Source organism: Rhodococcus ruitaii (genome assembly GCF_055230935.1).
The window spans coordinates 1-56,648 of the sequence record NZ_JBUYWC010000012.1 but is presented as its reverse complement, the minus strand read 5'-3'; the positions used below and the strand labels follow the sequence as shown (position 1 = coordinate 56,648).

The 56,648-nt window shown below is 65.7% G+C and carries 56 protein-coding genes and 2 pseudogenes (1 of these 58 running past the window's edge); 36 read left to right on the top strand and 22 right to left on the bottom strand.

Annotated features, from left to right (window positions below; genetic code table 11):
* From ACZI8W_RS16770 to ACZI8W_RS16720, 11 genes are all read right to left on the bottom strand, one after another.
* Positions 1 to 848 carry the 5' portion of a cytochrome P450 gene (locus ACZI8W_RS16770; protein WP_463369633.1) on the bottom strand. Its footprint begins 409 nt before the window's first position, so only the first 848 of its 1,257 coding nucleotides appear in the window; it begins with the start codon at positions 846 to 848; its stop codon lies off the left edge, out of view.
* Complete coding sequence (locus tag ACZI8W_RS16765; protein WP_463369632.1) at positions 845 to 1,630, bottom strand: SDR family NAD(P)-dependent oxidoreductase; 786 nt, start codon at positions 1,628 to 1,630, stop codon at positions 845 to 847. Before ACZI8W_RS16765 ends, ACZI8W_RS16770 begins: the two co-directional genes overlap by 4 nt.
* Before the next feature lie 28 nt (positions 1,631 to 1,658).
* Positions 1,659 to 2,882, bottom strand: a complete 1,224-nt coding sequence (locus tag ACZI8W_RS16760; RefSeq protein WP_463369631.1) for an amidohydrolase family protein — start codon at positions 2,880 to 2,882, stop codon at positions 1,659 to 1,661.
* Positions 2,879 to 4,348 carry an aldehyde dehydrogenase family protein gene (locus ACZI8W_RS16755; RefSeq protein WP_463369630.1) on the bottom strand — a complete coding sequence of 490 codons (1,470 nt, stop codon included), beginning with the start codon at positions 4,346 to 4,348 and terminating at the stop codon, positions 2,879 to 2,881. Before ACZI8W_RS16755 ends, ACZI8W_RS16760 begins: the two co-directional genes overlap by 4 nt.
* Positions 4,349 to 4,430: 82 nt before the next feature.
* Positions 4,431 to 5,681 (bottom strand): thiolase family protein, encoded by a 1,251-nt coding sequence (locus ACZI8W_RS16750; protein ID WP_463369629.1) that lies wholly within the window; start codon positions 5,679 to 5,681, stop codon positions 4,431 to 4,433.
* Positions 5,678 to 6,073 carry a Zn-ribbon domain-containing OB-fold protein gene (locus ACZI8W_RS16745; RefSeq protein WP_463369771.1) on the bottom strand — a complete coding sequence of 132 codons (396 nt, stop codon included), beginning with the start codon at positions 6,071 to 6,073 and terminating at the stop codon, positions 5,678 to 5,680. Before ACZI8W_RS16745 ends, ACZI8W_RS16750 begins: the two co-directional genes overlap by 4 nt.
* A 35-nt stretch (positions 6,074 to 6,108) precedes the next feature.
* Positions 6,109 to 7,341, bottom strand: a complete 1,233-nt coding sequence (locus tag ACZI8W_RS16740; protein ID WP_463369628.1) for a CaiB/BaiF CoA transferase family protein — start codon at positions 7,339 to 7,341, stop codon at positions 6,109 to 6,111.
* A complete protein-coding gene (locus ACZI8W_RS16735) occupies positions 7,338 to 7,559 on the bottom strand; it encodes a ferredoxin (RefSeq protein WP_463369627.1) in 222 nt (73 codons plus the stop codon). The genes ACZI8W_RS16740 and ACZI8W_RS16735 overlap by 4 nt, the downstream gene beginning before the upstream one ends.
* On the bottom strand, positions 7,552 to 9,144 hold the full coding sequence (locus ACZI8W_RS16730; protein ID WP_463369626.1) for an AMP-binding protein: 1,593 nt from the start codon (positions 9,142 to 9,144) through the stop codon (positions 7,552 to 7,554). The genes ACZI8W_RS16735 and ACZI8W_RS16730 overlap by 8 nt, the downstream gene beginning before the upstream one ends.
* A gap of 161 nt (positions 9,145 to 9,305) precedes the next feature.
* Positions 9,306 to 10,385: a phosphotransferase family protein gene (locus tag ACZI8W_RS16725; RefSeq protein ID WP_463369625.1), complete on the bottom strand. Its 1,080-nt coding sequence runs from the start codon at positions 10,383 to 10,385 to the stop codon at positions 9,306 to 9,308.
* 117 nt (positions 10,386 to 10,502) lie between these two features.
* Complete coding sequence (locus tag ACZI8W_RS16720; RefSeq protein WP_463369624.1) at positions 10,503 to 11,252, bottom strand: LmeA family phospholipid-binding protein; 750 nt, start codon at positions 11,250 to 11,252, stop codon at positions 10,503 to 10,505.
* A 103-nt stretch (positions 11,253 to 11,355) separates the two neighbouring features.
* Here ACZI8W_RS16720 and ACZI8W_RS16715 point away from each other — a divergent pair, with 103 nt between their 5' ends.
* Entirely contained in the window at positions 11,356 to 11,973 is a 618-nt protein-coding gene (locus ACZI8W_RS16715; protein ID WP_463369623.1) for a type IV toxin-antitoxin system AbiEi family antitoxin domain-containing protein, read from the top strand.
* 12 nt (positions 11,974 to 11,985) lie between these two features.
* Here ACZI8W_RS16715 and ACZI8W_RS16710 read toward each other — a convergent pair whose 3' ends face one another.
* From ACZI8W_RS16710 to ACZI8W_RS16700, 3 genes are read right to left on the bottom strand one after another with little or no spacing between them, the layout of a single operon-like run.
* Entirely contained in the window at positions 11,986 to 12,762 is a 777-nt protein-coding gene (locus ACZI8W_RS16710; RefSeq protein WP_463369622.1) for an O-methyltransferase, read from the bottom strand.
* 4 nt (positions 12,763 to 12,766) lie between these two features.
* Entirely contained in the window at positions 12,767 to 13,267 is a 501-nt protein-coding gene (locus tag ACZI8W_RS16705; RefSeq protein ID WP_463369621.1) for a DUF2505 domain-containing protein, read from the bottom strand.
* Positions 13,268 to 13,314: 47 nt separating this feature from the next.
* Positions 13,315 to 13,824: a DUF2505 domain-containing protein gene (locus ACZI8W_RS16700; protein WP_463369620.1), complete on the bottom strand. Its 510-nt coding sequence runs from the start codon at positions 13,822 to 13,824 to the stop codon at positions 13,315 to 13,317.
* A gap of 24 nt (positions 13,825 to 13,848) precedes the next feature.
* On the opposite strand from ACZI8W_RS16700, the gene ACZI8W_RS16695 reads away from it, so the two are divergent.
* Positions 13,849 to 14,943 (top strand): UDP-N-acetylmuramate dehydrogenase, encoded by a 1,095-nt coding sequence (locus tag ACZI8W_RS16695; RefSeq protein WP_463369619.1) that lies wholly within the window; start codon positions 13,849 to 13,851, stop codon positions 14,941 to 14,943.
* Between the two features lie 74 nt (positions 14,944 to 15,017).
* Here ACZI8W_RS16695 and ACZI8W_RS16690 read toward each other — a convergent pair whose 3' ends face one another.
* Positions 15,018 to 15,767, bottom strand: a complete 750-nt coding sequence (locus ACZI8W_RS16690; protein WP_463369618.1) for an SDR family NAD(P)-dependent oxidoreductase — start codon at positions 15,765 to 15,767, stop codon at positions 15,018 to 15,020.
* A gap of 112 nt (positions 15,768 to 15,879) precedes the next feature.
* Here ACZI8W_RS16690 and ACZI8W_RS16685 point away from each other — a divergent pair, with 112 nt between their 5' ends.
* Positions 15,880 to 16,527, top strand: a complete 648-nt coding sequence (locus tag ACZI8W_RS16685) for a TetR/AcrR family transcriptional regulator (RefSeq protein ID WP_463369617.1) — start codon at positions 15,880 to 15,882, stop codon at positions 16,525 to 16,527.
* A gap of 5 nt (positions 16,528 to 16,532) precedes the next feature.
* On the opposite strand, the gene ACZI8W_RS16680 is transcribed toward ACZI8W_RS16685, so the two are convergent.
* Entirely contained in the window at positions 16,533 to 18,533 is a 2,001-nt protein-coding gene (locus tag ACZI8W_RS16680; RefSeq protein WP_463369616.1) for an APC family permease, read from the bottom strand.
* Between the two features lie 380 nt (positions 18,534 to 18,913).
* Here ACZI8W_RS16680 and ACZI8W_RS16675 point away from each other — a divergent pair, with 380 nt between their 5' ends.
* Positions 18,914 to 20,212: an ROK family protein gene (locus ACZI8W_RS16675; RefSeq protein WP_463369615.1), complete on the top strand. Its 1,299-nt coding sequence runs from the start codon at positions 18,914 to 18,916 to the stop codon at positions 20,210 to 20,212.
* A 30-nt stretch (positions 20,213 to 20,242) separates the two neighbouring features.
* On the opposite strand, the gene ACZI8W_RS16670 is transcribed toward ACZI8W_RS16675, so the two are convergent.
* Positions 20,243 to 20,884: an LppP/LprE family lipoprotein gene (locus ACZI8W_RS16670; RefSeq protein WP_463369614.1), complete on the bottom strand. Its 642-nt coding sequence runs from the start codon at positions 20,882 to 20,884 to the stop codon at positions 20,243 to 20,245.
* Between the two features lie 398 nt (positions 20,885 to 21,282).
* Positions 21,283 to 22,056, bottom strand: coding sequence for a PIG-L family deacetylase (locus ACZI8W_RS16665; RefSeq protein WP_463369613.1), 774 nt, complete (start codon positions 22,054 to 22,056; stop codon positions 21,283 to 21,285).
* A gap of 227 nt (positions 22,057 to 22,283) precedes the next feature.
* Here ACZI8W_RS16665 and ACZI8W_RS16660 point away from each other — a divergent pair, with 227 nt between their 5' ends.
* The 7 genes and pseudogenes from ACZI8W_RS16660 to ACZI8W_RS16630 all read left to right on the top strand — a co-directional run bounded on the left by ACZI8W_RS16660 (position 22,284) and on the right by ACZI8W_RS16630 (position 28,872).
* Positions 22,284 to 23,126, top strand: coding sequence for an alpha/beta fold hydrolase (locus tag ACZI8W_RS16660; protein WP_463369612.1), 843 nt, complete (start codon positions 22,284 to 22,286; stop codon positions 23,124 to 23,126).
* A 50-nt stretch (positions 23,127 to 23,176) separates the two neighbouring features.
* On the top strand, positions 23,177 to 24,511 hold the full coding sequence (gene mshA, locus ACZI8W_RS16655; RefSeq protein ID WP_463369611.1) for a D-inositol-3-phosphate glycosyltransferase: 1,335 nt from the start codon (positions 23,177 to 23,179) through the stop codon (positions 24,509 to 24,511).
* Positions 24,508 to 25,035 carry a type III secretion system chaperone family protein gene (locus ACZI8W_RS16650; RefSeq protein ID WP_463369610.1) on the top strand — a complete coding sequence of 176 codons (528 nt, stop codon included), beginning with the start codon at positions 24,508 to 24,510 and terminating at the stop codon, positions 25,033 to 25,035. The genes mshA and ACZI8W_RS16650 overlap by 4 nt, the downstream gene beginning before the upstream one ends.
* A gap of 417 nt (positions 25,036 to 25,452) precedes the next feature.
* Positions 25,453 to 25,779: pseudogene (locus tag ACZI8W_RS16645) on the top strand (transglycosylase family protein); the annotation flags it as partial.
* 257 nt (positions 25,780 to 26,036) lie between these two features.
* A complete protein-coding gene (locus ACZI8W_RS16640; RefSeq protein WP_463369609.1) occupies positions 26,037 to 26,783 on the top strand; it encodes a phosphoglyceromutase in 747 nt (248 codons plus the stop codon).
* A gap of 161 nt (positions 26,784 to 26,944) precedes the next feature.
* Positions 26,945 to 28,117: a sensor histidine kinase gene (locus ACZI8W_RS16635; protein WP_463369608.1), complete on the top strand. Its 1,173-nt coding sequence runs from the start codon at positions 26,945 to 26,947 to the stop codon at positions 28,115 to 28,117.
* Between the two features lie 65 nt (positions 28,118 to 28,182).
* Positions 28,183 to 28,872: a winged helix-turn-helix domain-containing protein gene (locus tag ACZI8W_RS16630; RefSeq protein WP_463369607.1), complete on the top strand. Its 690-nt coding sequence runs from the start codon at positions 28,183 to 28,185 to the stop codon at positions 28,870 to 28,872.
* A gap of 51 nt (positions 28,873 to 28,923) precedes the next feature.
* Here ACZI8W_RS16630 and ACZI8W_RS16625 read toward each other — a convergent pair whose 3' ends face one another.
* A complete protein-coding gene (locus ACZI8W_RS16625; protein WP_463369770.1) occupies positions 28,924 to 29,724 on the bottom strand; it encodes a DUF3109 family protein in 801 nt (266 codons plus the stop codon).
* 45 nt (positions 29,725 to 29,769) lie between these two features.
* Between ACZI8W_RS16625 and ACZI8W_RS16620 the strand changes: the two genes are divergently transcribed.
* Genes ACZI8W_RS16620 through ACZI8W_RS16610 form a run of 3 tightly spaced genes read left to right on the top strand, consistent with a single transcriptional unit; the run spans position 29,770 to position 32,988 of the window.
* On the top strand, positions 29,770 to 30,723 hold the full coding sequence (locus ACZI8W_RS16620; RefSeq protein ID WP_463369606.1) for a Ppx/GppA family phosphatase: 954 nt from the start codon (positions 29,770 to 29,772) through the stop codon (positions 30,721 to 30,723).
* Positions 30,720 to 31,994: a hypothetical protein gene (locus ACZI8W_RS16615; protein ID WP_463369605.1), complete on the top strand. Its 1,275-nt coding sequence runs from the start codon at positions 30,720 to 30,722 to the stop codon at positions 31,992 to 31,994. Before ACZI8W_RS16620 ends, ACZI8W_RS16615 begins: the two co-directional genes overlap by 4 nt.
* A gap of 10 nt (positions 31,995 to 32,004) precedes the next feature.
* Positions 32,005 to 32,988 carry a sugar phosphate isomerase/epimerase family protein gene (locus tag ACZI8W_RS16610; RefSeq protein ID WP_463369604.1) on the top strand — a complete coding sequence of 328 codons (984 nt, stop codon included), beginning with the start codon at positions 32,005 to 32,007 and terminating at the stop codon, positions 32,986 to 32,988.
* On the opposite strand, the gene ACZI8W_RS16605 is transcribed toward ACZI8W_RS16610, so the two are convergent.
* Positions 32,947 to 33,363: a hypothetical protein gene (locus tag ACZI8W_RS16605; protein ID WP_463369603.1), complete on the bottom strand. Its 417-nt coding sequence runs from the start codon at positions 33,361 to 33,363 to the stop codon at positions 32,947 to 32,949. The two genes, ACZI8W_RS16610 and ACZI8W_RS16605, sit on opposite strands and share 42 nt — an antisense overlap.
* An 85-nt stretch (positions 33,364 to 33,448) precedes the next feature.
* Here ACZI8W_RS16605 and ACZI8W_RS16600 point away from each other — a divergent pair, with 85 nt between their 5' ends.
* The 7 genes from ACZI8W_RS16600 to ACZI8W_RS16570 all read left to right on the top strand — a co-directional run bounded on the left by ACZI8W_RS16600 (position 33,449) and on the right by ACZI8W_RS16570 (position 38,884).
* Positions 33,449 to 34,132, top strand: coding sequence for a MerR family transcriptional regulator (locus tag ACZI8W_RS16600; protein WP_463369602.1), 684 nt, complete (start codon positions 33,449 to 33,451; stop codon positions 34,130 to 34,132).
* Positions 34,129 to 34,968 (top strand): thioesterase family protein, encoded by an 840-nt coding sequence (locus ACZI8W_RS16595; protein WP_463369601.1) that lies wholly within the window; start codon positions 34,129 to 34,131, stop codon positions 34,966 to 34,968. Before ACZI8W_RS16600 ends, ACZI8W_RS16595 begins: the two co-directional genes overlap by 4 nt.
* 78 nt (positions 34,969 to 35,046) lie before the next feature.
* Entirely contained in the window at positions 35,047 to 35,865 is an 819-nt protein-coding gene (gene proC, locus ACZI8W_RS16590; protein ID WP_463369600.1) for a pyrroline-5-carboxylate reductase, read from the top strand.
* Between the two features lie 172 nt (positions 35,866 to 36,037).
* The gene (locus ACZI8W_RS16585; protein WP_054719598.1) at positions 36,038 to 36,274 is read left to right on the top strand and encodes a helix-turn-helix domain-containing protein; all 237 of its coding nucleotides are present in this window, start codon (positions 36,038 to 36,040) and stop codon (positions 36,272 to 36,274) included.
* A 203-nt stretch (positions 36,275 to 36,477) separates the two neighbouring features.
* Positions 36,478 to 36,579 carry a 30S ribosomal protein bS22 gene (locus ACZI8W_RS16580; RefSeq protein ID WP_003402602.1) on the top strand — a complete coding sequence of 34 codons (102 nt, stop codon included), beginning with the start codon at positions 36,478 to 36,480 and terminating at the stop codon, positions 36,577 to 36,579.
* 200 nt (positions 36,580 to 36,779) lie between these two features.
* Positions 36,780 to 37,880 (top strand): NAD-dependent epimerase/dehydratase family protein, encoded by a 1,101-nt coding sequence (locus tag ACZI8W_RS16575; protein WP_463369769.1) that lies wholly within the window; start codon positions 36,780 to 36,782, stop codon positions 37,878 to 37,880.
* Positions 37,877 to 38,884, top strand: coding sequence for a lysophospholipid acyltransferase family protein (locus ACZI8W_RS16570; protein ID WP_463369599.1), 1,008 nt, complete (start codon positions 37,877 to 37,879; stop codon positions 38,882 to 38,884). Before ACZI8W_RS16575 ends, ACZI8W_RS16570 begins: the two co-directional genes overlap by 4 nt.
* 33 nt (positions 38,885 to 38,917) lie before the next feature.
* Here the strand turns inward: ACZI8W_RS16570 and ACZI8W_RS16565 are convergent, their stop codons facing one another.
* Entirely contained in the window at positions 38,918 to 39,922 is a 1,005-nt protein-coding gene (locus ACZI8W_RS16565) for an HAD family hydrolase (protein WP_463369598.1), read from the bottom strand.
* A 205-nt stretch (positions 39,923 to 40,127) separates the two neighbouring features.
* Between ACZI8W_RS16565 and ACZI8W_RS16560 the strand changes: the two genes are divergently transcribed.
* The 8 genes from ACZI8W_RS16560 (at position 40,128) to ACZI8W_RS16525 (ending at position 47,802) form a co-directional block, all read left to right on the top strand.
* Positions 40,128 to 40,418: a glutaredoxin family protein gene (locus ACZI8W_RS16560; RefSeq protein WP_463369597.1), complete on the top strand. Its 291-nt coding sequence runs from the start codon at positions 40,128 to 40,130 to the stop codon at positions 40,416 to 40,418.
* Positions 40,419 to 40,574: 156 nt separating this feature from the next.
* A complete protein-coding gene (locus tag ACZI8W_RS16555) occupies positions 40,575 to 41,486 on the top strand; it encodes a redox-sensing transcriptional repressor Rex (RefSeq protein WP_463369596.1) in 912 nt (303 codons plus the stop codon).
* A complete protein-coding gene (locus tag ACZI8W_RS16550; protein WP_463369595.1) occupies positions 41,483 to 42,907 on the top strand; it encodes a glutamyl-tRNA reductase in 1,425 nt (474 codons plus the stop codon). The genes ACZI8W_RS16555 and ACZI8W_RS16550 overlap by 4 nt, the downstream gene beginning before the upstream one ends.
* Positions 42,904 to 43,893 carry a hydroxymethylbilane synthase gene (gene hemC / locus ACZI8W_RS16545; RefSeq protein WP_463369594.1) on the top strand — a complete coding sequence of 330 codons (990 nt, stop codon included), beginning with the start codon at positions 42,904 to 42,906 and terminating at the stop codon, positions 43,891 to 43,893. Before ACZI8W_RS16550 ends, hemC begins: the two co-directional genes overlap by 4 nt.
* A gap of 60 nt (positions 43,894 to 43,953) precedes the next feature.
* Positions 43,954 to 45,519 (top strand): bifunctional uroporphyrinogen-III C-methyltransferase/uroporphyrinogen-III synthase, encoded by a 1,566-nt coding sequence (locus ACZI8W_RS16540; RefSeq protein WP_463369593.1) that lies wholly within the window; start codon positions 43,954 to 43,956, stop codon positions 45,517 to 45,519.
* Positions 45,520 to 45,597: 78 nt separating this feature from the next.
* Positions 45,598 to 46,575, top strand: a complete 978-nt coding sequence (hemB, locus tag ACZI8W_RS16535) for a porphobilinogen synthase (RefSeq protein ID WP_463369592.1) — start codon at positions 45,598 to 45,600, stop codon at positions 46,573 to 46,575.
* On the top strand, positions 46,572 to 47,108 hold the full coding sequence (locus tag ACZI8W_RS16530) for a hypothetical protein (protein ID WP_463369591.1): 537 nt from the start codon (positions 46,572 to 46,574) through the stop codon (positions 47,106 to 47,108). Before hemB ends, ACZI8W_RS16530 begins: the two co-directional genes overlap by 4 nt.
* 238 nt (positions 47,109 to 47,346) lie before the next feature.
* Positions 47,347 to 47,802 carry a hypothetical protein gene (locus tag ACZI8W_RS16525; protein ID WP_463369768.1) on the top strand — a complete coding sequence of 152 codons (456 nt, stop codon included), beginning with the start codon at positions 47,347 to 47,349 and terminating at the stop codon, positions 47,800 to 47,802.
* Positions 47,803 to 47,817: 15 nt separating this feature from the next.
* Here ACZI8W_RS16525 and ACZI8W_RS16520 read toward each other — a convergent pair whose 3' ends face one another.
* A complete protein-coding gene (locus tag ACZI8W_RS16520) occupies positions 47,818 to 49,746 on the bottom strand; it encodes an acyl-CoA dehydrogenase family protein (RefSeq protein ID WP_463369590.1) in 1,929 nt (642 codons plus the stop codon).
* Between the two features lie 148 nt (positions 49,747 to 49,894).
* On the opposite strand from ACZI8W_RS16520, the gene hemL reads away from it, so the two are divergent.
* The 7 genes and pseudogenes from hemL to ACZI8W_RS16485 form a co-directional block, all read left to right on the top strand.
* Positions 49,895 to 51,220 carry a glutamate-1-semialdehyde 2,1-aminomutase gene (gene hemL / locus ACZI8W_RS16515; RefSeq protein WP_463369589.1) on the top strand — a complete coding sequence of 442 codons (1,326 nt, stop codon included), beginning with the start codon at positions 49,895 to 49,897 and terminating at the stop codon, positions 51,218 to 51,220.
* A 74-nt stretch (positions 51,221 to 51,294) separates the two neighbouring features.
* The gene (locus ACZI8W_RS16510; RefSeq protein WP_463369588.1) at positions 51,295 to 51,945 is read left to right on the top strand and encodes a histidine phosphatase family protein; all 651 of its coding nucleotides are present in this window, start codon (positions 51,295 to 51,297) and stop codon (positions 51,943 to 51,945) included.
* Positions 51,942 to 52,553 (top strand): TlpA disulfide reductase family protein, encoded by a 612-nt coding sequence (locus ACZI8W_RS16505; protein ID WP_463369587.1) that lies wholly within the window; start codon positions 51,942 to 51,944, stop codon positions 52,551 to 52,553. Before ACZI8W_RS16510 ends, ACZI8W_RS16505 begins: the two co-directional genes overlap by 4 nt.
* Positions 52,550 to 53,371, top strand: a complete 822-nt coding sequence (locus ACZI8W_RS16500) for a cytochrome c biogenesis CcdA family protein (protein ID WP_463369586.1) — start codon at positions 52,550 to 52,552, stop codon at positions 53,369 to 53,371. The genes ACZI8W_RS16505 and ACZI8W_RS16500 overlap by 4 nt, the downstream gene beginning before the upstream one ends.
* Positions 53,368 to 55,065, top strand: a complete 1,698-nt coding sequence (gene resB / locus ACZI8W_RS16495; RefSeq protein WP_463369585.1) for a cytochrome c biogenesis protein ResB — start codon at positions 53,368 to 53,370, stop codon at positions 55,063 to 55,065. The genes ACZI8W_RS16500 and resB overlap by 4 nt, the downstream gene beginning before the upstream one ends.
* A complete protein-coding gene (gene ccsB, locus ACZI8W_RS16490; RefSeq protein WP_463369584.1) occupies positions 55,062 to 56,048 on the top strand; it encodes a c-type cytochrome biogenesis protein CcsB in 987 nt (328 codons plus the stop codon). The genes resB and ccsB overlap by 4 nt, the downstream gene beginning before the upstream one ends.
* Positions 56,049 to 56,136: 88 nt before the next feature.
* Positions 56,137 to 56,467, top strand: a pseudogene (locus tag ACZI8W_RS16485) (helix-turn-helix domain-containing protein); the annotation flags it as partial.
* Positions 56,468 to 56,648: the final 181 nt, after the last annotated feature.

The window sequence follows — 56,648 nt, the reverse complement described above, 5'->3', positions numbered from 1 at the left end:
TCGCGTACCGTTTCGAGCACGTCAGGACGTTGCAGCAGCGCCGTGATCGTGGTGCCCATCTGCTTCCACGTGGTGCCCGAGCCCGCTGCGAGCAGCAGTTGCGAGAAGGTGTGGATCTCTTCGTCCGAGAGGCGTTGTGTGGTACCGGATTCGTCGGTGCGCTCGGCCTGGACCAGAACACTGATCAGGTCGTTCTGTGGTTCTTCCCGCCGGGAGGTGATGATCGGATCGAGGATGTCGATGATCTTCTGCCGGTCGCGGGTCAAGGCCTCGCGTATGTCGAGGGCCTGTTCGATCGGCACACCGAAGCTTCCCGTGATGGTGAGAACCGGTATGGCAGCGCAGAAGTCGACGTTGAGTTCGGCGTGTCCATCGTCTACGAAACCGTCGATGAGCAGGTGGACTGCTTCCTCGATCCAGTTCCGGATCCACCACTGCGCATTCGACGGGAGGAATGACGGCTGGACGAGGCTGCGATACTGCCGGTGCTGGCGTCCGCCCATCGACAACATGCTCTTGTGCAGGAGCGAACCGGACTCGGGATCGACATCCACGGCCTCGGGAGAGGATGCGAACACCTTCGGATTCCGGAATGCTTCGTTGCATGCTTCGAAGCTGAACACCGAGAAGTGGTCTCGGTCGGGAAACGGGAGTCCCTGGAACATCAGTGGATCCGAAATTCCCGTGAGTTCGTGGACGGTACCTCGATGGACCGGCTTCTCGCTGCGGAGCCGATGCCAGATCGGGTACGGATCCTCGGAGAACTTTCCGCCGGTGGCCTCGTTGTACGAGCCCTGTAGGTCGAACAACTCGCGTACCCGGTCTCGGTCGAGCGATGTGGTTTTCATCGTGCGACGTACCCTCCATCCACCGGCAGCACGACCCCGGTGACGTTCTTCGACATGTCGGACGCCAGGTACAGGATCGCCTCCGCACAGTCCTCCGCGGTGATGAAATGCCCGAGGGGATGCTGGGTGGCGATCCGGTCGGTGACCTCGGGACGCGCACCCATTTCGGGATCCAGTCCGCCCGCGGTCATGAATCCGGTCAACGGCATCCCCGCGGGGGCGATAGCGTTGACCCGGATGCCGTGGGGAGCGGCTTCGATCGCCACCGCGCGCGTCAATTGGTGTACGGCACCCTTGGTAGCGCCGTACACCGAGCCGCCCCACGCGACGAGCCCGGCGACCGATCCGGTGTTGACGATCGCGCCGCCGGAACCCTGCGTCTTGAACTGCAGGACGGCGTGCTTGCTCCCGAAGAAGACACCGCCCAGGTTCACCCCTACCAGGCGTTCGAAGTCTTCGCGGGTGTGTTCCTCGAAGGTTGCACCCAATCGAGGGGTGGGGATTCCGACATTGTTGACGAGGATGTCGAGCTTGCCGTACTGCTCGACCGCCGCCTTCACCATCGCTTCGACCTGGTCTTCGTCGGACACATCCGCCTCGACGGCGGTCGCTACGCGGCCGGCGGCTTCGACGAGACGGACGGTCTCCTTCGCCTGATCGGCATCGATGTCGGCGCACACGACCTGTGCGCCTTCTTGGGCGAGGCGCAGTGCCGTCGCACGACCCACTCCCGAACCCGCGCCGGTGACGATGGCGGATTTGTCTTCGAGCAATCGATTCATGACATAGTCCTGTTCCGCCGCAGCAACGTCAGACACCGGCCAGGACAGGGGGCTGTGCCGGGGTGAAACGGTACAGACGCTCGGCGTTGCCGCGCAGAATCTTGTACTGCTGCTCGGTCGTCAGGTGCTCTATCTGCTTCTTGGCCACCGAGATGCAGTTGGGCCAGGTGGAATCCGAGTGCGGGTAGTCGGTCTCGCACATGATGTTGTCCTCACCGATCTCGTCGATGCTGGCGATGCCGTGGTGATCTTCGATGAAGCAACCGAAGATGTGCTTACGGAACACTTCTCGGACATCGAGGTTGTCGAGATCCAGGTCGTTGTTGCCGTGGTCGCTCCACTGCGCGCCGCGCTGGATCCAGTAGCGCTGCTTGTCGAGCACCTGCTCGGCGCGTTCGAGGAAGTACGGCACCCAGCCGATCTCGCCCTCGGACAATGCGATCTTGAGGTTGGGGTAGCGCTGGAACATGCTGCTGAACAGCCACGTCAGCATTGCTCCCGACGTGCGTGTCGCGCCCCATGCCAGGTTGGCCAGGAACGGAGAATCCTTCGAGACCCGCGGCACCGTCGACGACGAGCCGACGTGCATCGAGACCACCATCTCGAGATCGTTCGCTGCGGCCATGACCGGATCCCAGTAGCGATCCTTGTCGTGAATGGTCGGCAGACCGAGTGGTTCGGGGTTCTCGGAGAACGCGAATGTCGTGGCGCCCTTGGCCGCGCAGCGTTCCATCTCCTTCGCCGCGAGGGCGGGATCCCACAGCGGGATGAGGATCAGCGGAATGAATCGCCCTGGAGCGGCGCCCGCCCACTCTTCGAGATGCCAGTCGTTGTAGGCCTGCAGACAGGTGAATCCGAACTCGCGATCGCTGGCCTCCATGAACATCTGTCCGCAGAAGCGGGTGACCGTCGGAAACGAGAGCGACGCGAGGATGCCCGCCCTGTTCATGTCTTCCACGCGGGCGAGCGGGTCGTAGCAACCGGGACGCATCTGGTCGTAGTTGAGGGGTTCGGGGCTGAACTCCTCCTTGGACTTGCCGGCGACGGCGCTCAGGCCGCTGCTCGGGAACTTCTTGCCGTCGTAGACCCAGACGTCCATCCCGGTCTTGTCGTCCTTGATCATGTGTGGTGCACGATCGCGGTCCTTCTTGGCGACGCGATCGACCCACAGATTGGGCGGTTCGAGGATGTGGTCGTCGACCGAGACGAGCCAGTCCAGGTTGAGGTTCGTGGTGCTGTTCGATGTGGTCATTGTGGGAGCTCTCCAATCGACATGTGCTTGACTTCCTGGAATTCGCGGATTCCCTCGTGTCCACGTTCGCGGCCGAGTCCGCTCTGCTTGTAGCCCCCGCTGGGTGCGAGTGCGCTGAATACGGTGGTGTTGACGTTGACGGCGCCCGCCCGGATCCGGCGGGCCACCGCGACTGCTGCGGTGGTGTCGGCGCCGTAGACCTGGCCGGACAGCCCGTAGACGCTGTCGTTGGCGATCCGCACCGCATCGTCGACATCGCGGTAGCCGATCACCCCGAGAACGGGCCCGAAGATCTCCTCCTGGGCTGCCGGGTTCGCATTGCTGGGCAGATCGAGGACGGTCGGCTCGAAGTAGTAGCCCCGATCGAGGCCTTCCGGTCGCTTGCCGCCGGCCCGGACCTTGGCGCCCTGTTCCTCTGCAAGTTGCACGAACTGCTCGCACTTGGCTCGTTGTGCCGCGCTGATCACCGGACCCATCAGCGCGGTCGGATCGGTGGGGGAACCCACCTTGATCGAGTTGTACGCGGCAGCAACGCGTTCGAGCACCTCCTCTTTGTGCTCCTCGGGAACCAGCATGCGTGTGGCCGCGACACAGGCCTGTCCGGCGGTGCGTGCCACGACGCCCATCGCGCCGATGCCGACACGTGCGAGGGCGTCGGGCAGGTAGATCTGTGCGGATTTGCCACCGAGTTCGAGCGAGAGTCGTTTCACCGTCGGTGCCCCCTGCGCAATGATGTTGCGTCCGGCAACGGTGGATCCGGTGAACGAGACCATGTCGACCGCGGGATGGGTGGTCAGTAACTGCGCGCCCTCGGTGCCTTCCTCGGCGACCACGCTCAGCACGCCGGGCGGCAAGCCGGCGGCGTCGGCCGCGTGCCCGAAGATCAGCGACGATAGCGGAGTGAGCGGACTCGGTCGCAGGATCACCGAATTACCTGCCATGAGTGCGGGAATCAGCTTCTGCAGCGCCATGATCAGTGCCGCGTTGTACGGAGTGATCGCGGTGACCACCCCGATCGGTTCGTGCCGGAGGATGCTGAGCGCGACCCGCCCCCGTGTCAGATCGTCGACCGGAACCGAGGTGGCCTCCTCGTGTCGCATCGACAGGTAGAGGTCGATCGTCTGCCGGGCTATGGATAATCCGGTGCGGCACTGGGTTTCGTCGGCGAATCGTGCGGGTTGTCCAGCCTCGGCGACCAAGGTGTCGACCAGCGTCTCGTGGTTCGCCTCGAGGTGGTCGATCAGCGTGTGCAGCACCTGGGCGCGGTGGCGGGGTGTGCACTGTGCCCACACTCCGTCGTCGAAGACGGTCCGGGCGGCAAGGATCGCGCGTTCGACCTCGGCGACGGGTGTCGCGCTGACATCGGCCACGTGGGTTTCGTCGGCCGGATTCTCGACTGCAATGACCTGCTCGCCGGTGACCCATTCACCGGCCACATAGGTACGACGTTCGGTGAGGATACTCAATTCGTCCTCCTTTTCCCTGTTGGTAGTAGAACATAGTTCTCGTATAGACAACAGTGTCATTTCTATTCTGAAAGATGATGGGTCAGAAGCGATCGGCGGAATACACCACGGCACCGCCGTAGTGCGGCGACGAATGGCAGGCGACGGCGGTGGTCATGCCTTTTCGCCCCCGGACACCTGCGCGTCCGGAGAGTTGGAGATAGCACTCAAGCATTTGCGGGACGCCGTGCATCCGGCCGTTTCCGAGCGCCCCACCTCCCGACAGTGCCGGAATCGCACCGGGCCGGTCGCTGTCGATACCGCCTTCCTCGACGAATCGGTGCGCCTCGCCCGGTGGGCACAGGCCCAAGGATTCGAGCCAGAACCAGACGAACGGGGAGAAACCGTCGTAGACCTGCGGGAGATCGATCTCTCCCATACCGATCCCCGAGGATTCCTCGAGGCGGCGGACCAGTTCGGTGCCGGCACCGAGGATGTCGTCGAGCGGCCAGTGGAGGGGGAGTCGTCGTCGACTCGGTGTCGCGTTCGCGTATCCGGCGATGTACACCGGCGGGTGGGGGAGATCTTTCGCGCGCTCGGCGCTCGTGAGTACGAACGCGGCGGCCCCGTCGACCGGAATGTCGCAGTCGTACCTGCGTACAGGGTCGAACAGTGATGGTGCGGAAAGGTATTCCTCGCGGTCGAGTGGACGGTCGTGCCAGTACGACCACGGGATCCGCGCACCGTTCTTGCGGGCCTCGGTCACCACCGCGGCCATGGACTCCGGTTTTGCTCCGTATCGCTGCAGGTACTCGTTGTACGGCAGGGCGATCATGGCCAGCGGACCGAAGAAGCCCTGCGGCGCGGTCCACTGCTGCGGACCGTGCACCTCCTGTATCGGATTGCCGTGATAGCTCCCCGTGGGGTTGTGCAGGGCCCGGTGCACGATGACGTACTCGGCGGCACCGCTGGCAATCGCGTTGACGGCCATCGACACCGAACCGGTGAGTTGGCCGATCCCGTCGAAGCCCGCCACATAGCGAGGGCTGCCACCGAGTCGTCCCGCCAGCCATGCGGACGACACCGTGCTGACCCCGTCCTCCGCGACTCGACCACTCGAACTCGGCAACAGACTCGAACTGACATAGCCGTCCACCTGCGCGAGTTCGAGTCCGGCATCTGCGACGGCTGCGCGGGCCACGTCCACAGTCAGGGCTCCGAGCGTGCGGCCGGAAGTGCGCCTGATGTCGCTCTGCGCGTAGCCGACGATCGCGACCTTGTTGCGAGCGAAGCCGCCGATGTCGCTGCTGCGAGCGAAGCCGCTGATGTCGCTGTTGCGAGCGAAGCCGCTCATGACGCGATCTCGAACGCAGGCACCGACACCTCAGGAGTCAACTGCTCGAACGCGGCGACGACCGGTGTCCCGATCCGGAGTTCGACGTCGGGACCGTCGAGCAACCGGCCGATCAACCGCAGCTCGGTCTGCTCGGTGAGTTCGACGTCGACCAGAAGGAACGGGAGGAGATCGTCGAACCCGGGGAGGAACGATTGCCGCACGGTCGTCCAGGACCGTACGGTTCCGTGTCCACTGACCGGAACGAATTCGAACCCCGGATCGGTGGATCCGCAGTTCGGGCACACACTCTCGGGAGGGTGGGCGAATGTGTTGCACTGTACGCAGCGTGCCAACGTGAGTCGGTGTTCCGCCGCGGCGGTCCAGTACGGAGCCGAGATCGAGTCGGGCACCGGCAGAGGGCGGTGGGTTGTCGCTTCGTGTGCCCTCACGGGATCACACCCTTGTCTGCGAGCGACCCGATCCGTTCCCAGTCGTAGCCGAGTTCGAGCAGCACGGCCTCGGTGTGCTCACCGTGCTCGGGTGCCCGTCGCAGGGCGGGTGGCTCCTGGCCCAGTTGGACCGGAACCGCGGGCAGACGGTAGCGATGCCCGTCATCGAGACGAACCTCGCCGACGTACCCGTTTGCCGCAACCTGCGGATCGTCGATCACATCGTGTACCGAGTGCACCGGGGCCCAGGGCGCGTCGAGTTCGCCGAGGATCTGCTTCCACTCGTCCAACGTGTGCTTCGCGAAGATTCCGTCGAGTTCCTCGACGCATGCAGCACTGTTCTCCCGACGAGCGGCCATATCCACGAATCGGGGGTCGTCGATGAGGTCGTCACGCCCGATGAGGCGGGCGAACGCCGGCCAGTAGCGATCGCCCTGGAGAAACATCAACTGGATGTGTCGAAGATCGCTGGTCCGGTATGTCCCCGTGAGCGGATTGACCTGCGGCCCACGGCCCGTCACCGAAGCCACGTTCCCGCCGTTGAGCGCGACGAGAAGGTCGGATGACAGCATCCACATCGCGGTGGCGAGCAACGAGACGTCGACGACGGTGCCCGCGCCGGTCTTCTCCCGCTCGTGCAGGGCGGTCGAGATTCCGAATGCCAGGGCCATCGCGCCGTTGCGGTCGCCCATCGCGCCTCGCTGGCTGATGGGGTAGTCGCGTTCCGTCGGGGTGAGCGTGTGACCGACTCCGCCCCGCGCCCAGAATGCGGAGCTGTCGTACCCGGGCTTGTCGGAGTCGGGGCCGCGGGCGCCGAACCCGTGCCCGCGCGCGTAGATCAGGCGCGGATAGCGCAGGCGCAGTGTCTCGGTGTCCAATCCGAGCCGCTCGAGTGCACCCGGACGGAGGCTGGTGATGAATACGTCCGCCGAGGCGAGCAGTTCGTGCAGCACTGCGAGGCCTTCGGTGCTCCGGACATCGAGGGCGATCGAACGCTTACCGCGGTTGGCCAGGGCCATCGAGAGGTTGGGGCCGCCACGATCGGCGCCGATGCCCTGGGTCGCGAGGCCGCGGTAGGGATCGCCCTCGGGTGGCTCGATCCGGACGACGTCGGCGCCCCAGTCGGCGAGTAGTGCCGCGGCGACGGGCACGAATACCCATTGCGCGAGCTCGACCACGCGAACCCCGTCGAATGCGCGCGGCATGACGTCCGCTTCCTGTTCGGTCATCTGGCGGCTCCTGCCGCGCGGCGTGTGATGGTGATGGCGCCGGTGGGACAGCCGGACGCGGCGACCTCGGCATCCGCTACATCCGTCACGATCGGGGTCGTCACCTCGGCCGCAGCGTCGGTGCCCATTGCGAAGATGCCTGCGGCATAGGACACGCAGACGCCCGATCCCATGCAGATCTCACGATCGAGTTCGACTACGTACTGTTCTTCAGGCATGTGTCGCCTCCGGTACATGTTGTGGTGCAGCGTCCGCCACCAGCTTCCGAATTCGGTTCTTCTGCACCTTCCCCGACGCGGTACGTGGGAATTCGTTCACCTGGTGCAGTTCTTCCGGCCATTTCTGCCGCGCTACGCCGGCGGCCGCGAAGTGCTCCTTGACCTCGTCGAGGGTGGGCATCGAGTGCCCACCCTTGAGTCGCAGGACCGCTGCGACACGCTCGCCGAGTCGGGTGTCCGGCGACGCGACGACGATGGCTTCGGCGATCGGTTCCATCGTGAGCAGCGTATCCTCGACTGCTGCGGCTCCGATGTTCTCGCCGCCGCGAATGATGAGGTCGGACATGCGGTCGGTGATGGTCAGATAGCCGTCGTCGTCGAGTGTTCCGACATCGCCTGTGTGGTACCAGCCGTCGTCGTCGAATGCGCGTGCGGTCAGGGACTCGTCGGTGTAGCCGAGGCACAGATCAGGGCCGCGGGTGACGATCTCGCCATCCTCGGTCAGACGGATCTCCACGCCCGGTCGTGGGCAACCGTCGGTGATCAGCCGCTTGTCTTCCGGTGCGCTGGTGGCGGACCCGGTGACGGACGGGTGTTCGGTGCTCCCGTACGAGCGGGTGACGACGAGACCGAGATCGGCCAGCCGTCGTGGAACCGACGCCGGCACGGTGGACCCGCCGAGGCCGATCGGGCCGAAGAAGCGCAGATGATCCGGCTGGAAATCGGGATGGTCGAGCAGGCTAGTGACGAAATACGGTGGGCCACCACCTATTGCGACGCCATCGGAGTCCATGAGTGCGATGACCCGGGTGGGGTTCCACTCATCGCACATGTCGGCCGGGATCGCGTCGAGGACGGGGAACAGGACCGCGCCCAGCATCCCGATGAAGTGTCCGACCGGCAGCGCGGTGAGCTGACGCCCGCGACCGGGTTCGTAGTTCGACATCAGCTGCCGGGTCTCGCAGATGAGCGTTTGGTGGGTGTGGATGACGCCCTTGGGGTTTCGGGTGGTCCCCGAGGTGTATGCGATAAGTGCGGGCGCGGCTGCGTCCACCTCGACGACGCCGTGCAACGGCTCGTCGGCGAGCAGGTCGTCGAAATCGACTCCCACTACGCCGACGATCGGCACATGTGCGCTGGTGTCCGGCGTGAACGTCATACGGCCGAATTGTGCGGCCGTGATGAACACGCGCGGCTCGGAATCCTCGAGAATGAAGCCGAGTTCCTTCGGGCCGTAGAAGTGGACGATCGGCACCGTCACCGCGCCGAGCAGGGCGGACGCCCAGAAGGTCGCGGCCGCTTCCATCCAGTTCGGCAATTGCATTGCTATGACGTCGCCGGGGCCGACACCCCGGGCTTTCAGGCCGGCCGCGAGTCTGCGTGCGACCAGCTCGACCTCGGCGAAGGAGCCCTCGTACGGACGGACCGCGGAATGCACGTGAAATCCCATGTCCGGGTGCTTCTCGAGTCCGTCTGCGAGGATCTCGCCCAGTGTTTCGCGGGTCCACCACCCCTGTTCTTCGTAGTGGTTGCGCAGGGGTGGGGGGACTTCGCGGACAATCGAACTCAGTCGATTTGTAACCAACTTTTTCACAACACCTTTCGCAGATGCATGGTTGATATAGGCACGTGGCGTGGTGTGAGCGCTGCCGCCGTGAGCGTGCAATAAGTGCATGTCGAGGTAGAACCTGATTCTCTTCCAGCGTGCCACGATCCTTGTTCGGATTCAATACCCGGATCGGTGTATCAGCAGGGGGACGCGAACAACTCGGCGGACAACGCGTCGTGATCGGTGACGGCGGTGCTCAGTCGGTGCAGCAGGATCTCGATCAATCGTGGCTCCACCTTGACCGTGATGCCCCAGAGGTAGAGTCCGCGCACCATGCCGCGCCGAAGTGCGCGTCGTGCGGCATCGAACTTCGGTGGCGCGATGCCGCGGGAGGCGAGGCAATCGAGGTAGTGCGCGAGAAGGTCGTCTTCGGTGCGGCGTCGTGCCTCCGGCGGCAACGCGGTCGCGATATGGGTGCCGACATCCATGTACCACATGCCTCGTTGGACGAGTTGCCAGTCGACGAGGCTCGGGCGGCTCTGCCCGTCGAGGTAGATGTTGCCGACGTGCGCGTCGCCGTGAATCACGCACCAGTCGGACGTCTCGTATTCGGAAGCGAGTGCGTCGACCAGGCCCTGGTAGGCGGCGACCAGGCGAGGGGCATCCTTGATCTCCAAGGGGACGCGTGCGCCGTTCGGGCCGTGGAGGTTCCGGTCGATTCGTGCGGTGATCTCCTCGATGCCCATTGCACGGATGGCGCCGGTGAGTCGAGGTGCCAGCCACGTCTGGTGATCCCACTGCGGATTGCCCCACGTCGCCGCGTGCAGTGTCGCGTACTCGGCGAGGCTCTCTGCGACCTGGTCGGGGGTGTAGTCGCTGCCGGCGTCCAGGAAAGTGCAATTCTGGGGGACGATGTCCTCGGTGATCACCACGCCGTGGTGGGTGTCCCGATCGAAATCCGCGTAGACGCTCCGGAGAGTGCGCGCTCCGATGTGATCGCGGAGGTCGCGGTAGAACAATGCTTCGGGCTCGCCGGCTGCGCGGGTGGTCCGGCCTTGTTCGTTGAAGTAGCCCTTGACGCAGAGGTTGGGGGACAGGCCCTCGGGAACACCTCCGGCGCACTCGATCGTGAAGCGCGCGTTGGTGGAGACACGATCGACGATCGGCCCGAGCGTCGCGGCGGTGACCTCGATTCCCGGGAACCGGGGCTGTAGCGCGGCCGTGAGCCATCGAGGGGACAGGGCCTCGTCCAGGGTGTCCGGAACAGGTGTGGTCATGAGGCGCACCCCAGTCCATACTGCCGACAAGAAGTAGAATGTGATTTCGCCATAACAAGAATGTAGTACTTCTTATGGCGAGAGTCACATTCTTTTTTGAAGGTGCTGCTCCGGGTCCTAGGAGAGCAGGCCGCAGCTTCCCTGTTGCTGAGGTTGCTGACCTTCCGGCATCTCCGGCATCACGAAGCGCCCGCCCTCGAGTGTCAGCTGCACGCCCGAGTCGGATACATCCACCTCGGTGGCCTGCATATCCAGCGGGTACTGCTGCAGTCCCGAGGTCAGGATCTCCACCACCCCGTCGACCAAAGCCGTCGGCAATCCGATCCCGAAGAGCGACGCGTTGGTGGTTTCCACCGTCACCGTGCCGTTGTTCACCACCGGCCTCGCGGTGAAATCGGCGATTCCCTGCCCGCCGACGGTGAAGGTCAGGGTGTTCGCGGACTCGTCGGCGGTGACATCGGTGACGAGTGTGCCCGCAGGCTGACTCTGCACCGTCGCGAGGATCCCGCTCGTAGGCCAGTCGACCTCGGCACGCGAGCTGCCGATCGTCCCGGCGCCTTCGGCGGACTCGCGCAGATCGACGTCCTGGACCTCCGCATGTACCTGCATCTGCTGCGCGGGACCGAACGCGGTGTCGTCGCTGTCGAACGTCACCGACGGTACCTGGCGGTCGAGAAGTTGCAGGAGCACCGGCTTCCAGCTCAGGCCGACGTCGACCCCGGTCCCGAGCTCACTTTCGAAGGACTGGGCGAGGCATGTCGTTGCACGATTGCGCACGTAGACTTCGGCGCCGACCAGGACCGCGACGAGCGCGGCGATGACGATGACGGCGATCGTGGTGAGGCGACTGCGCTTCGGTTGCGTCATGTGGCCGATTGTTCCGGACGAGCCTGAAAATCCCATGAGCACACACGTACCAACTGCATGATTAATGTGAGCTTTGACACATTTTTTGGGTACTGTGGGCGCCATGACTGGGTGGACGGAATCAGAGTACGGTGCATCCGGACGTGCGGATGCAGACGAGCTGCTTCGGCGTCTGGCGGTGACGCAGGCCGGCTTCTTCACCGCCCGCCAAGCTGTGGGGCACGGCATCACGGCCGAGCAGTTCTCCACACGGATCGAAGCCGGTCAGTGGCTGCGGGTGGAGAACGAACTGTTCCGCCTCTGCGACAGCCCGCCGACCAAGTTCGACGAGTTCGCGCAATGGTGCGCCTGGTACGAGGGCACTGCCGTGGTCTCGCACCAGAGTGCGGCAGACCTTCACGGAATGGGGCACCTGCAGCCCCGGTTTCTGCACCTGTCGACGGTCGATCAGCGCACAGTTCCGAGCAACCGACTGGCCTTGCATCACCGCGAACTCGCCGCCACCGACTGTGAACCGGCCGGGTGTTTCAGGGTCACGACGCCGGCTCGCACCGCAGTGGATCTTGCCGCGGGCGGCGTGTCACAGGAGGTTCTCGACGAACTCGTCGGAGACGCGATCACCCTCGGTCGGGCTGATGCCGACGAGCTGCACGCCGCCGTCGCAGGCCAGCCGACGGCCGTCGCCGATCGTATCGAACTGGCATTGCTCTCGGCGGGCTGACCAGGATCGGATTCAGCGCGGTGCCACCGCGTTCCACGGCACGGTGAGAATGCAGTCGCGTACCCGGCGTCGTTGCTCCTGTACATCGAACCCCTGACCACGGAGCAGATCCAGGGTCGCCCGCCACCGGAGCCGGGGACCGAACACCGAGTGTGGTGCGCAGGTAGCCCATGCGCGGTCTGCCGCCGTCAGCAGTGCGTGGATCGGCTCGCCCGGCACATTGTGGTGGATCAGGGCTTTGGGGAGTCGCTCCGCGAGATCCGAAGGGCGATCGACGTGCAACGGACTCCACGCCAGGGTCAATGTTCGCGGCCCGTGTTCGTCGAGCAGCACCCACGCGCAACGACGACCCAGCTCGTCACATGTGCCGTCGATGATCAACCCGCCCGGCGCCAGCCCCGACCGCAGTCGTTCCCACGCCGGTGCAACGGCCTCTTCCGGATACTGGCGAAGCACATTGAAAGCTCGGATCAGTGTCGGCCGCAGGCCCGCCAGCTCGAAGCCGCCGCGGGCGAACTCCACCCCGCCCCGCCCCGCAACCACGCGCTCGGGGTCGATCTCGAGGCCGACCACCCGCAGGTCGGGTCGTACCGTGCGTAGACGTGCTGCCCATTCGATGGTGGTGACCGGCATCGCACCGTAGCCGAGGTCGACGGCGAGCGGCTCGGACGTCCGTCTCAGTACACGGGTCACAACTGGGTCGTGGCGTGTCCAGCGGTCGCTGCGACGCAATCGATTGATCCCGGTGGTGCCGCGGGTGACGACGCCTTCCGGGTGCTGTCCGCGCACCGCCCTACTGCCGTGCGAGCCAGTCGGCGGTGACCGCGGCCTCGGTGCGGAACACCTCGACGAGATTACTGAGGATCAGTTCTTCGAGTTTGCCGCCGATGAACGGCAGAGTGACCTTCGCCTCCGACGAGGTCCGCAGTGTGCACCCGGGGGCGTTCTCGAACAGCGTCATGGTGCCGGAGAGACTACCCGGACCCGCTGGGATCGATGCTTTGTAACGTCCGATCGTCGTGCTTCCGAACGGTCCGTACGACTCTGTGCGGGTGATGATCATGTCCTTCTTGAGTACCGTCTGTGCGATCTCAGGAAGTTCGGAGCGGGGTATCACATGGTGGAGGACGAGGTCGATGCCGCTCTCGGTGACGGTGAATGCTTCGACGTGATTCTCCGAGTACTTCCGCATCTCCGACATGCGGGCTTCCCAATGGGCCGGGTCGGACAGCGCCGAATAGACCCGCTCCGCCGAAAACGGGAAGCGGGCGGAGTAATCGCTGCGCCGTGCCACGGCAGGCCAGCGTACCGGTCTGCCCTCGGTCAGGAAAATCGTCGCGGCTACCGCAGGTTGGTGCGTCCCAGCCAGTCGGCGGTGAACGCCTTCTCCGCTTCGAACAGGCCGACGAGTTCGTCGACGATCATGCTCTCGATCTTGGATCCGAGGAACGGGATCTTCACCTCGACCGTGCCCTCGATGAGCACCATCGATCCCGCTTCATCGGGGATGAGCACGAGTGTGCCCTCGACCTTGCCCGGCATCCCCTCCACGCCGGCGGAGAACCGGCCCTGAGCCCGGTCGCCGTCGAGGCGCTCCCATGCCTCGTGGCGTCGGATGACGAGATCGCCCGGACGGATGTTCGTCACCAGTGCGGGGAGATGCTCGGCGGGAATCGCCTGATGGAGATCGAGTTCGATCGTGCCGTCGCCGGTCGTCGCGCTTTCGACAGCAGCGCCGGGACCGCCGGCCTCCGCGAGGCGGCTGTCCCAATACTGCGGGTCGACGAATGCCGCATGCACTGCCGCAGGCGGAAACGAGTAGTGCGTCGAGTGGTCGATAGGGCTGCCCATATCCCGGCACGCTACCGTTTGCAGGTGCTTGATCCACGTATCAGGTCCCGGCTCGTCGATGCGGGAGCCACCGTCACTGAATCCGTGCCGCTGTCGACGCTGACGACATTGCGGCTCGGCGGCCCCGCCCGCTTCCTTGCCGACTGCACCTCGACCGACACATTGATCGAGGTGATGCGATACCTCGATGTCGAGAACGTACCTACCCTGGTACTCGCGGGCGGGTCGAATCTGGTGATCGGCGACGACGGATTCGACGGTGTGGTCGTCAAAGTCTCGAACTCGCGTGTGGACATCGGCAGTGCCACGGTCCGCGCGGAGGCCGGAGCCGGTTGGGACGACGTCGTGGCACGCACCGTCGCGTCCGGACTCGGCGGACTCGAATGCCTGTCCGGCATCCCGGGCTCCACCGGTGCGACCCCCGTACAGAACGTCGGGGCATACGGTGTCGAGGTCGGGTCGGTGCTGCGGCGCGTCCGACTGCTCGACCGCCGCACCGGCGCCGACAGGTGGGTCGGTCCGGACGCACTCGGACTCGGATACCGCACCAGTGTCCTCAAGCATTCCGACGACGCGGTCGTCCTCGAGATCGAACTCGATGTGCAGCCCGACGGATCCAGTGCGCCCCTCCGCTACCGCGAACTCGCGACCTCGCTCGGAATCGGAGAGGGGGAGCGGCTTCCCGCTGCGCAGGTGCGCGACCAGGTGCTCGCGCTGCGTCGGGGCAAAGGCATGGTGCTCGATCCCGACGACCACGACACGTGGAGCGCGGGTTCGTTCTTCACCAACCCGGTCGTGTCCGACGACCGGTTGCCGGGAGTCCTCGCAGCGATCACGGAGCGTGTCGGTGTGGATGTCCGCATCCCCCGGTACGACGCAGTCGGCGGAACGAAACTGTCGGCGGGATGGCTCATCGAACGTGCGGGGTTCGTGAAGGGGTTCCCGGGTGACGAGGCAGCCGCGCGCTTGTCGACGAAGCACACTCTGGCCCTGACCAACCGAGGGCCGGCGACCACCGCGGATCTCGTCGCACTCGCCCGCGAGGTGCGCGACGGTGTAGAGGACGTGTTCGGCGTGCGGCTGTACCCCGAACCCGTGACCGTCAACTGCGTGATCTGATCTGGTCTGATCGCCGGCCCGCCCCCAGTTGAGCGAATGGCGCACTCGTCGCGGTGGGGTCGCCGAAGCCGATGTCAACCGGTGGTGCGGTTGAACCGTCCCGCACCTGCCTGATCACGGGGCTTGACAATGATCTGGTCGAGGTTCACGTGCGACGGTCTCGACGCGACGAATCCGATGATCTCCGCGATATCCTGCGCGACGAGCGGCGTGATGCCCTCGTACACCTTGTCGGCGCGTTCCTGATCGCCCTCGAAGCGAACCAGCGAAAACTCCGTTTCGACGGCGCCGGGCGCGATCTCCGTCAGACGGACGGGTTTGCCGAGCAGCTCCCCGCGCAGCGTTCGGTGCAGGACAGCTTGCGCATGCTTGGCCGTCGTGTATCCGGAGCCGTTGTCGTACGCTTCGAACGCGGCGACCGAGGTGATCGTGACGATCAGTCCGTCGCCCGACTCGATGAGCTTGGGAAGCAGGGCCTTGGTGACGCGCAGGGTGCCGATGACGTTGGTTTCCCACATCCACCGCCAGTCGTCCTCGACGGCGTCGAGGACCGTGGCGAGACCCTTCGCGCCACCGGCATTGTTGACCAGCATGTCCACTCTCGGCAGAACCGTCGTGAACGCTTCTACCGAATCCTCATCGGTGACGTCCAGTTCGAGCGCCGTACCGCCGATCTCGTCGGCCAGCTTCTGCAGGCGATCGAGACGTCGCGCACCCACCACGACGTGGTAACCCTGCGCCGCGAGAATACGTGCGGCAGCTTCTCCGATTCCGGAGGACGCCCCGGTGACGACGGCAATGCGGGATTCGGCAGATATGGTCATGGCTGAATCGTAGTGCCGGCGGTCTCGACATGCCCGATCGATTCTCCGGCCGTCTCTGCGGGCGGTGCGCTTGCCGTGCGGATCGCCGTAACCGGCACTAACCTCAGCTTTCATGACGATGAGTCGCGGGCGTTACAACTCAGGAGAGCGAACCCGCGTCCGCCTGATCGAAGCCGCCGAGAAGCTGTTCGCGCGGCGCGGATACGACGCTGTCACTCTCGCCGACATCCGGAAGGCCGCCGGTCAGCACAATTCGTCGGTCATCGGCTACTACTTCGGAACGAAGGACGGATTGCTCGACGCGGTGGCCGACCATCGCTTTCCCGCGGTCGACGCGGAACGTGGCGCGCTCGTTCGGCAGTACCTCGAAGGCGGGCACGCGCTGTCTACCCGTGAGGCCCTGTGGGCGGTCGCAGCGCCCCTCGCCAACACGCTCGGTCGCCGCAACCACTATGTCGCGATGCTCGGCCGGCTGCTCGACGAAGGCCGACTCGCCGAGCATGTGGCTGCCGCAATGTCGACGTCGAACGGCTACCTCGCCGACCACACGTTGAGAATGTCGGCGGGGCACCTCCCACCCGATGTGGTGGATCAGCGTCTCGAGTTCGTGTACGAGAGCATCGTCCGAGCGTTGTCGCGGTGCGATGCCGTGGGAAGACCCCCGGCGCATGCCGAACTGTCGGCATTGGTCGACGCGTGGGAGGCCGCGCTCGTGGTGCCGTTGTCGGAGGAGACGGAAGCGGCCAGAGCAGCGCAATGAACGCATCATTCCGGACGGTTGCCGGGACCCACTCCGCGGCGCACCGCGCCGGGCGCGGACCGGGCGTCGTACTCACTCGTGCGAGCGGAAGAATGCAACTGCCACGGCACGCTGGTCACCATCACACCCCGCTGGTGCAACAATCGGCTCTTCAGGCGCAGGGCACTCTGGTTGTGGAGAATCTGTTCCCACCAATGGCCTACGACGTACTCGGGTATGAACACCGTAACGACGTCACGCGACGATGCCCGTCTGACATGTCGGACGTAATCGAGAACAGGACGAGTGACGTCCCGATAGGGAGAATCGATCACCTTCAACGGAATGGTGATGTCGCTGCGGTCCCACGCGCGAACCAACGCCCGGGTGTCGTCGGTATCGACGTCGACCGTGACGGCTTCGAGGATGTCCGGTCGGGTGGCTTTCGCGTAGTCCAGGGCCCGAAGGGTGGGTGTATGGAGCGCCCCGACGAGGACGATCGAATGGGTGCGGCTCGGAAGAACGTCCTCCCACTCTGCCGACCCGAGCTCCTCGGCGACGCTGTCGTAGTGGCGACGGATCGCCTTCATCGTGGCGAACACCGCGGCCATCGCCACGATGGCGATCCACGCGCCTGCGACGAACTTCGTGATCAGCACAATCACCAGGACCGAGGCGGTCAGTGCAGCGCCCACCGAATTCACCGCGCGTGAGCGGCGCATGTGTGCCCGCGTCGGGGAGTCGGTCTCCGTGGACAGGAGCCGCGACCAATGCCGGACCATCCCGGTCTGGCTCAGCGTGAAGGAGACGAACACCCCGACGATGTAGAGCTGGATCAGGTGGGTGACCTCGGCATGGAACACCACGATGAACACTCCGGCTGCCGCCGCGAGAAACAGGATGCCGTTGCTGAATGCGAGCCGATCGCCGCGGGTGTGGAGCTGATGTGGCAGATAGCGGTCTTGGGCGAGGATCGATCCGAGCACGGGAAAACCGTTGAATGCCGTGTTGGCCGCCAGCACCAGGATGAGCGCGGTCAGTGCCGTGATGAGGTAGTAGGCCGGCGGGAATCCAGGAAAGACGGTCTGTGCCATCTGCACGATCAAGGTCTTCTGATGGTAATTCTCCGGAGCGCCCAGCAACTGAGTGGTGGGGTCCTCGGCGATCACCACCCCGATCCTCTCGGCGAGAACAATGATCCCCAGCAACAAGGTGATCGCGAGCCCACCGAGCAGAAGCAGTGTCGTCGCGGCGTTGCGGGATTTCGGTTTCCGGAAGGCAGGCACCCCGTTGCTGATCGCTTCGACCCCGGTCAATGCAGCACACCCCGACGAGAACGCCCGTGCCAGCAGGAACGCGAAGGCGAGCGCAGTTGCGGGGGAGTGCTCGGCGACGAGTTCGAAGGACGACGATTCCGCGCGAAGATCGTGCCCGAGAACGAAGGTCTGGGTCAGTCCCCAGCCGATCATCACAGCAATCGACATCATGAACGCGTACGTCGGTGCTGCGAACGCGACCCCGGCTTCCCGAAGCCCACGGAGGTTGACGGCGGTGAGGATGACGATGGCACCCACCGCGAACAACGCCTTGTGGTGTGCCACGAACGGCACCGCGGAGCCGACGTTGGCGGCGGCGGCGGAGATCGACACGGCCACGGTGAGCACGTAATCGACGAGCAGAGCGCTACCGACGGTCAGGCCTGCGGTGGCACCGAGGTTCTTCGTCGCCACTTCGTAATCCCCGCCGCCGGACGGATACGCATGGACGTTCTGACGGTAACTCGCGACTACCACCGCGAGAACGACGGCGACGAGGACCCCGATCCACGGGGCGAACGAATAGGCGGACAGACCTGCAACCGACAGGACCAGGAAAATCTCCTCGGGTGCATAGGCGACCGAGGACAATGCGTCGGACGCGAACACGGGAAGCGCGATGCGTTTGGGAAGCAGTGTGTGCCCCAGCGCGTCACTGCGGAACGGTCTGCCCAGCAGCAGCCGTTTCACCGTCGACGGTGCACGGGACACCAGCGAATCGTAGTCCTTCCCGGGGCGGCCGGCGCCTCATCGCAGGACTGTTTACCTTCGGGTTGTGGAGAATCCGAACCGTGACATAACCTTCCCGGCATGTCGTCCAGCCGAGTCGTCGCCCCGCGTGTCACCTACGTGACCGCAACTCTGGGTTCCCGGCTTCCTCTGGCTCGCGAACTCTGTTGTCGTTGCTGCGGTAGCTAGATCCGCGCCGACCATCCTCGGTTCCACCCCGGAATCCGTCATCTGTGTGTCCAGTGCACGTCGAGGTCGGGCGCGTCGACGTCCGTATTGGCAACTCCGGGTCAGTTCACTCGTATCCGAGCATTGTGCTCGGATCGCGAGACGTCCGGGGCCGAGTCGCAAGGAATCGAAACGTGTCAGTGCCCGCTTTGTCTCATCCGCCTACACCCCACACAGCGGCGTCCCGTACCGACCTCTCCCGGTTCGCGTCACGCACCGAGGTCTCCCGCCGAGGCCCGGCGCGGGCGCGGATCGTCGCACCCGACCTGCGGATCGCCGAGGGCGCCGCAGGGGCGGTGTGGCGCGTCGCGGTCGATCGCGGTCCCATTTCCCGCGATCTGATCGCCAAGGCCACCGGCCTGAGCATCGCCACAGTGAATCGGCAGGTGTCCGCACTCCTCGCTGCCGGACTGCTGCGCGAACGTGCCGACCTCACCGAGTCCGGCGCCATCGGCCGTCCGCGGATTCCGGTGGAGGTGGACCACGAACCGTTTCTCACCGTCGGAATCCACATCGGCGCCGTGACCACCGGGATCGTCGCGGCCGACCTGCGCGGCCGGATCATCGGTGCGGTCGAGATCCCCACGCCCAGCGGAGACCAGAACCTCGCACTCGCTTCGATCACCGCCAGCGCCGGATCCTTCGTTTCACGATGGCACCGTCGCACCGCATTGTGGGCGGGTGTCGCGATCGGCGGATGCGTCGACGCCGCGACCGGAATTGTCGATCATCCGACGCTCGGCTGGTCGCAGGCTCGTGTGGGCGAGGCAGTGAGTCTCGGTCTTCGCCTGCCGGTGTCGGTGGCAGCGCACGTCGAGGCAATGGCGGCTGCCGAACTCCTCCTGGCCCCGAACAAGAGTTCCGTCGGGATGGGGGGCGCCGGCCTCTACGTCTATGCTCGCGAAACAGCCGGTATCGCCATCACATTCGACGGCAAGGTCCATACGCCGACGACGGGGCCCGGGTCGATCTCGCACCTGCCCACCGGTTCTCCGGTGCGGTGCGCCTGCGGTGGCACCGGATGCCTCGAGGCGACGATCAGCGACCGGGCGGTGCTCGAACGAGCCCGCCGGGAGGGGCTGATCACGGGCAGTGACCAGTCGATCCGGGCGCTGTACGGAATCGCGCGCGAAGGGTCGGAAGCGGCGCGAACCATTCTCGTCGAGCGCGCGTCCACCCTCGGCCGGACGGTTGCGATCCTCCGCGACCTCTTCAACCCCGACCGTGTGATTCTCGGCGGACAGGCCTTCACCGAGTACCCCGAGGGAATCACGCATGTGGCGGACGCATTCGAGCGCACATCCTCGCTGCCGCGCAAGGACGTTCACATCACCGGGTTCGGTAACGGGGTGCAAGCCCACGCCGCAGCCGTGGTGTCGCTGAGCTCGCTGTATTCCGATCCGATCGGTGTCATGAGGCGCGTCGCGGCATGAGATTCGTCGTGGCGGGCAACGAGGTCACCGCTACCGGGGGCCGTAGGATTCGAGCATTTCCTGGGGCAGCGATTGCCTCATCACCACCTGTGATCCGTCCCAGGTGTAGTCGATGACGGCCGGCCCGCCCGACGGACAGCAGTTCGCATCTTCCGGGGCGAGCCAGCGGTACTGCACCGACACCGTCGACCCGTCGGCGCCTACAACCTGGGTGTACGAGTAGGAATCCGAGGTGGCGGTGCCGAGGTAGTTGCCGTCGCGAAAGAACAGCACGTGCGACGGTGAACTTGCCGTCCCGCCCGGTGTTTCTGCCATCAGCCACAACAATTCCCCACAGGAGCCCGTGACGTCCGAGTGGGCGCCCGTGATCCAGGGGTTCCCGCCCGGCGCCGTATTGCCGAGCGAGGCAAGCGCGTCCGTGACCATGGGTGCGGCGGGGTCGAGGCAGGGACCAGTGCTCTCTTCCGGCGCCGGGACGATCTCGGTCGCTCCCGGCGCCGATGTGCGCTCAGCGGGTTCAGGATTCTGCAGTTGGTCGGCGCTGGCCGGAGTCGTGATCGGTGCGGAAGTCGGCGTCGGCGTCGACGTCGTGGGGTCGCCGCCGCTGCATGCGGTGAGCAGGGCTGCGGCGGCAACGAGCGCGATCGATGCGCCGATCCGGCGGTTCGCCATTGGTGTCACCTTCCTTCACGGTGTCCTGGGGTCACTCGGATCGTCGTTGCCGTACGTGTATCCGTTAGCGACAGTTGCAGATTCGTTACTGGTGAACAGGAGATGCGTCCGTTGCATCCGTCGCGTCCGGTTTCGACCCGCGGCGACGGATCGTCGAATCCCTGTGCATCTCCTCGGTCGCGGATTTGCCGAACATTACCCGCGTCTCGCGCCACCGGGTCCCGACCCGGTACTCGCCACCACCGTCGACACGCTCGACGGCGGTGACCCCGCGAGGGTGTCCGGAGCAGATTCCAGGTCGGTCAGCACCGCCCACACCGCGCTCGGCGGCGCAGCGATCGAGCGGGCGACGATGATTCGTTGTTCCACAGATTCTCGCGTTTCATAGGGTGGATCTCTCACAATCGCAGCGACGTCTCCTGAATGCCGGGTCCTCCACCGCGCCGCCGGAACCACTCGATTCCGAACGCGGCACGCAACTGGTCTTCGGTCATGCCGAGCATCGGACCGAAATCGCCGATCTGAGACTCGTGGGCACGCATGGCTGCGACCTTCGCGGCGAGGGTGCCCGTGACGTCGACGGCAGTGGTGAGTTCGGATTCGGGCAGCCCGAACGTGTCGAGGTCGGGCGGCTGCGCTTCCCCTGTCACCTCGGGATTTGCCGCGAGCAGCCGTCGTAGGTGATCGCGATTCACGGCCGATTCGTACACTGCGTCGTGGCCCGTCAACTCTGCCGCCCGCACTCCGACGTTGTGGACCTGCACGTGATCGGGGTGCCCGTAGCCGCCGTGGGCGTCGTAGATGGTGACCGAGTCGGCGCGTTCCTCGTCGATGACGGCGGCGAGCCGGGCGGCCGCGGACTCGACGTCGATATTTGCGAATGCTGCCGGGTTGGTGTTCGCCGGGGTCCCCGCCATCCCCGAATCGGCGTAGCCCAGCGGCACGAGCCGCGCTACCCCGAGCGCCTCGGCGGATCGTTCGAGTTCCCGCATCCGGCGATCGGCGAGCAATTCACCCGCCGCCAGCAGCCCGGCGGGGTGTTCGCCGGCGGCGCCGTCCGTTGCGACGACGAGGATGACGCGGTGTCCCGCGTCGGCAGCCAGCCGCATGACGCCGCCTGTAGTGAAGACTTCGTCGTCGGGGTGCGCGTGGAAGCAGACCAGAATGCCCATACGCTGCATGTTGGCACGGGATCGCCGTGCGTGATGCTGAGAGTTGGAAAACCCGGGAGTTGGAAAACCCGGGAGTTGGAAAACCCGGGAGTTGGAAAACCCGGAGTTCGAAAACCCGCCGAAGCGTCCCAACCGAATCGACGCCGTTCCGCGGGTGTCGCGGCCGGCCTGATCGCGGTGGCAGGTGCGGCCGGGATCCACCCGCGCACGCGGATACAGTGACTGCCATGACAGTGCGTGAAGCCGTCAGCATCGATGGCACCCCGATCGTTTACCGCACGTTCGGACAGGACTCCGCTCGCCCGCTCGTTCTCCTGCACGGATGGGCACAGTCGTCGCGATGCTGGGGTGAGGAAGTCCTGGGCGATCTCGCGCGCAGCTTCCGGGTGATCGCGGTGGACCTGCGCGGGCACGGATACAGCGGGGTCCCGCAGGGCGGCTACGACAACTCCGAGAATTGGGCAGCCGACGTGCGCGCGGTGCTCGACGCCGAACGCGCCGAGAGCGCGGTGCTGCTCGGATGGTCCTACGGCGGCCTGGTGGTCTGCGACTACCTCGCGGTGCACGGCTCGGCAGATGTGTCCGGGGTGGTGCTCGTCGGCGCGATCACGAGCATCGGACGTGGCGAGAAGGGTGGGAAGGTCGGTCCGGCGATGCGCGCAGCGATACCCGCGGCAATGTCCGAGAAGTCCGAGGAAGCGATCGCTGCTCTCGCCTCGTTCGGCACTGCGCTGACAGGGCCGCCGGAGGGGAAGGGAGCGGTGTCGCAGGCGCTGTTCGGCGCATCCCTGAGTACCGCTCCACACGTGCGGGCTGCACTGTTCGAGCGGGTTGCGGGCAACGACGAGTTGCTTCGCGGCCTCGATACTCCAGTTCTGCTGCTGCACGGGACCGCAGATTCCGTGGTCGACATCTCCGCGGCGCGACACGCCGAGTCGCTGCTCCCGAACTCGACGACCTCGTATTGGGACGGTGTCGATCATGGTCCGTTCGTCGAGGATCCTGCGCGGTTCGTGGCCGAGGTGACCGCGTTCGTCGAATCGGTCGACGCCCGGGCAGCCAGGCGATAGGCGGGGAGGTCGCTTCCTCCCGGGACAGCGACGCAAGGCAGTATGGAGGCGTGACGTCTCAGCCCAGCCGCCCGCACCGCGTGGCCGTGATATCGGTCCACACCTCGCCGCTGGCGCAGCCCGGCACCGGTGACGCCGGTGGCATGAACGTGTACGTTTTGCAGACCGCGATCCAGCTGGCACGTCGCGGCGTGGAAGTGGAGATCTTCACGCGCGCGACGTCGTCGGTCGATCCGGCCGTGCAGCATGCTGCTCCCGGCGTTCTGGTACGCAACATCGAAGCGGGACCGTTCGAAGGCCTGGACAAACATGATCTGCCCACGCAGCTGTGCGCCTTCGCGGCGGGGGTGCTGCGTGAGGAAGCCCGGCATCCTCAGGGCTACTACGATCTGGTGCACTCCCATTATTGGCTGTCGGGTCAGGTCGGGTGGCTTGCGCGCGACCGTTGGGGGGTGCCGCTGGTCCATACCGCGCACACGCTCGCCGCAGTGAAGAATGCGTCGCTCGCAGTAGGTGACAAGCCCGAACCTGCCGCGCGGCAGATCGGCGAACAGCAGGTGGTCGCGGAGTCGGACCGGATGGTGGCAAACACCACCGACGAGGCTGCGGCGCTCGAACACATCTACGGTGCAGATCCGTCCAGGATCGACGTCGTCGCTCCTGGAGCCGACCTGTCGCGGTACCGGCCGGGCGACCGGGATGCTGCGCGAGCCGAACTCGGGCTCGATCCGCGTGAGACGATCGTGACGTTCGTCGGCCGGATACAACCGTTGAAAGCACCCGATGTACTGCTGCGCGCTGCGGCGCGAGCGATTGCGGATGCGCCCGATGTTCCGCTGCGGGTGCTCGTCGTCGGAGGTCCGTCGGGGAGCGGTCTCGAACGTCCGGATTCGCTGATCGAACTCACCCGTGAGCTCGGGATCGCGGCGAGGGTCACGTTCATGCCTCCGCAACCGTCAGACCGCCTCGTTCAAGTGTATCGAGCGTCAGATCTTGTTGCTGTGCCGAGCTATTCGGAGTCCTTCGGCCTCGTGGCCATCGAGGCGCAAGCGTGCGGGACACCGGTCCTCGCGGCTGATGTCGGCGGACTCGGTATTGCGGTGCGCGGGGGTGAGACCGGCGTGCTCGTCGGAGGTCACCGCATCGATGATTGGGCGGCCGCGTTGGGGTCGCTCGTCTCGGACCCGGGCAGGCTCGCCGCATACGCAGAAGCTGCGCCGAAGCATGCCGAGAATTTCTCATGGGAGCACACCGCGGAGGGACTGCTCGAGAGCTATCAGCGGGCCGGGATGCGCCGGAACCGAGCGTTCGGTTCGACGGAGCACTCGCTCCGCAGGCAGCGTGGATTGTGGAAGTTGCGTCGTACGAGCGGAGTGAAGGCGTGAGCGAACGGCTGAGCGAACTGATCGAGGCGGCACTGCGCGATCGGGAACTGGAGTTTTCGGGTAAGGAGGGCGGCCACTTCGTGGTCGAACTGCCCGGGGAGAACAAGCTCGCGACAACCACGTTGCTCACGGTGGGGACGCACGGCGTGCGTGTCGAGGCGTTCGTGTGCCGCAAGCCCGACGAGAACTTCGAGGGCGTCTACAAGTATTTGCTACGGCGTAATCGCCGACTGTACGGAGTGGCGTACACACTCGACAAGATCGGCGACATCTACCTTGTCGGCCGGATCTCGGAGCAGTCCGTCACCGCGGACGAACTCGACGCCGTGCTCGGTCAGATTCTCGAAGCTGCCGACTACGATTTCAACATCATTCTCGGTATCGGATTCATCACGTCGATCAAGCGTGAATGGGAGTGGCGTGTGTCGCGAGGTGAATCGCTGCGCAATCTCGAGCCGTTCCGGCATCTCATCGAGCAGGAAACCGGAACCGATTTCGACCCCTCCCACGACGACGACAAATAACGTCACACTTCGGATTCAGCGCTATTCGGACGCAATTGTCGAGTCCGATTTGCGCGGTCTTTCTGGGTTTTTTTGTGACCGTTCCCACATTACGTGCGTGTAATTCCGTGTCCGATCGGAGTAATCTCGATCCTGTCACCTGGTGAAATTCCTGTTGATCAAGGATTTTTCTGTACGAGTGTGCCAATAAATCGGTTCGTGACCTTTTCGTGATTGGCGTTTAGCGTTGTTACCGACCGACAACGATCAGGTCGTTACACCGGACCCGCAGCCGCTGAATCTGCCCCGCGGACAATCCGGATGAAACCACACCCGAGGGGCAGTGCGAGACAGCTCGAGTCGCCGATGATCCGGCGATCGGCACATGGCCGGAATTCGGTCCCGGTCCCGCAAAGCAGCCGAAAGGATTCACCAGACATGGCACAGTTCAACATCAAGCGCACCCTGGGTACCGTCGCCACTGCGGCAGCCCTCGTCGTCACCCCCTTCGCCCTGGGAACCGGCACCGCGAACGCAGCGTCCGGAAACTGGGATGCCGTCGCGCAGTGTGAGAGTGGCGGCAACTGGGCCATCAACACGGGTAACGGCTACTACGGTGGCCTCCAGTTCAGCCAGAGCACCTGGGAGGCGTACGGTGGCACCGGCGTTGCCAGCAATGCGTCCAAGGCAGAGCAGATCCGTGTCGCCGAGAACGTCCTCGCCGGCCAGGGCGTCGGTGCATGGCCGGTCTGCGGTCAGTACCTCTGACCCGACCGCGTCCTGCGGTAGTCGTGACATGTCCCGCGTGCACACCGTGCACGCGGGACATGTGCGTTCGTCCGTGCATGTCGGTCTCTGCATCGCGACCTTCACGCCAGCAGGCACGGGGGTGGGGCGCCGGCTGAGTGCGTGGCCGGGCGTTCCGGCACCCGGGGTGTAGAGCAACGCGTGTTGTCAGGTATGGCCGACATCGGATGCTCCCGTGGAGGAATCGGTCACGCGATCGTGTCAGGATTGGAGCCATGACTATCGGAACACTTGTCCTGCTCCGCCACGGCGAGAGCGAATGGAACGCGATGAACCTGTTCACCGGCTGGGTGGACGTGCATCTCACCGACAAGGGTGTCGCGGAGGGCAAGCGCGCAGGCGCCCTGCTCGCAGAGCAGAACGTCCTTCCCGATGTCCTCTACACCTCGCTGCTGCGTCGCGCGATCAGCACCGCGAACTTCGCCCTCGACGCCGCAGAACGCCACTGGATCCCGGTCGTACGCGACTGGCGACTCAACGAACGGCACTACGGTGCCCTGCAGGGCAAGAACAAGGCTGAGATCAAGGACGAGTTCGGCGACGAGCAGTTCATGCTCTGGCGTCGCAGCTACGACACACCGCCGCCGCCGATCGACGCGGGGTCGAAGTACAGCCAGGATCAGGACCCGCGCTACGCGGACCTCGACGAGGTGCCGCTGACCGAGTGCCTTCAGGACGTCGTGAACCGTCTGATCCCGTACTGGGAAGAGGTCATCTCGAAGGATCTGCTGGCGGGGAGGACCGTACTGGTCACCGCGCACGGCAACTCGCTGCGGGCACTGGTCAAGCACCTCGACGGCATCTCCGACGACGACATCGCCGGCCTGAACATCCCGACCGGTATCCCCCTGCGGTACGACCTCGACGAGAATCTGCGTCCGCTCAACCCGGGTGGAACCTACCTCGACCCCGAGGCCGCTGCGGCAGGTGCTGCGGCCGTTGCGAACCAAGGCGCCGGGTAGCACGGATCGAACAAACGGATCCTGCGTGACTTCTTTGTCGCGCGGGGTCCGGCAAACTTCTGGTGAACAACGGGGCAACCACGAAAAAATGGCCCGTGACGTGCAGGGAGTGTCAGCGACCCGCTGTTGTTGCCCGGTGGGGTGTCATTACGATTTGATTCGTGAACGTTCTGCAGGTCGTCCTGGTGGCCGTGGTCGCCGCAATCCTGGGCGCACTGCTCGCCGTCTCACTGATGTGGTCGCGTCGTCGTCGCGACGACAACGACGACGACGAACTCACGATGGCGACCGTGCTGGACCGTGTCGTGTACGGCTCGTCCACGGGTATCGCTGTCGTCGACAAGTTTCACGACGTCATTCTCTACAACCCGCGTGCCGAGGAACTGGGCCTCGTCACCCGGCGGCTCCTCGACGAACGCGCATGGATCGCCGCAGGACGGGTCCTCGACGAGGGGACCGACGTCGAACTCGACCTCAGCCGGAAGAACCCGCACGGCCGCGATCGTGTCGCGGTGCGCTGCGTTGCCAAGAAGCTTCTCGTCGAGGATCCACGATTCGTGGTCCTCTACGCCTACGACGACTCCGAGCAGGTCCGGATGGAAGCCACCCGCCGCGACTTCGTCGCCAACGTCAGCCACGAACTCAAGACGCCGGTGGGGGCGATGGCGTTGCTGGCAGAGGCCCTGCTCGAATCCATCGACGATCCCGAGAGCGTGCGGCACTTCGGGCAACGGGTCCAGAGTGAAGCGACCCGACTCGGCAACATGGTCACCGAACTGATCGCGTTGTCGCGCCTGCAGGGTGCGGAGAAGCTCCCGGATCTCGAGGAAGTCGACGTCGACATGGTGATCGAGGACGCCCTCGACCGCACCCGGCTCACCGCAGAGAACGCGAACATCGAGATCAACACCGATCGCCCGACCGGCTACCAGATGCGCGGTGACCACCTTTTGCTCGTCACAGCGCTGACCAATCTCATCGAGAATGCGATCGCCTACTCCCCGCCCGGCAGCCCGGTGACGGTGAGCAGATCGATTCGTGACGGGTGTGTCGCCATCGCGGTCACCGACCGGGGTATCGGAATCGAGCGTCAGTACCAGGAGCGCGTATTCGAACGCTTCTTCCGCGTCGACAAGGCCCGGTCGCGGGCAACGGGAGGTACCGGCCTGGGTCTGGCGATCGTCAAGCATGTCGCCGCGAACCACCACGGCGACATCGTGCTGTGGAGCAAACCGGGAACCGGCTCGACATTCACCCTGCTCGTCCCGGCTCATTTCGACAAGCAGGACGACGAACCCGCCGCAACGCGGCACGATACGGCGGTCGGACAATGAGTCCGACCGGAACCGCACCCGGAATCGGGTGGCACAGAACAGAGAAAGCAACGGAGGACGCAACGGTGACGCGTGTGCTGATTGTGGAGGACGAGGAGTCGCTGGCGGATCCGCTCGCATTCCTGCTGCGAAAGGAGGGTTTCGAGACCACAATCGCGGGCGATGGACCCACGGCGTTGGCGGAGTTCGACCAGAGCGGGGCAGACATCGTCCTTCTCGACCTGATGCTGCCGGGCATGAGCGGCACCGACGTGTGCAAGCAGTTGCGGAGCCGTTCGGGGGTGCCGGTCATCATGGTGACCGCGCGCGACAGCGAAATAGACAAGGTCGTGGGGCTCGAACTCGGTGCCGACGACTACGTGACCAAGCCGTATTCGGCGCGGGAGCTCATCGCGCGGATCCGCGCGGTCCTGCGGCGAGGCGCCGACCCGGATGTCGAGATCGGGCAGGACGACGCTGTGCTTGCGGCCGGTCCCGTGCGCATGGACGTCGACCGGCACGTCGTTCAGGTCGACGGTGCGGACGTTGCTCTGCCGCTCAAGGAATTCGATCTACTCGAATATCTGCTGCGTAATTCGGGACGTGTCCTGACACGCGGACAGCTCATCGACCGGGTGTGGGGGGCGGATTACGTGGGTGACACGAAAACCCTCGACGTCCACGTCAAGCGGTTGCGCTCGAAGATCGAGACCGATCCCGCCAAACCGCAGCATCTGGTGACCGTGCGGGGCCTGGGCTACAAGCTGGAGGGCTGACACCCCGGTGCGTGGTTTCGGTAGCCGGAGCTACCGAAACCACGCACGGGTTCAGTGGTGGTGCTCGGCGTCCACGGTTGCCGGATGGATCGCGATCAGTCCGAGACCCGCGCGCCGCTTGCACAGGCGGGCCAGCTCGTCGTAGGCGGGTTTCCCGATGAGCTCTCGAAGTTCGGGTGCGTACGACTGCCACACCGGCTTCGTGCCGACATGCGCATCGGGGGAGCCGGAGCAGTACCAGTCCAGATCGTGGCCGCCCTCACCCCAGCCTCGCCGGTCGAATTCCGTGATGGTGGTGCGCAGGATCTCGGTGCCGTCAGGTCGCTCCACCCAGTCCTGGGTACGGCGGATCGGGAGCTGCCAGCACACGTCCGGCTTCATCTCGAGCGGCTCGATTCCGCGACGTAGCGCCATCTTGTGCAACGCGCAGCCCACACCGCCTTCGAAGCCCGGACGGTTCAGGAAAATGCACGCACCTTTGTATCGGCGAGTGCGCAGCGCGGGTTCGTCCTCGAGTTCGTCCTCCTCGAGGAAGCCCTTCTTGCCGAGACCTTTCTCCATGAATTGCCAGTCGTCGGAAGTGAGATGCTTCACCGCCCCGGCGAGCTTCTTCCTGTCGTCGCGGTCGGTCAGGAATGCCCCGTGCGAGCAGCATCCATCGTCGGGTCGCTCGGCGATGATGCCCTGGCACGACGGCGTCCCGAACACGCAAGTCCACCGGGAGAGCAGCCAAGTCATGTCTGCAGCGATGAGGTGTTCGTCGTTGTCGGGGTCGGTGAACTCGACCCACTCGCGGGGAAAGTCGAGAGGAACTTCTGGGGCCGGAACGATCTTGGGCTGAGCTCCGGACATACCTGCTGTCACAACCCCCGACGGTAGACCCAGTACCGTATTGATGTGCGCCTAGGGGTACTCGACGTCGGAAGCAACACCGTTCATCTGCTGGTAGTGGACGCCCATCGTGGCGGCCACCCCACACCCATGAGCTCGACCAAGGCGACATTGCGGTTGTCCGAGAACATCGACGACGACGGGCACGTCACGGCGTCCGGTGCCGATCGACTGGTGGCGACGGCCCGGGAGTTCGCCGGCATTGCCACGACCTCCGGGTGCGGTGAGCTCATGGCCTTCGCCACCTCGGCCGTCCGTGACGCCGGAAATTCCGAGGAAGTCCTGGCCAGGGTCCGGAACGAGGCCGGGGTACACCTCGACGTCCTGTCCGGCGTCGACGAGGCGCGACTGACGTTCCTGGCGGTGCGCCGCTGGTACGGGTGGAGTGCCGGTCGCATCCTCAACCTCGATATCGGCGGTGGTTCGCTCGAGCTGACCTTCGGCGGCGACGAGGATCCCGATGTGGCGTACTCGCTGCAGCTCGGTGCCGGTCGCCTGACTCGTGACTGGTTCCCGGAGGACCCTCCCGGCAAGCGTCGTATCGCGGCGTTGCGTGATTGGCTCGATGCAGAGCTTGCGGAGCCGACGAAGAATTTGCGTCGGGCCGGCGACCCCGACCTTGCCGTTGCGAGTTCCAAGACATTCCGCACACTGGCACGATTGACGGGTGCAGCACCATCGTCGGCGGGGATCCGTGTGCGACGGACGTTGACGGCGAGCGGCCTGCGGCAGCTGATCGCGTTCATCTCGCGGATGACGACGTCGGATCGTGCGGAGCTCGAAGGCGTGAGCTCGGACCGGTCCCAGCAACTCGTCGCTGGTGCGCTGGTGGCTGAAGCGAGCATGCGGGCGCTCGGGATCGAGACCCTGGAGATCTGCCCGTGGGCGCTGCGTGAGGGTTTGATACTTCGGAAGCTCGACACTGAGATGGGCGGGGAACTGGTGGTGGCAGCCAAGTGACCGACAGCAAGGGCACGGACACCGGACAGATTTCGGTAGCAGAACTGCTCGCGCGGAACGGCAAGAAGGTGGATTCGCGCAGCGGAAGCGGTGGCCGCCGTCGCCGTGGCACCACCGGCGGTATCTCGGTGGCGGAACTGACCGGCGAGATACCGGTCACACGGGTGCCCGAGGAGGCGGGGCCGGAGCCGGAGTCCGCGAGCGGCTCGCCGGTGGACGATCGCAGTCCGGCGGCGCCCGAGGTGGCAACCCCCAGGACTCCCGAAGTGGCACCTGCGGTTCCGCAGACTCCACAGGTCGAGCCGGTTGTACCCGAGACTCCGAAGGTCGCACCACCGACGCTGTCGACTCCGGCGCCGCCCTCCGGCAACGAGTTGACGACGATCACCCCGAACCGGGGCTACTCGGACGCGACGACGGTAACCCCCGCGGTCGAGTCGGCCGTCGCGAAGTCGACGGCCCGTAAGCCGGCTGTCGGAAAACCGGACATCGACAAGAAAGCAGCGTTCGGGCACGGCGACGCGGAGGGCCACCCGACCACGGTCTCGGACGGCGCCAAGGTCGAATCACCGACAGAGATCATCCGCCCGGACGCCCTGCCGCGCCGGGTGAGGGCGCATCTGGACAATGTGGCAGGATCCGGGCCAGCGGCCTCTCCTGCGGTACCTGGTCCGCGGGCATCGGACGCCCCGGAGCCTCGACTGCTCTCGGGTCCGGCAAGCGATCTTCAGGGTACCGGCGCGGACGACGACGACACTGAAACCATCGGTCTGGCGAAGAGCGAGACTCGCGGTAAGGCGTCGTCGAAGGACAAGCAGTCTTCCAAGGACGAGCTGTCTTCGAAAAGCAAGGTGACTTCGACGAGCAAGTCCCAGTCGACAAGCAAGTCCCAGTCGACAAGCAAGGCCGGGTCGGCGGACGAGAACGGGTCGACGGAGGAGGCCGGGTCGTCGAGTGCCTCGTCGAAGAGCAATTCCCGCAAGGGCACGCCCGATGACCACGGCGGGGGCGGTGTCAAGCAGTGGGCGCTGCTCATCGGAGAGAGCATCGCTGCGGTTGTCGTCGGGGGCCTGTTGTTCAAGGGCTTCGAGAAGCTGTGGGACATGATGCCGTGGGTGGCGTTCGGTCTTGCACTGCTGGTGATCGTGGGCCTGGTGGCATTGGTGCGGGTTCTTCGCCGCACAGACGACATCACCAGTCAGCTCATCGCCGTCGGGGTGGGTGCGTTCGTGGCGTTCGGCCCGCTGCTGTTCCTACTCCCCAGCGGATGAGGCTGCCGTCATGGTGACAGCGCGGCGCATTCCGGTGGGGTTGTCGACGGCCTCGGTGTATCCCGAGAACACCGAGGCGGCCTTCCGGTTCGCCGCCGACCTCGACTACGACGGTGTCGAACTCATGGTGTGGGCAGACCCGGTGAGTCAGGATCCCGGGGCCGTACAGCGACTCGTGCGCAAGTACGGGATTCCGGTGCTCGCGGTGCACGTGCCGTGCCTGCTCATCTCCCAGCGGGTCTGGGGTGCGGATCCGGCGGCCAAGCTCGGCCGGTCGGTCGAGGCGGCCGAGCTCCTCGGTGCGTCGACCGTGGTGGTGCATCCGCCTTTCCGCTGGCAACGTCGATATGCCGAGGGATTCGTCGAGCAGGTGAAGACCCTGGAGCAGGGCAGTCACGTGTCGGTGTCGGTCGAGAACATGTATCCGATGCGTGCGGACGTGCTGTTCCGCGACCGCGGCGCGCACCGCCTGCGGCGTCGTGGCGGTCCTGGCCCCGCGGTGTCGGCGTACAGTCCGTCGCTCGACCCCACCGACACGGGCTTCGATCACTACACGCTCGACCTGTCGCACACCGCCACCGCGGGAATGGATGCACTCGCGCTCGCGGAACGGATGGGGGAGGGGCTCAATCACCTGCACCTCGCCGATGGTCGCGGGTCGTCGGTGGATGAACACCTGATCCCGGGGGCAGGGGACCAGCCGTGCGCCGAGGTGTGCCGGCGACTCGCCGCCAGCGACTTCGCGGGCCAGGTGGTGCTCGAAGTGAGTACGCAGAGCGCGCGGACCCGGTCCGAACGGTCGGTGATGCTCGGTCGGGCACTCTCGTTTGCACGAAAACACCTCGATCGCCCTGCTCAGAGCGCGATCACTACACGCCCCGAGTATCCACGCGCGGCGGGCGTCGCCCGAATCCCCGGTGCTGATGTGCCCGTCCCGGGCGGGGAAACTGTGTCAGAGAGCGCTGATCCCGGCAGCGAGAACCGCGACACCTGAGATCACGACGCCGACGGTCAGTGATGCGGCGCCGAGCCACACGGATGCCATCATCCGGCCTGGTCGTGTGGGATTCGCACCCAGTACCGACAGGAAGAACCCGGCCGGGACGAAGATGGCGGAGGCCAGCACGGCGATGGAACCTGCAGACGCCCACCCCGGCGACGCACCGGTGACGTGAGTGGTCACGGCGACGAGTATGCCGAGTGTCACGAGAACTCCGGCGTGTGCATGCCCGGCGCGGAAGAACGACTTCTGAAGATCATTGGCGGGCACGCTCCCGTTGGCGACGCGCAGGAGAAAGGTTCCGCCGAATGCAATACCGACGACGGTCAGCATGGTCGCTCCGAGAACGATGACGAGCACAGGATTCATGAGGTGCCCCTGTTATAGATTGGATAGTTCCAGTATCCAATACTGGATAGTTATAGTATCCGATGTCAAGGGATCGGAGGTGGGCATGCGGATCTCGGAGTTGGCTGCGCGCACCGGCGTGCCACTGGCCACAGTGAAGTACTACCTGCGCGAAGGGCTGCTGATGTCCGGTCGCGCAACTAGCGCGACACAGGCGCAATACGACGACACACACGTGCAACGACTCGGTCTGGTCCGCGCACTCGCGGGTCAGGGACTTCCGCTCGACAAGATCAAAGCGGTCGTCGCGCTCGCCGAGAATCCGGACGAGGATCTGTTCGTCGCCCTCGGCAAGGCGGTGATGGCGCTCCCGCCCTATGTCGACAACCCACCCGACGCCGACTACCCGCGCACTCGCGCGCTGCTCGCGCGGCTCGGGCAGCTGTACGACCCGCGATTCACCGCGGTCGCCCAGCTCGAACATGCGCTTGCGGCGCTCGAATCGGCCGGACTGACCATGTCCGACCGGCGCATCGACGTCTACGGGGAGCACATCCGCGCGATCGCAGACCTCGAGGTCGACCTTCTCCCGGCTGCTTCCCGGCAGGAAACCGTCGAAGCCGCCGTCCTCGGCACCGCGCTGTACGAACCGGTGCTCGCCGCGATGCGTCGCCTCGCGCACCAGCACCGCGCTGCCCGGATCTTCTCGGCAGCAGCCGACTCCGACCACCCGGACTCCGACCACCCGGACCACACCGAATCAGATCGACACCCGCAGGAGACCCAGTGACCACCGACCATCCGTTCCGTGACCTGACCGCACTCACGGCCATCGGCGAGGGCGCCTGGTCGGCGCACATCGCGCCCACCTGGACCATCGGACCCAAGGTGCACGGTGGATGCATGCTCGCGGTGAGTGCCGCCTCCGCCCGCCGCGCCGTGATCGCGGCCGGTGCAGATCCCGCGGTCCAGCCTCTCGCGGTGAGCGCGTCCTTCGTGTCTGCGCCCGACCCGGGCGATGTCGAGATCACCACTGTGCTCCGAAAGCTGGGCAAACAGGTCTCCGTGGTGGAAACCGAACTCGCGCAGGACGGCCGGGTCGCGGTACGCGCGAGCGTCACGTTGGGCGTGCCCGACGGCGGCGAGCCGCGCCACGCGGTACCGCACCCGGCCACCGAGTTGGCCGCCCGGCCACCCGAGGACGCGGTCGTCGTCACGCCTGCTCACCCGATGGGCCAAATCGTGAACCTGTGTGGCTCCGTCGACATGCGCGTCGACGAGTCGACCGCAGGATTCCTGCGCGGTGATCGCGAGGGTGACCCACGCATCGCGATGTGGACGAAGTTGAGTCCCGCCGACGAGGCGGACCTCGATACGGTGGCACTGTTCGCCCTCATGGCAGGAGACATCTCGGCGCCCGTGACGATGAACCGCGGCATGTTCGGGTGGGCGCCCACCGTGCAGCTGACCGCCTATCTGCGCGCGCTTCCCGCGCCGGGCTGGCTGCGCCTGACGAACGAGAGCATCGTGCTCGGACAGACCTGGTTCGAGTCGGATCACACCGTGGTCGACTCCACAGGGGCCGTCGTGGTGCAGTCCCGTCAGCTCGCGATGATTCCGCGCTGACGACCCGACCGGCCGACGACCTGATCCAGCAGGGGCTGCGATGCGTGCCACACCGGGACCCGTGGCACGCTGTCACCCATGACGAGAATTGCGGTGATCGGTGGCGGCCGGATCGGTGAGGCACTGATCTCGGGGTTGCTGCAGAACAGCTACGCAACCAAGGACCTCGTGGTGGTCGAGAAGCTACCCGAGAGAGCGGACGAACTGGCGCGCGCGTATGCGATTCGCGTCACCGACGGCACGGCCGATGCGGTCGAGGGCGCCGACGTGATCGTGGTGGCCGTGAAGCCCGGCGATGTCGATCCGGTGATCGCCGAGGTGGCCTCGGCCGACCTCGACAGCGACACCGAGCAGATCGTGGTCTCTCTCGTCGCGGGAGTCACGACCGCGCACTACGAGAACAAGCTTCCCGCGGGCTCTCCTGTCATCCGCGTGATGCCCAATACTCCGATGCTCGTGGGGCAGGGCGCGAGTGTGCTTGCCGCCGGACGTCACGCGAAAGGCGAGCACCTCGACCTGGTGCGCGAGATGCTCGGATCGGTGGGCGCGGTGTCGATCGTGCCCGAATCGCAGATGGACGCGGTCACCGCGGTCTCGGGCTCCGGTCCCGCGTACTTCTTCCTGGTCGCCGAGGCGATGATCGACGCCGGTGTTGCGCTCGGGCTGAGCCGCACCGTCGCCACGGATCTCGTAGTGCAGACCATGACCGGCTCGGCGGCGATGCTCGCGCAGTCCGGGGAGAACGCGGCGGACCTGCGTGCGGCCGTGACGTCGCCCGGAGGCACCACTGCGGCAGCGATCAGAGAATTCGAGCGGGGCGGAGTCCGTACCGCGTTCTACGATGCGCTCGAGGCCGCGCGGCAGCGATCGGTGCAGCTCGGCGCTCGATCCGACTAGGCGAACTCACCGAAGTCGGGCCTCACAACACGCCGTAACAGTGTGACAGAAGTGAAATTGATGGCCGCCATCGTCGCACAGGAACCATTCGTCACGCTAAGCTCGAAAGAGCACGTGCGTGTCTGTTCCGCCGGAGGGGAAGCCGGCGGCGCGGACGTGCCGGAGGTGTGTAATGGTTTCAGGAAATACACCGTCGAAGGGACAACCCCAAGACGGACAGTCGGTCCTCGCAGGTACCCAATTCCTGACGGTCGCGGAAGTGGCGTCGTTGATGAGGGTGTCGAAGATGACCGTGTACAGGCTCGTACACAGCGGTGAACTGCCCGCCGTGCGCGTCGGACGTTCGTTCCGTGTGCATGCAAAGGCGGTTCACGACTATCTCGAGACGTCGTACTTCGACGTCGGGTAGACCGACGCGGAAGGCTGTGGCAGCACGGAGCGGACCTCGATTTCATCCGGTCGTTCCTGCACCGGTACGATTGCAATTCGTCGTACCGGTCAGCCGGTGTCGTGAGGCGCTGAACTCGTCACCACGAGGCCCAGCGTCCGACAGAAGAAGGCGTACGTCACCGGCGTGCGCAGGAACGCTATAAGAACGTGAGGGATGCCCACATGGGGTCTGTGATCAAGAAGCGCCGCAAGCGCATGTCGAAGAAGAAGCACCGCAAGTTGCTCCGCCGCACTCGCGTGCAGCGCAGGAAACTCGGCAAGTAAGAGGCCCTGCCGGTATCGGCACTCACGCCCTGCCGGTAGCAGTGCTACCGGCGAATGCCCGTCACCCATGGTGACGGGCATTCGCCGTTCCTGCACGATGAGCACCTCGACGTTTACCCAGGTGTCATGCGATGTTGCCGATGTCATCGTATCGTTGTAGCGCATACCGTCCTGCGGCCGAGGTGGGACCGACGACGGAGATGTTCTGCAAAGCAGGGGGTGCTGTGACTTCGACATCACACGGGCGGCAGACCGAGCCGCCAGGTGTTGTATTGGTGACGGGTGCGAGCCGATTCCTCGGTGGCTTCCTCGTCACTAGGCTGGCTCAGAACCCCGACATCGAACGGGTCATCGCCGTCGATACCCAGTCACCCACCAAAGACATGCATCGCCGCATGGGACGCGCCGAATTCGTTCTCGCCGACATCAGGAACCCGCTGATCGGCAAGGTCATCAGAAACATGAACGTGGATACCGTCGTGCACGCGTCGGCGGTCACGAAAGCGCCGAAATCCGGCGCACGCGCTGCGATGAAGGACATGAACGTCATCGGTGCGATGCAACTGTTCGCGGTGTGTCAGAAGGCGCCGTCGGTGCGCAAGGTGGTGTTGCGTTCGTCGTCGGTGGTCTACGGTTCGAGCGCCAAAGACCCCGCGAAGTTCACGGAGGAGATGAGCGCGCGGCGGCGTCCCACCGGGGCATTCGCCCGCGACATGATCGAGATCGAAGGCTACCTGCGAGGTCTCGCACGACGACGCAGCGACATCGCCACCACGATCCTGCGGCTCGCGCCCACGGTCGGCAATCGCCTGCCTGGGTCGGTCTCGAACTATCTCACCTCGCCGCTGGTGCCGAATGTCCTCGGCCGCGACGCGCGGTTGCAGTTGCTGCACGAGGAGGATGCGCTCGGCGCCCTCGAATGCGCGACGCTCGGTGGGCCGTCCGGCACCTACAACGTGGCGGGCGACGGCATCGTGATGATGACGCAGGCCGTGCGCCGGGCGGGTGGCCTGACCGTGCCGATGCCCTACAGCCTGTTCCGTAATGTGGGCCATGCCCTTGTGGGGTCGGTGATGAAGTCGTTCACGAAGGAAGAACTCGACTACTTCCACTTCGGGTGCGGCCTCGATACGACGCGCATGCGCGAGGAGCTCGGATTCGAACCGCGCTGGACCACCAAGGAAGCCCTCGACGACTTTGCACGGGGAATCGGGATGTCCCGAGTCGTGAAGTCCGAATGGGTCGACAAGGCCGAATCGATGCTGCTTTCCGCGCTCGGGGAGCGGACGGAGGTGCGATGACTCAGGTTGCCAAGGTCATACCGCTGCATGGTGGAAGCCGGCGGACGGTTCCTCCCAAACCCGCGGACTCGTTTGCCGCGCACCCCGCGCAAGGCGCCCCCACCGCGGGCGCGGCACCGTTGCCACCGCAGCACACGGCCGTCGACGGATTCCTCGACGATCTGCGTACCGCCCTCATCGGGCAGGTCACGGGTGGCGCAGAATTTCTCAGGCGCCGGATCACCGGTGACTACGAGGTCGACGACTTCGGCTTCGATCCGCATTTCAACGACAACATCCTCATGCCCACGCTGCGTCCCCTGTTCGACAAGTGGTTCCGCGTCGAAGTCCGGGGGATCGAGAACATTCCAACCGATGGCCGGGCGCTGATCGTCGCGAATCATGCGGGTACCTTGCCCGTCGACGCACTGATGACGTCCGTCGCCGTGCACGACCGCGCGCACCGGCCGCTTCGGATGCTCGCGGCAGATCTGGCCTTCGACATGCCGGTCGTCGGCACAGTGGCACGTAAGGCAGGGCACACCCTCGCCTGCCATCCCGACGCCGAACGGCTGCTCGAGGAAGACCAGGTCGTCGCCGTGTTCCCGGAAGGATACAAAGGGCTCGGCAAGCCGTTCAAAGAGCGGTACAAGCTGCAGCGTTTCGGACGCGGCGGTTTTGTCTCCGCCGCGCTCAAGACCCACGCGCCGATCATCCCGTGCTCGATCGTAGGGTCCGAGGAGATCTACCCGCACATCGCCGACCTCACGTCACTCGCGCGGTTGCTCGGCTTGCCCTATTTCCCGATCACGCCGCTCTTCCCGGCGTTCGGCCCGCTCGGCGCGGTGCCGCTGCCATCCAAGTGGTCCATCGAATTCGGAACGCCCATCGCCACCGACGTCCACGACGAGGCGGCGGCCGACGACCCGATGGTGTTGTTCGAGGTCACCGATCATGTTCGTGAAGTGATCCAGCAGACTCTCTACAAACTGCTCACCCGGCGCCGGAACGTCTTCCTCGGCTGAGGCCTGATCCAGGCTGGGCCGGCAGAGCCTGGATCAGGCGGCCTTGTCGCGGCGTCGCCCGAGTGCGATGGCGACCGCGCCGCCGGCCGCGCCGAGGCCGAGCGCCGTCGGTACTCCGACCTTCGCGGCCTTGCGTGCCGTGCGGAAATCGCGTACCTCCCAGCCCCGGGTGCGCGCGACCTGCCGCAGATCGGGATCTGGATTGATCGCGACAGCGGTGCCCACCAGTGACAACATCGGCACATCGTTGTGGCTGTCGGAATACGCAGTACATCGTTTGAGGTTCAGGCCCTCGCGGATCGCGAGTGCACGAACCGCGTGGGCCTTGCCGAGTCCGTGCAGGATGTCGCCGACGAGGCGGCCGGTGAACACCCCGTCCTCCGATTCCGCGACGGTGCCCAAGGCGCCGGTCAGGCCGAGGCGCTTGGCAATGACATCGGCGAGCTCGACCGGGGTGGCGGTGACCAGCCACACTTGCTGGCCGGCGTCGAGATGCATCTGCGCAAGCATGCGGGTGCCCGGCCAGATCTTGTCGGCGATGATCTCGTCGTAGACCTCCTCGCCGAGTCGGCGGAGTTCCGAGGTGGATCTGCCCTGTACGAAGGAAAGTGCCTTGTCGCGGCCGCTGGCGACGTCGTCGCTGTTCTCCTTGCCGGTGATCCGGAACTTCACCTGTTGCCAGGCGAACTCGAAGAGGTCGGTCTTGCGGAAGTAGTTCCGCGCAACCAGGCCTCGGGCGAAGTGGATGATCGACGCGCCCTGCACCATGGTGTTGTCGACGTCGAAGAATGCTGCCGCTGTCAGGTCGGTTGCGCCGCGGGGCCCGGTGTCGGCATCGTGCGCGATTCCCGCTGCGGGTTCGCTCCGGGCACCGTGCAAGGCGAGCGCGGCGTCGGCGCTGGCTTCACCGGCGAGGTTCGCGCGGACCTCTTCTTCGCTCGGACCGAATTTGCGCGACAGAACGCGCCTACCGGGGCGAATGATGCGCGCCCACGCCTCACTCATACCCCGCTCGTACGGCAACGAACGTTCAGGCACCCGCACCTCCCGTGTCGTGACGGTCGTGCTGACCTATCGTCACATCACAATGCACGACCAGCCGCAAGCGTAACCCGTGGTCGACGCGATATCAGGGTTCGACGGCCGGCCGATCGATGTGTGTGACCTTCATCTCCGGTGTGATCTCGCAGTGCTCAGGGGGGATGTCGCAGAGCTTCGGAGGTGATGACGCAGAGTGGACGCCATGAACGATCACTATTCCGGTGCGTCCGGGGCCCCGGCATCCGCTCACGAGGTGACGCTTCTGGTTCGTGCCGGGTGCGGTAGCTGTGGGCCCGCGCGCATCGTTCTCGAAACGGTGTGTGCCGAGTTCGGGCTGCAGGTCACCTGCATCGATGTGGACGAAGCGGCGTCGACCGACCCTGAGTTGCGGGCCGAGTTCGGGGACCGTCTGCCCGTGGTGCTTCTCGACGGTAAGGAGCACAGCTACTGGGAGGTCGACGAGTCGCGGTTGCGCGCAGATCTCGCACGTTGAGATTGTGTCTTTCGGCCGTGATGCAGGTGGGAAGCACATTCGGGGGTCTTCGAGCAACTTTGTGCATGGGTTCACAAGCGGTTACCGTGGTGAGGACGAAATCCCGGATCACCGTGAGGCCGGACGTGTCCACCGGCCGGACGAGGAGCCACGAACGTGACGCAACCGCACCCACCGCAGGGCGACGACGCCCGCGGCACCGCCGGGACCGGCGAGGGTGCCAATCAGAGTTCCGAACGCGTTACTCCGAATGCCGAGCGGGTCGCTCCGAGTTCTCAGTACCGAGATATCCCACAGGCTACTGTGACGCGTCTCGCGAACTATCTGCGGGTCCTCGCGGGCCTCTCCGAAACCGGCACGCTCATTGTCTCGAGTGAGGAATTGGCGAGCGCAGCCGGGGTCGGTTCGGCGAAACTTCGCAAAGACCTGTCGTTTCTCGGACCCAACGGAGTGCGCGGTGTCGGCTACGACGTCCTGCGCCTCCAGACGCGCATCGAGAATGCACTCGGTCTCGATCGCGGCCACCGTGTCGTTCTCGTCGGAGTGGGCAACCTCGGTCGTGCGCTTGCGTGCTACCCCGGATTCGATCGTCGGGGCTTCACCCTCGCAGCCCTGTTCGACGCCGACCCTGCCGTGGTGGGGACGACCGTGGGCGACCTCAGGGTCCGAGGCGCCGACCGGCTGGAATCCGACGCTCGTGAACTCGGTGCCACCATCGGGGTCGTGGCCACACCCGAGGATGTCGCTCAGAACGTCTGTGACGTGCTTGTGCGCTCCGGTGTTCGCAGTGTCCTGACCTTCGCTCCGATCGAACTCGACGTGCCCGAATACGTCGAGGTGCGCCGCGTCGACCTTGCGGTCGAGATGCAGGTGCTCTCGTTCAACAGCGCACGAAACGACGAACTTCTCCGGGCCGCCGGGGGAGCGCACACGGCGGGTATCCCGTCCACCCGCGGCCCGATCGGGTCTGCGGTATCCACGCCGAGCCCGGCTCGGCGATCCAGAGCAGGTAAGGCGGGCCCGTTGGGTTCGGCCGTGACCAGAAACGGATCGGTGATTGCGCCGTGAGTGTTCTCCTCGTCGGCATTTCGCATCGGAGCGCACCGGTGTCGGTTCTCGAGAAGGTGGCCGTCGCCGATACCGACCGACCCAAACTGACCGACAAGATGATGGCGTCGGATCACATCTCCGAAGCGATGATCGTCTCGACCTGCAACCGGGTCGAGATCTACGCCGTCGTCGATGCATTCCACGGTGCGCTCGCCGATGTGAGCGAACTGCTGTCGGAACACGCGGGTCTGACGCTGGCTGATCTGCACAAGCACGCCTACGTGCGCTACAGCGAAGCCGCTGCGGAGCATCTCTTCTCGGTGGCCAGCGGCCTCGACTCCATGGTTGTCGGTGAGCAGCAGATCCTCGGCCAGATCCGTACCGCCTACGCCACCGCCGATGCGCAGCAGGCTGCGGGGCGTGCGCTGCACGAACTCGCGCAGCAGGCATTGCGGGTCGGCAAGCGTGTGCACTCGGAGACCGGGATCGACGCGGCCGGTGCATCCGTCGTGTCGGTTGCCCTCGACAAGGCCGGTGCACTCTTCGGTGGTAGCGGCTTGCGGGGCCGGAGCGCCGCGGTGATCGGTGCAGGCGCGATGGGTGGTCTCGCAGTGGCGCACTTGACCCGATCAGGCGTCGCCGAGATCATCGTCACGAACCGTACCCGCGACCGTGCCGAGCGTCTCGCTGCGACGGCGCGCGGAAACGGTGTCGAGGCCGAGGTCGTCGATTTCGCTGATCTGGCCGCAGCGCTGGCGCGGGCCGACGTCGCGGTCACCTGCACCGGAGCGGTCGGCACCGTCGTCACCCTCGCCGATGCCCATCGCGCTCTCGCACAGTCGAGCCGTGGAGAACGCCCACTCGTACTTTGCGATCTCGGGCTTCCCCGCGACGTCGAACCTGCCGTGTCGGGCCTTCCCGGCGTGACGGTCTTCGACATGGAGGCATTGCAGCGCGATCCTGCCGCCGGTGCTGCCGCCGACGATGCCGAGGCGGCCCGTGTGATCGTGGCATCGGAACTCGCCGGATACCTCACCACGCAGCGACTCGCGGAGGTGACACCCACCGTCACCGCACTCCGTCAGCGGGCAGCGGAGGTCGTCGAGGGCGAACTCATGCGCCTCGATTCGAGGCTCCCCGATCTCGGAGACGGTCAGCGCAACGAAGTCGCGCGTACTGTGCGCCGTGTGGTCGACAAGTTGCTGCACGCACCGACCGTGCGGGTGAAGCAGCTTGCCACGACGCCGGGCGGCGACCAGTATGCCGAGGCACTGCGGGAATTGTTCGAACTGAGACCTGGGGCAGTCGAAGCCGTTGCGACCCCCACGAAGGAACTGGGGTCACTGACCGACCCGACCACGTCCGCGGATCTGTCCGCCGCACTTGATCCGGTCATCACGACGGAGCTTCGTGCTCCACGAAAGGACGGCACGGTATGAGCGCCGAAGCCACCCGGATCGACGCACCGCGCGCGCATCGCACATTGCGCATCGGTACTCGGGGCAGCGTGCTCGCCACCACCCAGGCAGGCACCGTTCGCGATGCCCTGATCGCGGCCGGGCATCCGGCAGAACTCGTGGTCATCACGACGAAGGGCGACGTCACCCCCGGTCCGGTGCAACGAATCGGTGTCGGTGTGTTCACTGCAGAACTCCGCGAGGCTCTGCTGGCCGGCGACGTGGACGTCGCGGTGCATTCGTACAAGGACCTGCCCACACAGCAGGACCCGCGGATGGTCATCGCCGCTGTTCCTCCCCGCGAGGATCCGCGCGATGCTCTCGTCGCTCGGGACGGGCTGGTACTCGGTGAGCTACCGGCCGGGTCGAAGGTCGGCACCTCCGCGCCGCGACGTCGCGCACAGCTGGCTGCGCTGGGCCTCGGTTTGCAGCTCGAGCCGCTGCGCGGCAACATCGACACTCGCATCGGCAAGGTCGATTCAGGCGAGCTCGACGCGATCGTCATTGCGCGTGCGGGACTGTCGCGGATCGGGCGCCTCGACCGGATCACCGAAGCCCTCGAACCGGTACAGATGCTGCCTGCGCCGTCGCAGGGCGCGCTCGCAGTCGAGTGCCGCGCCGAGGACGACGCCCTGATCGAGATGCTGGCCGAACTGGACGATCCGGCGAGTCGCGCGGCGGTTGTCGCGGAGCGAGCACTGCTGGCCGAGCTCGAGGCAGGGTGCACCGCGCCGGTCGGCGCGATCGCAGAGGTCGTCGAGTCGCTCGACGACGACGGTCGGGTGTTCGAGGAGCTGTCCGTACGCGGGTGTGCGGCCGCGCACGACGGGTCGGACGTGCTTCGCGCGAGCATCGTCGGGTCGCCCGACCGCGCAGAGGAGCTCGGAAGAACGCTCGCCCGAGAATTGCTCGACCTCGGTGCGAAAGAACTGATCGTCGACAACGAGCAGTGGACCGCCGATGATTGACGCTTCCATTCCGCCCCGAATTTCCCTTACCGCAGATTTGATTGCACTGGAGAACAACCGATGAGCCGAGTCCGTAAGAACACTCCCGGACGGATCCTGTTCGTGGGGTCGGGTCCAGGCGACCCGGCGTTGCTCACCGTCCGAGCACGCGACGTCCTGACGGGTGCCACGATCACCTTCACCGACCCTGACGTCGACCGCGATGTCGTCGCTTTGGTAGGTGCCGACGCCGGCATCGACCCGGCGACCGGCGAGCCGATCGCCGATGTACGGCCGGCGCTGGGCGAGCCCGCCGAGGTCGCCAAGACCTTGGTGGCAGAAGCGAAGAACGGCCACGACGTGGTGCGCCTCGTCGCAGGCGACCCGCTGACCACCGATTCCGTGATCGCCGAGGTGAACGCTGTGGCGCGCACTCAGGTGGTGTTCGAGGTGCTGCCCGGCCTGCCCGCGGGTTCCGCAGTCCCCAGCTACGCCGGCATGGCTCTCGGTTCGTCCCACACCGAGGCCGACGTCCGCGGCGAGGTCGACTGGGCGGCGCTTGCCGCCGCTCCGGGCCCGCTGGTACTGCACGCGACATCCGGGCATCTCGCTGAGACCGCGAGTGCGCTCGTCGAGCACGGTGTCGCTCCACAGACCCCCGCCGCCATCACGGTGCGAGGCACGACGCGTCAGCAGCGCACCGTCGAGGCCACCCTGGCGACCCTCAACGACGCCGGTTCCGAGTTCGTCGGACCGCTCGTCGTGACGGTCGGCAAGGTCGTGTCGCAGCGCAACAAGATGTCGTGGTGGGAATCGCGTGCCTTGTACGGCTGGACGGTGCTGGTTCCGCGAACGAAGGAACAGGCCGGTGAGATGAGCGATCGGCTCGTCTCGCACGGTGCGATCCCGATGGAGGTGCCGACGATCTCGGTGGAGCCTCCGCGCAGTCCCGCTCAGATGGAGAGGGCGGTCAAGGGCCTCGTCGACGGTCGGTACCAGTGGGTCGTGTTCACCTCGACCAACGCGGTGCGCGCCGTGTGGGAGAAGTTCGAGGAGTTCGGACTCGACGCCCGAGCATTCTCCGGCGTGAAGATCGCATGCGTAGGCCAGGCGACCGCCGAGAAGGTGCGCTCCTTCGGAATCACGCCCGAACTCGTCCCGACCGGCGAACAGTCGTCCGAAGGCCTGCTCGCCGAGTTCGCGCCGTACGACGACGTGTTCGACCCGGTCAACCGGGTGTTGTTGCCCCGCGCGGACATCGCGACCGAGACGCTCGCCGAAGGCTTGCGTGAGCGTGGCTGGGAGATCGACGATGTCACTGCCTACCGCACCGTCCGGGCCGCGCCGCCGGCGGCGGAGACCCGCGAGATGATCAAGACCGGCGGTTTCGACGCGGTGTGCTTCACTTCGTCGTCCACGGTCCGCAATCTCGTCGGTATCGCCGGAAAGCCGCACGCGCGCACCATCGTCGCGTGCATCGGTCCGAAGACCGCGGAGACCGCGATCGAATTCGGACTGCGGGTGGACGTACGACCCGAGACCGCCCAGGTCGGTCCGCTGGTCGAGGCCCTTGCCGAGCACGCCGCGCGACTGCGCGCGGAGGGTGCTCTGCCCCCGCCGCGGAAGAAGTCCCGCGCTCGCCGCTGACCCACTCGTGCGCGGTTCCGGTAGTAACCGCTACCAGAACCGCGCACGGCTCCCCGAACTGATGAGGGTCCTGACGACATGTTCCCTGGTATCCGTCCCCGCCGATTGCGTACGACCGCGGCGATGCGTCGACTAGTCGGGGAGACCTCGCTCGAGCCCCGGCATCTGGTGCTTCCGATGTTCGTCGCCGACGGCCGCACCGAGCCGTGGGAGATCCCGTCGATGCCCGGCGTGTACCAGCACACCGACAACTCGTTGCTCGCTGCAGCTGCAGCTGCTGTCGAGGTGGGTGTCGGGGGTCTCATGCTGTTCGGTGTGCCGCGACCCGAAGACAAGGACGCGCGTGGTTCAGGTGCAACGGACCCGGACGGGGTGCTCAACCGTTCGCTCGCTGCCCTGCGTAGCGAGCTCGGTGACTCGACGGTGATCATGGCCGATACGTGTCTCGACGAGTTCACCGACCACGGGCACTGCGGGGTACTCACGGCGTCGGGTGCGGTCGACAACGACGCGACCCTCGAGCGGTATGCGGAAATGGCTGTGGCGCAGGCAGAATCGGGCGCGCATGTGCTCGGGCCCAGCGGCATGATGGACGGGCAGGTGGCCTCGATCCGGGCGGCGCTCGACGCAGCCGGTCATGTCGACGTCTCGCAGCTCGCGTACACCGCGAAGTACTCGTCGGCGTTCTACGGGCCGTTCCGGGAAGCGGTCGGTTCGTCCCTCGAGGGCGATCGGCGTACCTATCAGCAGGATCCGGCGAATCGGCGTGAAGCGCTGTACGAACTCGATCTCGATCTCGCCGAGGGCGCCGACATGGTGATGGTCAAACCGGCCATGTCGTATCTGGACGTCCTGCGGGAGGTTGCGGATCGGTCGCCGGTTCCCGTTGCTGCATACCAGATTTCGGGTGAATACTCGATGATCTCGGCTGCGGCGGCGAACGGCTGGATCGATCGCGACGCGGCGATCGCCGAATCGTTGCTCGGAATCAGGCGCGCGGGTGCCGACATCGTGCTGACCTACTGGGCTGCGGAAGCGGCGGAGAAGCTGTCGTGAGTTTCCCGCTGCCCCCGCCCCCCGACCGATCCACCCCTACCGGCAGGTCTGCTCCGCCCGACATCACTACCGCCTACCAATTGTGGTGTGGAGTTCTGGTTCTCACCGTGGTCACCCTCCTGTTCGGAGCCTTCGACCTCTGGAGCGGCCGGTCCGACCTCGTCGACACGATGTCCGAGATGATGGCCGACACGGGGGCGCAAGAGTTCTCCCGTTCCGACCTCGACGCCGCGATCCCGCTGGTCGTGATCCTCACCGTGGTCTTCGGCCTGGTCATCGTGGGGTTGCTCTATCTCGCAGTCCGGCAGATGTGCAAGGGGAAGAACTGGGCGCGCATGGTCTTGACCATGATCGGTGTGTTCATGACCCTCTCGACCCTGCCGACCGTGTTCGGCATCGGTGTCGGCACCGGTGGCTCCGGACTCGCCCTCGGCGTGATCTCCATCGTTCAGGCTGTGCTGACAGTGGGTGCGATCGTGCTCATGCACCGGCGCGATTCCAACGCGTATTTTCTACGGCTGCCCGAGAACTGACTACTGCGGCCCGGGTTTGCGCGCCGCGCCCCACGGAGTACCGTGAGCTCACGATCATCGGTCCGAGGGCCGGCCCCGTCGAGCGTTAGGACGTCATGCAGGTGGAACCCCGGCCCTATGGTCGTCGTCGCGAACTTGTGCTGATCGGGCTGATTGCCGTGCTCGGTGTCGTGACGACACTGCTGGTCGTGATACCTGGAGTGCTCAGCGCTTGACCGGCCGGACCGAACCGGGGGGCGTGTCCGAGCTGCTGTTCCACGAGCCGGGCGCGAGGTGGCGCACGGTCGGGTTCGGGCCGGTGTTCTGCACGGTGGCTCTGATCGTCGAACTCGCGACAGGACCCGTCGTGCACTGGGTTGCGCTGCCGGTGCTCGCGATCCTCCTCGCGGGTTTCGCCTATCTCATGGTGGTCGCGGCGCGCCGCCACGTCAGTGTCGAACTCACCCGCACGGTGCTGCGTCAGGGTACGGAGGAGCTCGACGTCAGCGACATCGAGGCAGTGCTTCCGCCCGCGACGGATTCGTGGGACGAACCACAGCGGTGGGAGACCGCTCGCGTACTCGGAGAACTCGCCAACACTCCTCGTGGGCGTACTGCCATCGGGCTGAGACTGCGGGGAGGGACGTTCGTCCGCGCGTGGGCCAAGGATGCCGACCGGCTCCGTGGGAGTCTCGGCGAGCTGGTCGGCACCTGAAAGCCCTGAGCGCGTTCAGGAATCAGCGGCTCCCTCGCGGTCGAGCATCGCCGATCCGAGCAGCTGGTCGGGCACACCGAGACCCTCGACGAGAGTCATCACGTGCGGCCGCAACGTGCGGCAACGCTCGTTGATCCCGCGCAGCACCGCCTTGGAGCGCTCGACCGACAGGTGCCGGTGCTCCATGAACCACGCCTTGTCCTCGTCGATGATCGTCAGCGCGAACAGATCGCACAGGTCCGAGAGCAGATCGCACGCGGCCCCGTCCTTGCAGTCGTCGATGGCCGCGACGAATGCCTCCAGGACGACGCGGTCGATGTGTGCCCGCGCGGCGTGAAGCACGTGGTCCTGCACGAAGTTGAACGCGTCGAATGGATTGTCCTCGCGCTTGGTGGCTGCCTGCAGACGCCGCGCCGCGGTCGAGAGCAAGTACTGCTCTCGGTCTTCGAACATGGTCAGCTGCGTGCCCCGGTTGAAAAGACTGCCGTCCTCCTCGTTGTCCTGACGCGTGTCCAGGATGGTCTGGATGATCTGCTGCGCCGCGGTGCGCTTCTTCACGACGTCGGAGATCGTGTCTGCGGCGAACCTCATCCACTCCACCGGGCTCATCCCCCGGACCTCGTCGGCATACGCCGTGAGCAGTTCTTTCGCGACGAGCTGCGTGAGCACATGGTTGTCGCCCTCGAACGTGGTGAACACGTCGACGTCGGCGCGTAGTGCGGTCAACCGGTTCTCGGCCATGTAGCCGGCGCCGCCGCACGCCTCCCGCGATTCCTGGATGGCGCGGGCCGCGTGCCAGGTGTTGGCCACCTTGAGGCCGGCTGCGCGGCCTTCGAGCTCGCGCTGTTCTTGCGGGTCCACTTCGCTCACCGGTGCCGACTGGATGCGGTGCATCGTCGAGATCAGCTCGTTCTGCGCGAAGCCCAGCGCGTACGACTTCGCGATGTTCGGCAGTAGTCGCCGCTGGTGCACGAGGTAGTCCATCAGGAGTACCTCGTCGTCGCGGCCAGGGGCATCGAATTGGCGACGTAGCAGCGCGTACCGCGTCGCGATCGACAGCGCGACGCGGGCCGCGGCGCCTGCGGATCCACCGACGGTGACTCGTCCGCGGACGAGAGTGCCGACCATGGTGAAGAATCGGCGGCTCGAGCTCTCGATCTCGGAGACGTAGGTGCCGTCCGCCTCGACGTCCGCGTACCGGTTGAGCAGGTTCTCGCGCGGGATCCGAACATGGTCGAAGACGATCCGGCCGTTGTCGACGCCCGGCAGCCCGCCTTTGTGGCCGCAATCGGAAGTGGTGACACCGGGAAGGTCGTTGCCGTCGTCATCACGGAGGGGAACGACGAAACAGTGCACGCCGTACGACTCACCCCCCGTCACGAGCTGAGCGAACACCGCGGCGACCGTCGCGTGCTGCGCGGCGCCGCCGATGTAGTCCTTGCGTGCCGATGCCGTGGGGGAGTGGATGACGAACTCGTCCGCGGTGGGGTCGAACGTCGCGGTGGTCTCGAGGGCCTGCACATCGCTGCCGTGACCGGTCTCGGTCATGGCGAAACAGCCGAGCAGATCCAGGTTGATCAGGGGGGAGATGTACTTGTCGTGGTGACGCTTCGTGCCGAGATTCTCGATCGCCCCGCCGAACAATCCCCACTGCACACCGGCTTTGACCATCAAGGACAGGTCGGACATCGCCAGCATCTCGATCGACGCCACGGCGCCACCGGCATCGCCGGTGCCGCCGGAGTCGACCGAGAAACCCGTCTCCGCGTATCCGTGCTCGGCGAGCAACCGCATCTGTCCGAGGGCGATCTCGCGGGCCTGTTCGAGTCCGGGGGTGTAGTGCGGTGCGAAAATCGGATCGGCCATGTTCGTCCGAGCGCGGTCGCGTGCGCTGTGCCATGCACCGTCGAGGGCCTTGCTCAGATGTTCACCTGTAGTTGCCATGCCTGCGACCCTATGACCGCGGCGCCGTCCCGTGGGGACTTCACGACCGCTCGGCACATCCGGATCTCGCTGTGAGATCCGCCTCACAGCGCGTATCGCACACCGATCGGCTTTTGGCAAATCCGGGGAAACTGGGACACTGGACGTCGTGACTGCGACACCCGCTGCTTCTCCTGTCCACGACGCCGATTCGGCGGCACTGTTCACCCGGGCGTCGAAGGTGACCCCCGGCGGGGTCAATTCGCCGGTCCGCGCATTCGGATCGGTCGGCGGGACGCCACGGTTCATCGAGTCGGGATCCGGATACACGCTTACGGACGTCGACGGCAATTCCTACGTTGACCTGGTGTGTTCGTGGGGTCCGTTGATCCTCGGGCATGCGCATCCCGCGGTCGTCGAGGCCGTGCGCGCCACGGCATCGTCGGGGCTGTCCTTCGGCGCCCCGACCGCCGGAGAAGTCGGACTGGCCGAGGAGATCGTCGCCCGGATCGCTCCGGTCGAGCAGGTCCGCTTGGTCAATTCCGGTACCGAGGCCACCATGAGCGCAGTGCGCCTCGCACGCGGATTCACCGGGCGCACGAAGATCATCAAGTTCGCCGGGTGTTATCACGGTCACGTCGACGCCTTGCTCGCCGACGCCGGTTCCGGTCTCGCGACATTCGGGCTGCCCACCTCGCCCGGCGTGACCGGGGCGCAGGCCGAGGACACCCTCGTCGTGCCGTACAACGATCTCGACGCCGTGCGCGCTGCGTTCGACGCGCACCCCGGGGCGATTGCCGCGGTGATCACCGAAGCCGCCGCCGGAAACATGGGCACCGTCCCGCCGGCACCCGGATTCAACGAAGGCCTGCGCGCGTTGACCCGTGACCACGGTGCTCTGCTGATCATGGACGAGGTCATGACCGGGTTCCGCGCGAGCGCTACCGGCTGGTACGGCATCGACGGTGTCGCGGGCGACCTCATGACCTTCGGGAAGGTCATGAGCGGTGGTCTGCCCGCCGCCGCGTTCGGTGGTCGCGCCGACGTCATGGCGCATCTCGCTCCGTCCGGTGCGGTCTACCAGGCAGGGACATTGTCCGGGAATCCCGTCGCCGTCGCGGCCGGTCTCGCAAGCCTGCGGGCAGCCGATGCCGACGCGTACGCCGCGCTCGAGCGCAACGCTGCAACACTCGGCCGCCTGCTCGGCGACGCGCTGACCGCCGAGAGCGTTCCGAACAGGATTCAGAATGCCGGGACGATGCTCAGTGTGTTCTTCACCGAAGACCCCGTCACCAACTATGACGAGGCGAAGGCCGCCCAGACCTGGCGATTCCCCGCGTTCTTCCACGCCCTGCTCGAGCACGGCGTCTACGCACCCCCGAGTGCATTCGAGACATGGTTCGTCTCGTCGGTTCTGGATGACACCGCGTTCTCCCGGATCGCCGACGCACTCCCGCATGCGGCGAAGGCGGCCGCGGCCGCATCCGCGCCCTGACGTGCAGGAGTACTGCGCCCCGACCTCCGAGAGCCCCGACACCCATCCGCTTCATCGACCTGAGGAACACGAACGTGACCGAAGCCGCTCCGTCCGAGACTCGCACCATCGTGCACGTGCTGAGGCACGGCGAGGTGCACAACCCGTCCGGCATCCTCTACGGTCGCCTGCCCGGCTTCCGGCTGTCAGTTACCGGTGAAGCACAGGCGCGGGCCGTTGCAGCGTCCCTCGCCGACCACGACATCGCGCACGTCGTCGCCTCACCTCTCGAACGTGCCCAGCAGACCGCGTCGCCACTCGCGCAGAAGCACGGTCTCGAGATCCGCACCGACGAGAACCTCATCGAGGCGGGCAATGATTTCGAGGGGCTCAAGGTTGCTGTCGGAGACGGTGCACTCAGCCGTCCTCGTCACTGGTGGAAGCTGCGCGACCCGTTCACTCCGTCCTGGGGCGAGCCGTACCTGCAGATTGCGCATCGTATGCTGGCCGCGGTCAATTCTGCGCGTGTCGCGGCGGCTGGTCGCGAGGCCGTGTGCGTGAGCCACCAGCTGCCGGTGTGGACGCTGCGCCGATTCCTCGAAGGCGAACGCCTGTGGCACGACCCGCGTCACCGGCAGTGCAGCCTCGCTTCCCTCACTTCTCTCGTCTACGAGGGCGACACGCTCGTGGACGTGGTCTACTCCGAGCCGGCGGGCGCATCCGACCCGAACGTCCACGGCGCATGAGAAGGACACTTCACGCGATCGCAGGGTTGCTGTGCGGAGTCGTGCTCCTGTCCTCCTGCGCGACGGGCACCGACGCTGTCGCGACCGGTGGCACCTTCGACTTCGTCTCGCCCGGCGGCCAGACCCGCATCTTCTACGATCCGCCGGCGGACCGCGGCACCCTCGGCACGCTGACGGGTGAAGACCTCATGAACGAGGGCGAGACGATCTCCCTCGACGACTTCGCTGGGCAGGTCGTGGTTCTCAACGTGTGGGGCCAGTGGTGTGCACCGTGTCGGAGCGAAGCGGACGATCTCGAACAGGTCTACCAGGAGACCAAGGACCTCGGGGTCGAGTTCCTCGGCATCAACGTACGCGACAACCAGCGCGACAAGGCACAGGATTTCGTGACCGACCAGCAGATCGGCTTCCCGTCGATCTACGATCCGGCGATGCGATCGCTGCTCGCTCTGGGGCGCAACTACCCGACCTCCGTGGTGCCGACCACCATCGTCCTCGATCGTGAGCATCGGGTCGCGGCGGTCTACCTGACCGAACTCCTCGCGAGTGACCTGCAACCGGTGGTCGAGCGTATCGCGGCCGAGCCGGGGCAGGACCAGTCGAAATGACCGTGCTCGCATCCGGAATCGGTGAGACCTTCCAAAGCGTCGCGGCCTCCGGGCCGCTCATTCTGGCAATGGGCGTGTGTGTGCTCGCGGGATTGGTGTCGTTCGCCTCGCCGTGTGTCGTACCGCTCGTGCCCGGCTACCTGTCGTACCTCGCGGGTGTGGTCGGTGCCGAAGCTCCCGCGGTCACCGCAGCACAAGCCGGTACGCGCACCACAAAGGTGCGCGACGACGGCCGGCTGCGCGTCGCGGGAGCGGCGGGTCTGTTCGTCGCAGGCTTCACCGTCGTGTTCGTGCTGGCCACGGCGTCGGTGTTCGGCGCGATTTCCCTGCTGGCGGTCAACCGTGAACTGCTGATGCGGATCGGCGGTGTCGTCACCATCGTCATGGGTATGGTGTTCATCGGCCTGATTCCTGCACTACAGCGCGACACCCGCACCGCACCGAAGCAGATCTCGAGTCTGGCCGGAGCCCCGCTGCTCGGTGCGGTCTTCGCGCTCGGATGGACTCCGTGTCTCGGACCGACTCTCGCCGGAGTGATCTCACTCGCCGCCGGCACCGAAGGGGCCACCGCTGCCCGCGGTGTAACGCTCATCGTGGCCTACTGCATCGGACTCGGACTGCCGTTCGTCGTCCTCGCGTTCGGCTCGACCCGGGCGTTGCGAGGTGTCGGATGGTTGCGGACCCATGCCCGGACCATCCAGTTGTTCGGCGGCTTCATGCTGATCGCCGTCGGTATCGCCCTCGTCACCGGCGCATGGGACCTGTTCGTGTCCTGGGTGCGTGACTCATTCATCTCGGAAGTGACTTTGCCAATATGACGGCCACCGACACGCAGACCTCCGCACCTCGGCCGGGCGCCCCGAAGCAGAGCCCGGCCGGACGCGCCGCGGCGTTCGTACGTAACACCTGGCGCGGGCTGACCTCGATGCGTACAGCGTTGGTGCTGTTGTTCCTCCTGGCTCTCGCGGCGATACCCGGCGCCCTGCTGCCGCAGCGCAACCTCAACGTCGGAAAGGTCGACGAGTACATTGCCGCCCGCCCGACACTCGGGCCGTTCATGGACCGGCTCGAACTGTTCGACGTGTTCGGTAGCTTCTGGTTCACTGCGATCTACGCCCTGCTGTTCATTTCGCTCATCGGTTGCATCCTGCCGCGCTGCGGCGAGTACTATCGCGCGCTGCGCGCCCGACCGGTCGCGGCACCGCGCAACCTCTCCCGATTGCCGCACCATGTCGAGACCACCTTCGACGACGCACCCGACGCGATCATCGACCGGGTCAGCAGCGAACTGCGCGGATGGCGCGTCGAGCGTCGCGAGGGAACCACGAAGGGCCGGGACGGCGAGCTGACGCTCTCAGCGGAGAAGGGGTACCTGCGTGAGGCGGGAAACCTCGTCTTCCACATCTCGCTGGTCGCGTTGCTGGCCACCGTTGCCCTGGGCAAGCTCTTCGGCTACGAGGGGCAGCGCATCCTCGTCGCGAACGGTGAAGAATTCTGTACCACGTCGCCCGCCTCGTTCGACTCGTTCATTGCGGGTATCGAACTCGACGGCACGGGACTGACCCCGATCTGCGTGCGGGTGAACGACTTCACGGCCGACTATCTCGACAACGGTCAGGCCGAGATGTTCACCTCCAACATCGAATACCAGTATGGGGACGACGTTGCGGCGAACATCTGGAGCGATGCGCAGCTGAAGGTCAACCACCCGCTCCGGGTGGGTGGCGACCGCGTCTACCTGCAAGGCCACGGATACGCTCCGACCTTCACCGTCACCTGGCCGAACGGCGAGACACGCACCGAGACGATGCAGTGGGCGCCCGAGGACGCCACCTCGTTCCTGAGCAGCGGCGCGATGCGGTTCGATCCGCCCGGAGGGATGTTCCCCGACGCCGACGAACGACGACAGAACCAGATCGCGCTCGAAGGGCTCTTCGCGCCGACCGCGGCATTCCACGGCACGTTGCTGTCGTCGGCGTTCCCGGCGATGCTGGATCCCGCTGTCGCCATCGATATCTACAAGGGCGACTCCGGCCTCGATACGGGGAGTCCGCAGTCGCTGTTCTCGCTCAATACCGAACTGATCAACCAGGGGCGACTGGTCAAGCAGGAACGCGTCAATCTGAGGCCGGGGGAGAGTGTCACGCTGGCCGACGGCGCCGAGGTGCGGTTCGACGGTGCCGTGGACTTCGTCAACCTGCAGGTCTCGCACGACCCGTTCCAGTCGTGGGTGCTGGTGTCTGCAGTCGCGATGATGGCCGGTCTGCTGCTGTCCCTCCTGGTCAAACGTCGGAGGGTATGGGTACGTGCCTATCGGGCGGGTACAGTATCGGACGGTGAACGACGAACTGTAGTAGAACTCGGTGGGCTTGCCCGCACCGATCAGGCCGGGTGGGGCGACGAATTCGATCGGTTGGTCACGCGGCTTCTCGGGGAGAATCCGACGCTTCTCAGTGGGACTACAGCAGGCGATCGCGTGCCCGGCAACGAGGCACCGGAGGAGAAGGCATGACGTTGAACGACACCCTCGGGAAGTACAGCGACTGGAGCTTCGAAGCGGCATTCGCTGTGGTGGTGCTGGCCATGCTCCTGCTCGTCATCGAATACGCGACCTACCGCTCGAGGGTGGTCGCCGAGCGTGAACTCGCCGCCGTCGGTGGCGCCGGAGCACCGTCCGCCGGCGAATCGTCTGCAGACACTGTCCCCGGGCGCGTGGAGAACACCACAAGACGGACCCTTTCGGAGCGGTTCGGCAACATGGGACGCGCCCTCGTGGTGGTCGCCGCGGCGTTGATGATCGCCTCGATCGTGCTGCGGGGTCTGGCCACCGAACGATTCCCACTCGGGAACATGTACGAGTTCGTGGCGATGGCCTGTGCAGCCGCGATCATCTTCGGTCTGGTGATGCTGCGTAAACCCGCGTACCGCATTCTGTGGGTATATGTGCTGGCCCCGGTGGCCGTGCTGATGTTCGTGGCCGCGACCGTGCTCTACGCCGACGCCGCACCCGTGGTACCGGCCCTACGATCGTTCTGGCTGCCGATCCACGTGACGATCATCAGCGTGGGCAGCGGCATCTTCCTGCTGGCCGGCGCGGCCAGCGTATTGTTCCTGCTGCGGATTCGTCATCCCAGGGGCTCGGAGAAAGGCGTGTTCGGTGCCATCGCCGAGCGGCTGCCCGACGCCCAGGTGCTCGACCGCCTCGCGTATCGGTCCACGATCGTCGGCTTTCCACTGTTCGGCATCGGAATCATTCTCGGCGCCATCTGGGCAGAGGCCGCCTGGGGCCGGTTCTGGGGATGGGATCCCAAGGAAACCGTCTCGTTCATCACCTGGGTGATCTACGCCGCCTACCTCCACGCCCGCGCGACGTCGGGCTGGCGCAACACGCGTGCCGCATGGATCAACGTCGCAGGGTTCGTGGCGATGCTCTTCAACCTGTTCATTATCAATATGGTGGTGTCCGGCCTGCACTCGTACGCCGGTCTGAACTGATCGGCGACTTTTCGGCGCAAACCCGGTCGTTCACGGCCGGGATAGCCGATCCATTGGGGTGAGAGATTAGCTGTGTATCGTGTCACGTATGGCGTCGAAGGTGGTGAAGCGGGCATACAAGTACCGCTTCTATCCGACCGGTGAGCAGCGCGAACAGCTCGCCCGCACCTTCGGCTGTGTGCGGTACGTCTACAACCGGGCACTGGACGAACGTTCCCGCGCCTGGTCGCAGGAACAGCGCCGGGTCAACTACGCGCAGACCTCGAAGATGCTCACCGGCTGGAAGCGCGATCCCGACACCGTGTGGCTCGCCGAGCCGTCCAAGGGGCCACCGCAGGAAGCGTTGCGGCCAGTTGCAGGGCGCGTTCGACAGGTTCTGGCGTAAACAGGGCGGCTACCCGAAGTTCAAGAGGAAGGGGTCTTAACTGTTCCTCAAGGCATAGGTAGACATCAGCGTTTATCTGTGAATATATTAGAAGTATGAAACTGTCGGAGTGGGCGAAGCAGGCGGGAGTCCACTACCAGACAGCCTGGCAGTGGGCAAAGGACGGCAAAATGCCGGTTCCGGTTATGCAGACCCCCTCCGGAAGTTGGATTGTT

Bases quoted from the DNA above. Each gene is read 5' to 3' on its own strand.
- hemC (WP_463369594.1), top strand. From the start codon at position 42,904: ATGAGCGCCGAAGCCACCCGGATCGACGCACCGCGCGCGCATCGCACA.
- ACZI8W_RS16540 (WP_463369593.1), top strand. From the start codon at position 43,954: ATGAGCCGAGTCCGTAAGAACACTCCCGGACGGATCCTGTTCGTGGGG.
- ACZI8W_RS16700 (WP_463369620.1), bottom strand. From the start codon at position 13,824: ATGGGCAGCCCTATCGACCACTCGACGCACTACTCGTTTCCGCCTGCG.
- ACZI8W_RS16560 (WP_463369597.1), top strand. From the start codon at position 40,128: ATGAACGATCACTATTCCGGTGCGTCCGGGGCCCCGGCATCCGCTCAC.
- ACZI8W_RS16685 (WP_463369617.1), top strand. From the start codon at position 15,880: ATGACGATGAGTCGCGGGCGTTACAACTCAGGAGAGCGAACCCGCGTC.
- ACZI8W_RS16665 (WP_463369613.1), bottom strand. From the start codon at position 22,056: ATGGGCATTCTGGTCTGCTTCCACGCGCACCCCGACGACGAAGTCTTC.
- ACZI8W_RS16690 (WP_463369618.1), bottom strand. From the start codon at position 15,767: ATGACCATATCTGCCGAATCCCGCATTGCCGTCGTCACCGGGGCGTCC.
- ACZI8W_RS16715 (WP_463369623.1), top strand. From the start codon at position 11,356: ATGACTGGGTGGACGGAATCAGAGTACGGTGCATCCGGACGTGCGGAT.
- ACZI8W_RS16760 (WP_463369631.1), bottom strand. From the start codon at position 2,882: ATGACCACATCGAACAGCACCACGAACCTCAACCTGGACTGGCTCGTC.
- ACZI8W_RS16640 (WP_463369609.1), top strand. From the start codon at position 26,037: ATGACTATCGGAACACTTGTCCTGCTCCGCCACGGCGAGAGCGAATGG.
- ACZI8W_RS16575 (WP_463369769.1), top strand. From the start codon at position 36,780: ATGTTCTGCAAAGCAGGGGGTGCTGTGACTTCGACATCACACGGGCGG.
- ACZI8W_RS16520 (WP_463369590.1), bottom strand. From the start codon at position 49,746: ATGGCAACTACAGGTGAACATCTGAGCAAGGCCCTCGACGGTGCATGG.
- ACZI8W_RS16750 (WP_463369629.1), bottom strand. From the start codon at position 5,681: ATGAGCGGCTTCGCTCGCAACAGCGACATCAGCGGCTTCGCTCGCAGC.
- ACZI8W_RS16625 (WP_463369770.1), bottom strand. From the start codon at position 29,724: ATGTCCGGAGCTCAGCCCAAGATCGTTCCGGCCCCAGAAGTTCCTCTC.
- ACZI8W_RS16720 (WP_463369624.1), bottom strand. From the start codon at position 11,252: ATGACGCAACCGAAGCGCAGTCGCCTCACCACGATCGCCGTCATCGTC.
- ACZI8W_RS16670 (WP_463369614.1), bottom strand. From the start codon at position 20,884: ATGGCGAACCGCCGGATCGGCGCATCGATCGCGCTCGTTGCCGCCGCA.
- ACZI8W_RS16610 (WP_463369604.1), top strand. From the start codon at position 32,005: ATGGTGACAGCGCGGCGCATTCCGGTGGGGTTGTCGACGGCCTCGGTG.
- ACZI8W_RS16600 (WP_463369602.1), top strand. From the start codon at position 33,449: ATGCGGATCTCGGAGTTGGCTGCGCGCACCGGCGTGCCACTGGCCACA.
- ACZI8W_RS16580 (WP_003402602.1), top strand. From the start codon at position 36,478: ATGGGGTCTGTGATCAAGAAGCGCCGCAAGCGCATGTCGAAGAAGAAG.
- ccsB (WP_463369584.1), top strand. From the start codon at position 55,062: ATGACGTTGAACGACACCCTCGGGAAGTACAGCGACTGGAGCTTCGAA.
- hemB (WP_463369592.1), top strand. From the start codon at position 45,598: ATGTTCCCTGGTATCCGTCCCCGCCGATTGCGTACGACCGCGGCGATG.
- ACZI8W_RS16765 (WP_463369632.1), bottom strand. From the start codon at position 1,630: ATGAATCGATTGCTCGAAGACAAATCCGCCATCGTCACCGGCGCGGGT.
- ACZI8W_RS16605 (WP_463369603.1), bottom strand. From the start codon at position 33,363: ATGAATCCTGTGCTCGTCATCGTTCTCGGAGCGACCATGCTGACCGTC.
- resB (WP_463369585.1), top strand. From the start codon at position 53,368: ATGACGGCCACCGACACGCAGACCTCCGCACCTCGGCCGGGCGCCCCG.
- ACZI8W_RS16585 (WP_054719598.1), top strand. From the start codon at position 36,038: ATGGTTTCAGGAAATACACCGTCGAAGGGACAACCCCAAGACGGACAG.
- ACZI8W_RS16735 (WP_463369627.1), bottom strand. From the start codon at position 7,559: ATGCCTGAAGAACAGTACGTAGTCGAACTCGATCGTGAGATCTGCATG.
- ACZI8W_RS16570 (WP_463369599.1), top strand. From the start codon at position 37,877: ATGACTCAGGTTGCCAAGGTCATACCGCTGCATGGTGGAAGCCGGCGG.
- ACZI8W_RS16500 (WP_463369586.1), top strand. From the start codon at position 52,550: ATGACCGTGCTCGCATCCGGAATCGGTGAGACCTTCCAAAGCGTCGCG.
- ACZI8W_RS16660 (WP_463369612.1), top strand. From the start codon at position 22,284: ATGACAGTGCGTGAAGCCGTCAGCATCGATGGCACCCCGATCGTTTAC.
- ACZI8W_RS16725 (WP_463369625.1), bottom strand. From the start codon at position 10,385: ATGACCACACCTGTTCCGGACACCCTGGACGAGGCCCTGTCCCCTCGA.
- ACZI8W_RS16505 (WP_463369587.1), top strand. From the start codon at position 51,942: ATGAGAAGGACACTTCACGCGATCGCAGGGTTGCTGTGCGGAGTCGTG.
- proC (WP_463369600.1), top strand. From the start codon at position 35,047: ATGACGAGAATTGCGGTGATCGGTGGCGGCCGGATCGGTGAGGCACTG.
- ACZI8W_RS16740 (WP_463369628.1), bottom strand. From the start codon at position 7,341: ATGACCGAACAGGAAGCGGACGTCATGCCGCGCGCATTCGACGGGGTT.